The sequence below is a fragment of the Flaviramulus sp. genome (assembly GCF_982512915.1).
The window spans coordinates 173,015-230,685 of the sequence record NZ_CEWOCJ010000001.1 but is presented as its reverse complement, the minus strand read 5'-3'; the positions used below and the strand labels follow the sequence as shown (position 1 = coordinate 230,685).

58 protein-coding genes (2 of these 58 running past the window's edge) are annotated in these 57,671 nt (G+C 31.0%); 34 read left to right on the top strand and 24 right to left on the bottom strand.

Features of this window, described 5'->3' with window-relative positions; genetic code table 11:
- The 3 genes from AC1XJX_RS01110 to AC1XJX_RS01100 all read right to left on the bottom strand — a co-directional run.
- Positions 1 to 616, bottom strand: the 5' end (the start) of a protein-coding gene (locus tag AC1XJX_RS01110) for a CusA/CzcA family heavy metal efflux RND transporter (RefSeq protein ID WP_482002113.1). The gene continues 3,698 nt to the left of window position 1, outside the view; 616 of the gene's 4,314 nt are visible here — the first part of the coding sequence; the start codon lies at positions 614 to 616; its stop codon lies off the left edge, out of view.
- 77 nt (positions 617 to 693) lie between these two features.
- Positions 694 to 1,086, bottom strand: a complete 393-nt coding sequence (locus tag AC1XJX_RS01105) for a hypothetical protein (RefSeq protein WP_482002112.1) — start codon at positions 1,084 to 1,086, stop codon at positions 694 to 696.
- 49 nt (positions 1,087 to 1,135) lie between these two features.
- Positions 1,136 to 4,555 (bottom strand): hypothetical protein, encoded by a 3,420-nt coding sequence (locus AC1XJX_RS01100; RefSeq protein ID WP_482002111.1) that lies wholly within the window; start codon positions 4,553 to 4,555, stop codon positions 1,136 to 1,138.
- Between the two features lie 170 nt (positions 4,556 to 4,725).
- On the opposite strand from AC1XJX_RS01100, the gene AC1XJX_RS01095 reads away from it, so the two are divergent.
- The 6 genes from AC1XJX_RS01095 to AC1XJX_RS01070 all read left to right on the top strand — a co-directional run bounded on the left by AC1XJX_RS01095 (position 4,726) and on the right by AC1XJX_RS01070 (position 10,539).
- On the top strand, positions 4,726 to 5,499 hold the full coding sequence (locus AC1XJX_RS01095) for an exodeoxyribonuclease III (RefSeq protein ID WP_482002110.1): 774 nt from the start codon (positions 4,726 to 4,728) through the stop codon (positions 5,497 to 5,499).
- Positions 5,500 to 5,521: 22 nt separating this feature from the next.
- Positions 5,522 to 6,481, top strand: coding sequence for an OmpA/MotB family protein (locus AC1XJX_RS01090; RefSeq protein ID WP_482002109.1), 960 nt, complete (start codon positions 5,522 to 5,524; stop codon positions 6,479 to 6,481).
- Positions 6,482 to 6,745: 264 nt separating this feature from the next.
- Entirely contained in the window at positions 6,746 to 7,780 is a 1,035-nt protein-coding gene (locus tag AC1XJX_RS01085) for an aldo/keto reductase (RefSeq protein WP_482002108.1), read from the top strand.
- Positions 7,781 to 7,914: 134 nt separating this feature from the next.
- A complete protein-coding gene (gene ypfJ / locus AC1XJX_RS01080) occupies positions 7,915 to 8,811 on the top strand; it encodes a KPN_02809 family neutral zinc metallopeptidase (protein WP_482002107.1) in 897 nt (298 codons plus the stop codon).
- A gap of 407 nt (positions 8,812 to 9,218) precedes the next feature.
- Complete coding sequence (locus AC1XJX_RS01075) at positions 9,219 to 9,662, top strand: hypothetical protein (RefSeq protein WP_482002106.1); 444 nt, start codon at positions 9,219 to 9,221, stop codon at positions 9,660 to 9,662.
- Positions 9,637 to 10,539 (top strand): hypothetical protein, encoded by a 903-nt coding sequence (locus AC1XJX_RS01070; RefSeq protein ID WP_482002105.1) that lies wholly within the window; start codon positions 9,637 to 9,639, stop codon positions 10,537 to 10,539. The genes AC1XJX_RS01075 and AC1XJX_RS01070 overlap by 26 nt, the downstream gene beginning before the upstream one ends.
- A gap of 242 nt (positions 10,540 to 10,781) precedes the next feature.
- Here AC1XJX_RS01070 and AC1XJX_RS01065 read toward each other — a convergent pair whose 3' ends face one another.
- Both AC1XJX_RS01065 and AC1XJX_RS01060 read right to left on the bottom strand, forming a co-directional pair.
- Positions 10,782 to 12,329, bottom strand: coding sequence for an Rne/Rng family ribonuclease (locus AC1XJX_RS01065; protein WP_482002104.1), 1,548 nt, complete (start codon positions 12,327 to 12,329; stop codon positions 10,782 to 10,784).
- A gap of 317 nt (positions 12,330 to 12,646) precedes the next feature.
- Positions 12,647 to 12,937, bottom strand: coding sequence for an HU family DNA-binding protein (locus tag AC1XJX_RS01060; RefSeq protein WP_237230488.1), 291 nt, complete (start codon positions 12,935 to 12,937; stop codon positions 12,647 to 12,649).
- A gap of 140 nt (positions 12,938 to 13,077) precedes the next feature.
- Between AC1XJX_RS01060 and mutY the strand changes: the two genes are divergently transcribed.
- The 4 genes from mutY (at position 13,078) to gldD (ending at position 16,592) form a co-directional block, all read left to right on the top strand.
- On the top strand, positions 13,078 to 14,121 hold the full coding sequence (gene mutY, locus AC1XJX_RS01055; protein WP_482002103.1) for an A/G-specific adenine glycosylase: 1,044 nt from the start codon (positions 13,078 to 13,080) through the stop codon (positions 14,119 to 14,121).
- Positions 14,122 to 14,206: 85 nt separating this feature from the next.
- Positions 14,207 to 14,653, top strand: coding sequence for a single-stranded DNA-binding protein (locus AC1XJX_RS01050; RefSeq protein ID WP_482002102.1), 447 nt, complete (start codon positions 14,207 to 14,209; stop codon positions 14,651 to 14,653).
- A gap of 53 nt (positions 14,654 to 14,706) precedes the next feature.
- Positions 14,707 to 16,011 carry a gliding motility-associated protein GldE gene (locus AC1XJX_RS01045; protein WP_482002101.1) on the top strand — a complete coding sequence of 435 codons (1,305 nt, stop codon included), beginning with the start codon at positions 14,707 to 14,709 and terminating at the stop codon, positions 16,009 to 16,011.
- On the top strand, positions 16,011 to 16,592 hold the full coding sequence (gene gldD, locus AC1XJX_RS01040) for a gliding motility lipoprotein GldD (RefSeq protein ID WP_482002100.1): 582 nt from the start codon (positions 16,011 to 16,013) through the stop codon (positions 16,590 to 16,592). The genes AC1XJX_RS01045 and gldD overlap by 1 nt, the downstream gene beginning before the upstream one ends.
- A gap of 52 nt (positions 16,593 to 16,644) precedes the next feature.
- On the opposite strand, the gene AC1XJX_RS01035 is transcribed toward gldD, so the two are convergent.
- The gene (locus AC1XJX_RS01035; protein ID WP_482002099.1) at positions 16,645 to 17,139 is read right to left on the bottom strand and encodes a heavy-metal-associated domain-containing protein; all 495 of its coding nucleotides are present in this window, start codon (positions 17,137 to 17,139) and stop codon (positions 16,645 to 16,647) included.
- Positions 17,140 to 17,305: 166 nt separating this feature from the next.
- Here AC1XJX_RS01035 and rplU point away from each other — a divergent pair, with 166 nt between their 5' ends.
- From rplU to AC1XJX_RS01015, 4 genes are all read left to right on the top strand, one after another.
- Positions 17,306 to 17,959, top strand: coding sequence for a 50S ribosomal protein L21 (gene rplU, locus AC1XJX_RS01030; protein ID WP_482002098.1), 654 nt, complete (start codon positions 17,306 to 17,308; stop codon positions 17,957 to 17,959).
- A gap of 38 nt (positions 17,960 to 17,997) precedes the next feature.
- Positions 17,998 to 18,258: a 50S ribosomal protein L27 gene (gene rpmA / locus AC1XJX_RS01025; protein WP_482002097.1), complete on the top strand. Its 261-nt coding sequence runs from the start codon at positions 17,998 to 18,000 to the stop codon at positions 18,256 to 18,258.
- A 225-nt stretch (positions 18,259 to 18,483) separates the two neighbouring features.
- Positions 18,484 to 21,330, top strand: a complete 2,847-nt coding sequence (locus AC1XJX_RS01020) for a TonB-dependent receptor (RefSeq protein WP_482002096.1) — start codon at positions 18,484 to 18,486, stop codon at positions 21,328 to 21,330.
- An 11-nt stretch (positions 21,331 to 21,341) separates the two neighbouring features.
- Positions 21,342 to 22,349 (top strand): phytase, encoded by a 1,008-nt coding sequence (locus tag AC1XJX_RS01015; protein WP_482002095.1) that lies wholly within the window; start codon positions 21,342 to 21,344, stop codon positions 22,347 to 22,349.
- Between the two features lie 49 nt (positions 22,350 to 22,398).
- Here AC1XJX_RS01015 and AC1XJX_RS01010 read toward each other — a convergent pair whose 3' ends face one another.
- On the bottom strand, positions 22,399 to 22,872 hold the full coding sequence (locus AC1XJX_RS01010) for a DUF1569 domain-containing protein (protein ID WP_482002094.1): 474 nt from the start codon (positions 22,870 to 22,872) through the stop codon (positions 22,399 to 22,401).
- A gap of 96 nt (positions 22,873 to 22,968) precedes the next feature.
- Between AC1XJX_RS01010 and AC1XJX_RS01005 the strand changes: the two genes are divergently transcribed.
- The gene (locus AC1XJX_RS01005) at positions 22,969 to 23,241 is read left to right on the top strand and encodes a hypothetical protein (protein WP_482002093.1); all 273 of its coding nucleotides are present in this window, start codon (positions 22,969 to 22,971) and stop codon (positions 23,239 to 23,241) included.
- A gap of 190 nt (positions 23,242 to 23,431) precedes the next feature.
- Here AC1XJX_RS01005 and ahcY read toward each other — a convergent pair whose 3' ends face one another.
- A complete protein-coding gene (gene ahcY / locus AC1XJX_RS01000; RefSeq protein ID WP_482002092.1) occupies positions 23,432 to 24,748 on the bottom strand; it encodes an adenosylhomocysteinase in 1,317 nt (438 codons plus the stop codon).
- Between the two features lie 132 nt (positions 24,749 to 24,880).
- On the opposite strand from ahcY, the gene AC1XJX_RS00995 reads away from it, so the two are divergent.
- The 7 genes from AC1XJX_RS00995 (at position 24,881) to AC1XJX_RS00965 (ending at position 31,994) form a co-directional block, all read left to right on the top strand.
- A complete protein-coding gene (locus tag AC1XJX_RS00995; RefSeq protein ID WP_482002091.1) occupies positions 24,881 to 25,507 on the top strand; it encodes a 4'-phosphopantetheinyl transferase family protein in 627 nt (208 codons plus the stop codon).
- Entirely contained in the window at positions 25,507 to 26,232 is a 726-nt protein-coding gene (locus AC1XJX_RS00990; protein ID WP_482002090.1) for a phosphoglycerol geranylgeranyltransferase, read from the top strand. The genes AC1XJX_RS00995 and AC1XJX_RS00990 overlap by 1 nt, the downstream gene beginning before the upstream one ends.
- A 3-nt stretch (positions 26,233 to 26,235) precedes the next feature.
- Positions 26,236 to 26,496 (top strand): thiamine-binding protein, encoded by a 261-nt coding sequence (locus AC1XJX_RS00985; protein ID WP_482002089.1) that lies wholly within the window; start codon positions 26,236 to 26,238, stop codon positions 26,494 to 26,496.
- Entirely contained in the window at positions 26,480 to 27,112 is a 633-nt protein-coding gene (pnuC, locus tag AC1XJX_RS00980; RefSeq protein ID WP_482002088.1) for a nicotinamide riboside transporter PnuC, read from the top strand. The genes AC1XJX_RS00985 and pnuC overlap by 17 nt, the downstream gene beginning before the upstream one ends.
- A complete protein-coding gene (locus tag AC1XJX_RS00975; protein WP_482002087.1) occupies positions 27,073 to 29,190 on the top strand; it encodes a DUF4301 family protein in 2,118 nt (705 codons plus the stop codon). The genes pnuC and AC1XJX_RS00975 overlap by 40 nt, the downstream gene beginning before the upstream one ends.
- A complete protein-coding gene (arfB, locus tag AC1XJX_RS00970) occupies positions 29,190 to 29,597 on the top strand; it encodes an alternative ribosome rescue aminoacyl-tRNA hydrolase ArfB (RefSeq protein WP_482002086.1) in 408 nt (135 codons plus the stop codon). Before AC1XJX_RS00975 ends, arfB begins: the two co-directional genes overlap by 1 nt.
- A 261-nt stretch (positions 29,598 to 29,858) precedes the next feature.
- A complete protein-coding gene (locus tag AC1XJX_RS00965) occupies positions 29,859 to 31,994 on the top strand; it encodes a TonB-dependent receptor (RefSeq protein WP_482002085.1) in 2,136 nt (711 codons plus the stop codon).
- A gap of 48 nt (positions 31,995 to 32,042) precedes the next feature.
- Here AC1XJX_RS00965 and AC1XJX_RS00960 read toward each other — a convergent pair whose 3' ends face one another.
- A complete protein-coding gene (locus AC1XJX_RS00960; protein ID WP_482002084.1) occupies positions 32,043 to 32,465 on the bottom strand; it encodes a hypothetical protein in 423 nt (140 codons plus the stop codon).
- 146 nt (positions 32,466 to 32,611) lie between these two features.
- Between AC1XJX_RS00960 and greA the strand changes: the two genes are divergently transcribed.
- Entirely contained in the window at positions 32,612 to 33,085 is a 474-nt protein-coding gene (gene greA, locus AC1XJX_RS00955) for a transcription elongation factor GreA (RefSeq protein WP_482002083.1), read from the top strand.
- A 26-nt stretch (positions 33,086 to 33,111) separates the two neighbouring features.
- Positions 33,112 to 33,501, top strand: a complete 390-nt coding sequence (locus AC1XJX_RS00950; RefSeq protein WP_482002082.1) for an HIT family protein — start codon at positions 33,112 to 33,114, stop codon at positions 33,499 to 33,501.
- On the opposite strand, the gene AC1XJX_RS00945 is transcribed toward AC1XJX_RS00950, so the two are convergent.
- Positions 33,496 to 33,846 carry a hypothetical protein gene (locus AC1XJX_RS00945; protein ID WP_482002081.1) on the bottom strand — a complete coding sequence of 117 codons (351 nt, stop codon included), beginning with the start codon at positions 33,844 to 33,846 and terminating at the stop codon, positions 33,496 to 33,498. The genes AC1XJX_RS00950 and AC1XJX_RS00945 overlap by 6 nt on opposite strands.
- Before the next feature lie 2 nt (positions 33,847 to 33,848).
- Entirely contained in the window at positions 33,849 to 35,000 is a 1,152-nt protein-coding gene (locus AC1XJX_RS00940; protein ID WP_482002080.1) for a sensor histidine kinase, read from the bottom strand.
- Between the two features lie 120 nt (positions 35,001 to 35,120).
- Between AC1XJX_RS00940 and AC1XJX_RS00935 the strand changes: the two genes are divergently transcribed.
- From AC1XJX_RS00935 to aat, 3 genes are all read left to right on the top strand, one after another.
- Positions 35,121 to 35,990 (top strand): flavin reductase family protein, encoded by an 870-nt coding sequence (locus AC1XJX_RS00935; RefSeq protein ID WP_482002079.1) that lies wholly within the window; start codon positions 35,121 to 35,123, stop codon positions 35,988 to 35,990.
- Between the two features lie 100 nt (positions 35,991 to 36,090).
- Positions 36,091 to 36,468 carry a DUF3127 domain-containing protein gene (locus AC1XJX_RS00930; RefSeq protein ID WP_482002078.1) on the top strand — a complete coding sequence of 126 codons (378 nt, stop codon included), beginning with the start codon at positions 36,091 to 36,093 and terminating at the stop codon, positions 36,466 to 36,468.
- Positions 36,469 to 36,554: 86 nt separating this feature from the next.
- Complete coding sequence (aat, locus tag AC1XJX_RS00925) at positions 36,555 to 37,187, top strand: leucyl/phenylalanyl-tRNA--protein transferase (RefSeq protein WP_482002077.1); 633 nt, start codon at positions 36,555 to 36,557, stop codon at positions 37,185 to 37,187.
- A gap of 21 nt (positions 37,188 to 37,208) precedes the next feature.
- Here the strand turns inward: aat and AC1XJX_RS00920 are convergent, their stop codons facing one another.
- The 8 genes from AC1XJX_RS00920 to AC1XJX_RS00885 all read right to left on the bottom strand — a co-directional run bounded on the left by AC1XJX_RS00920 (position 37,209) and on the right by AC1XJX_RS00885 (position 45,280).
- Positions 37,209 to 37,928: a DUF2490 domain-containing protein gene (locus AC1XJX_RS00920; protein ID WP_482002076.1), complete on the bottom strand. Its 720-nt coding sequence runs from the start codon at positions 37,926 to 37,928 to the stop codon at positions 37,209 to 37,211.
- Positions 37,876 to 38,475, bottom strand: coding sequence for a hypothetical protein (locus AC1XJX_RS00915; protein WP_482002075.1), 600 nt, complete (start codon positions 38,473 to 38,475; stop codon positions 37,876 to 37,878). Before AC1XJX_RS00915 ends, AC1XJX_RS00920 begins: the two co-directional genes overlap by 53 nt.
- Entirely contained in the window at positions 38,441 to 39,001 is a 561-nt protein-coding gene (locus AC1XJX_RS00910) for a DNA-3-methyladenine glycosylase I (protein WP_482002074.1), read from the bottom strand. Before AC1XJX_RS00910 ends, AC1XJX_RS00915 begins: the two co-directional genes overlap by 35 nt.
- 2 nt (positions 39,002 to 39,003) lie before the next feature.
- Positions 39,004 to 41,532, bottom strand: a complete 2,529-nt coding sequence (locus AC1XJX_RS00905; RefSeq protein ID WP_482002073.1) for a PQQ-dependent sugar dehydrogenase — start codon at positions 41,530 to 41,532, stop codon at positions 39,004 to 39,006.
- Between the two features lie 82 nt (positions 41,533 to 41,614).
- Positions 41,615 to 42,334 carry a hypothetical protein gene (locus AC1XJX_RS00900; protein WP_482002072.1) on the bottom strand — a complete coding sequence of 240 codons (720 nt, stop codon included), beginning with the start codon at positions 42,332 to 42,334 and terminating at the stop codon, positions 41,615 to 41,617.
- A 62-nt stretch (positions 42,335 to 42,396) separates the two neighbouring features.
- A complete protein-coding gene (gene truB / locus AC1XJX_RS00895) occupies positions 42,397 to 43,089 on the bottom strand; it encodes a tRNA pseudouridine(55) synthase TruB (RefSeq protein WP_482002071.1) in 693 nt (230 codons plus the stop codon).
- Position 43,090: 1 nt separating this feature from the next.
- On the bottom strand, positions 43,091 to 43,885 hold the full coding sequence (locus AC1XJX_RS00890) for an undecaprenyl-diphosphate phosphatase (protein ID WP_482002070.1): 795 nt from the start codon (positions 43,883 to 43,885) through the stop codon (positions 43,091 to 43,093).
- Positions 43,886 to 43,939: 54 nt separating this feature from the next.
- Entirely contained in the window at positions 43,940 to 45,280 is a 1,341-nt protein-coding gene (locus AC1XJX_RS00885; RefSeq protein WP_482002069.1) for a GntP family permease, read from the bottom strand.
- 46 nt (positions 45,281 to 45,326) lie between these two features.
- Between AC1XJX_RS00885 and AC1XJX_RS00880 the strand changes: the two genes are divergently transcribed.
- Entirely contained in the window at positions 45,327 to 46,454 is a 1,128-nt protein-coding gene (locus AC1XJX_RS00880; protein ID WP_482002068.1) for a glycerate kinase, read from the top strand.
- Here the strand turns inward: AC1XJX_RS00880 and AC1XJX_RS00875 are convergent, their stop codons facing one another.
- The 4 genes from AC1XJX_RS00875 to AC1XJX_RS00860 form a co-directional block, all read right to left on the bottom strand.
- On the bottom strand, positions 46,455 to 46,709 hold the full coding sequence (locus AC1XJX_RS00875) for a DUF3098 domain-containing protein (protein ID WP_482002067.1): 255 nt from the start codon (positions 46,707 to 46,709) through the stop codon (positions 46,455 to 46,457). It lies immediately after the preceding gene.
- 80 nt (positions 46,710 to 46,789) lie between these two features.
- Positions 46,790 to 47,668 (bottom strand): cell division protein FtsX, encoded by an 879-nt coding sequence (locus tag AC1XJX_RS00870; RefSeq protein WP_482002066.1) that lies wholly within the window; start codon positions 47,666 to 47,668, stop codon positions 46,790 to 46,792.
- A gap of 80 nt (positions 47,669 to 47,748) precedes the next feature.
- Entirely contained in the window at positions 47,749 to 48,666 is a 918-nt protein-coding gene (locus AC1XJX_RS00865; protein ID WP_482002065.1) for a DMT family transporter, read from the bottom strand.
- A gap of 58 nt (positions 48,667 to 48,724) precedes the next feature.
- Positions 48,725 to 49,501, bottom strand: coding sequence for a patatin-like phospholipase family protein (locus AC1XJX_RS00860; protein WP_482002064.1), 777 nt, complete (start codon positions 49,499 to 49,501; stop codon positions 48,725 to 48,727).
- A 125-nt stretch (positions 49,502 to 49,626) separates the two neighbouring features.
- On the opposite strand from AC1XJX_RS00860, the gene AC1XJX_RS00855 reads away from it, so the two are divergent.
- The 5 genes from AC1XJX_RS00855 (at position 49,627) to AC1XJX_RS00835 (ending at position 55,869) form a co-directional block, all read left to right on the top strand.
- Positions 49,627 to 52,623, top strand: coding sequence for a leucine--tRNA ligase (locus AC1XJX_RS00855; RefSeq protein ID WP_482002063.1), 2,997 nt, complete (start codon positions 49,627 to 49,629; stop codon positions 52,621 to 52,623).
- A 64-nt stretch (positions 52,624 to 52,687) separates the two neighbouring features.
- The gene (locus AC1XJX_RS00850; protein WP_482002062.1) at positions 52,688 to 52,993 is read left to right on the top strand and encodes a DUF6370 family protein; all 306 of its coding nucleotides are present in this window, start codon (positions 52,688 to 52,690) and stop codon (positions 52,991 to 52,993) included.
- A 3-nt stretch (positions 52,994 to 52,996) separates the two neighbouring features.
- Positions 52,997 to 53,230 (top strand): SemiSWEET transporter, encoded by a 234-nt coding sequence (locus tag AC1XJX_RS00845; RefSeq protein ID WP_482002061.1) that lies wholly within the window; start codon positions 52,997 to 52,999, stop codon positions 53,228 to 53,230.
- A 96-nt stretch (positions 53,231 to 53,326) separates the two neighbouring features.
- Positions 53,327 to 54,022: a zinc metallopeptidase gene (locus tag AC1XJX_RS00840; RefSeq protein ID WP_482002060.1), complete on the top strand. Its 696-nt coding sequence runs from the start codon at positions 53,327 to 53,329 to the stop codon at positions 54,020 to 54,022.
- Between the two features lie 74 nt (positions 54,023 to 54,096).
- Positions 54,097 to 55,869, top strand: coding sequence for a MutS-related protein (locus AC1XJX_RS00835; protein ID WP_482002059.1), 1,773 nt, complete (start codon positions 54,097 to 54,099; stop codon positions 55,867 to 55,869).
- 3 nt (positions 55,870 to 55,872) lie between these two features.
- Here the strand turns inward: AC1XJX_RS00835 and AC1XJX_RS00830 are convergent, their stop codons facing one another.
- Complete coding sequence (locus AC1XJX_RS00830; protein WP_482002058.1) at positions 55,873 to 56,763, bottom strand: thioredoxin family protein; 891 nt, start codon at positions 56,761 to 56,763, stop codon at positions 55,873 to 55,875.
- 174 nt (positions 56,764 to 56,937) lie between these two features.
- Between AC1XJX_RS00830 and AC1XJX_RS00825 the strand changes: the two genes are divergently transcribed.
- Positions 56,938 to 57,671, top strand: the 5' portion of a protein-coding gene (locus tag AC1XJX_RS00825; RefSeq protein WP_482002057.1) for a sensor histidine kinase. It continues 238 nt past the right edge of the window; 734 of the gene's 972 nt are visible here — the first part of the coding sequence; it begins with the start codon at positions 56,938 to 56,940; its stop codon lies off the right edge, out of view.

The window sequence follows — 57,671 nt, the reverse complement described above, 5'->3', positions numbered from 1 at the left end:
TAATATTCATGGCTTTCAGCTTTTCTGGATTAATGGCAACTTCGTATTGTTTTAAATTTCCACCCCATGTATTTACTTCTACCACTCCTGGAATTCCAGAAAGTTGGCGTTTTACTATCCAATCTTGTATGGTTCGTAATTCGGTAGAAGAATAACGGTTTTTAAATTCGGGTTTTACATCTAAAATATATTGATAAATTTCGCCCAATCCCGTTGTAATAGGTCCCATTTCTGGAGAACCAAAACCCTCCGGGATTTTCTCTGATGCCGATTTTATTTTTTCTGCAATAAGTTGTCTGGGTAAATAGGTTCCTAGTTTATCTTCAAAAACAATAGTAACCACTGATAATCCAAATTTTGATACAGAACGAATTTCTTCAACTCCCGGTAAATTGGCCATTTCTAGCTCTACTGGGTAGGTAATAAATTGTTCAACATCTTGTGTTGATAAGTTTCTGGAGGTTGTAATAACCTGTACTTGGTTATTGGTTATATCTGGTACAGCACCAATAGGAATTTGTGTTAAAGAGAAAATTCCAAGACCAATAACAAATGCTGTAAAAAGTAGAATAATTAGCTTATTTTTTAAGCTGAATTTTATGATGTTTTCTAGCATAATTCATTTTAATGAAAATTAATGATTCCTATTTAAACAATTAATTTTAAATAGGTTAAAAATAAATGTCGAAAAAATTAAGCTAATTTTGGAGGCTGAAAAACAGATGGTTTTTCAAATAAAGAAATAGATTCTTTGTAAATAAAGTTTAGAGGAACTTCTATTAATGTTGAAGAATTAGCAGGATAAATGATGGTTTGAAATAACGTAAATGACGTGTTTATATGCGAAAGTATATGGTGACTATCTTTAAAAGGCAAATCTTCGTGCTCTTTGTGCTTGTTTTGATGAGACGCCATTTGTTCGCCGTAATGTTCTGAAATAAATTCAAAAAAATTATCGCCATAAACTTCTTGATGATACTTGGCATGATCCAATAGCGCATTGAACTTTGAGATGTCTTCAATGTTGATATTGAAACTCTGAATAAGAATCAAAATAGAATAAGATATGACGGTTATTTTACTCATATACTCAGCAATATTACAAAAATATTTTTTAGAAAGTCTGATAATATATTTAAAAATAGGCTTTTAACTGAATAGAACCTGAATGAATAGTCCTACTAGTTTCTGTTTTTCTTCCAAAATAACTCAAATTGAGATCTAAAAAATTTGTTAGTTTTTTTTGAGCTAACAAACTCCAAGTAAAGTTTCTTCCAGGTTGTAAACCTTCAAGAATTTGATAGGCTACTGGCGTATTTGCGTTTCCAGCATAATTATTTGAAAAATAATTAAATTCACCATTTAGTGCACTTTTTTGACTGTTTGCTAAAGCGAATGAAACTCCATATTTCTGTTGTTTTAGAGACTCTAAGTTTCCAATGGTATTTTCTTTACTGGTATGTTGGTAAAAAATATCGAAACTAGAATTATCATTAAATAGATAAGATAATTTCGGATTCAATCGAACTTCATTAAAATTAAAGTTTCTGCTAGAGAAATTTTCGCTAACACTTTCATTATTATCAAAAGTTGTTAGTAAATTAAAAAGCCAACTTTCGGCTATTTTATGATTAAAATTTAACTGATGGCTTTTTAAACTATTTTCTATAAAGCCTATAGATAAAATTGTTCTGGTGGTATTTTCAAGAAACGTGTAAGATGTTGTATAATGTTGTTTACCCCTATTAAAAAATAACACATTCCTAAAATTTAATTGCAAACCTAATTGGTTTTCTAAATTATTTTCAAAGGGATTAAGATTAAAACTATTGCCATTTCGTCTGGTTTTTCTATCAATTAAATAACTGGTTTGATTGTAAAAGTGTGACCAGAATTTTTTTGATTTATTGTCTAAAACCGACCATTGTGAAGGATTAATAATGATTGTTTGACTTAATCTGTTTTGATGAGTTTTTATAAAAATTCTGTTTGGTAAAAGTATTCTAATGTATGTTCCTTGGTCTTGAAATTGCGCAATTTCAAATTCTTCTAACTCCTGTATGCCATTGTTGTTATAATCAATCCAAGTATAGGTCCCTTGTCCTGCTTCTACTTCAACATAGGTAAAATCTTGCTGTGGCAAGGTGCCCGAGTTTGTTTCAAAAACAGTATTCCATTGAATAATTTGCTCAAAAAGTTTTTGATTAAACTGCATTCTCGAATTTACAGATTGCTCATCTTCAATAGTTTCATCAACACTTTTTAAATTTCTGTAATTGGCATAAAAGGATAGATTAGTTTTTTTATTTTGAATTAATTTTGAATTTATATAAAAGGTATTAGAGGTGTTTACCTTTTGTAATTCGTTATTTCTAATACTATCATTCACTCGGTTTTTATAACCAAATTCTCCAAAAACCTTAGTGCTGTCTCCTACACCAATAAACACTTGGTACGATTTAAATTTTTGACTTAGTGGTGTTAGTGTTTGTGTTAAAACCGATCTTTGTTCATTATCTTCAATTGCTATTTTTGTTCCAATCCAACTCTTTTTCATACTGTAAGTAATCCTATTTTCAGACCTTAAAAAAGTTGAGGTGTTAATATTAGAGCCTGCATTTAAAAAACTTGAGTAAGATGAAATATTAAAGTTATTTAAAAGTAAATTACTATTTAGAACGTGCCTATTACCATTAAAACTATCCGAAAAATTTAAATGTTCAAAACGATAATTTAAATACCCTTTTTTATGATGGAACATTCTAAAGCCAGAATTTAAAAGTGTCTGATTTCCTAAGTTATAACCAATGCCATTAATATTGTTGAGGTCTAAATTCCAATCTCTATTAAATTCTGGATTGTATAAACCTTCAATATTTCGATAGTTAGAAGTCACATAATCCGTATCAATAAAAGCCTCTAAATTCCAAAGGCTGTCTTTTTTTATAAGAGCTTGTTCTATATTGATTTTACCAGCAAAACCATTATTATTTTCATCATCAATATTCGAAAACAAATTCAAATCATTTTTACTAGCCGAAGTTTCAAAATTTATGACTGTTTTTTCTGTTGGCTTATACCGTCCGTTTAAAACGGCTATTTGCAATTTTGTTGGTGCAACTAATTGTATAATCGGTGCAAAATTTCCTTGATTAACACCAACATATTCATAAATGTTATTAATAGCATTAATACTACTTAAAATGTAATCACCTTGATTATCTCCAACTAAGGTAAATGTTACTCGATACAATTCGTCATTTGGGTCGTTTGAGAAAACAAAAGCTTCGTTACCACTAATAAGTTCTTTTCTGTATAAAATTCTATTCTCGTTTAAATCTTCAAGCACTTCGGATGGTGCTGTCATTAGGGTTCTATCATCACCAGCATTTGCCAAAATTTGAACCTGATCTTGAGAAATATTTTGTTGTAACGGTTGGTTTTTTGCATCATTTTCGGAATATACAGATACCCCAATATTCAGTTTTTCACTTTCAAATGTACCACCACCATAAGCTACAAAACGGGAATAATTTCTATCGCTAAATTGATAATCAACCGTAATACGCATTTCGGAAGTAATGGGAAATGTTGCATTAAAAATAATTTCGCCGGCGTTATAATCTATGATATAATCTTGATCTTCACCACGTTTTACAGCAACACCATTCACATAAACTGTTTCGCTACCAGAAACTATTAAAACAAATAACTCACCATTTTGCCCTTGTAGTTTATACGGACCTTGATTGCCTTCTTGTGCAATAAATTGACTGGTTGTAAACTGCCCTCGAACAATAGCACCTGCAGCAAATAAATTTGTTTTTTGGGTATCACCGTTAAGTTTGACATTCAAATTTAAACCTTGAACGCGTTTAGAAAAAGAAGCAAAATAGGATTGGGTATTTATTAAATCAATATCTCCAGCTCGGATATTCCAGTTATCACTAAATAACTCAATAAAAACCTGATCAAATTCGTCTAAACGCTGACTATAACCACTTTCTTGTAAAGGGATATTGGCATCTTGAATAGAAGCTCTCAACGAAACTTTGTCATTTAATTTTCCTGAAATTTGTAAATCTAATTCACTATTTAAAACCGAGTTTTGATTATTACCAACAGTTACCCCTCGAGAGATACTTCCTGAAGTAGTTAAACCATCAAATGGAATAAAATTATTATAAGTATTAGGTTGAGATAGTTTATATAAGGTTGCATTATTATTGTTTTCTACAATAATTTTTTCGTCTAATTGTTTGTAAGTTTTAGTTAAAAATTCTGGGTATCTTAAATAACTGATTACAAGAGAATCTGTTTCAATCGTCTTTTTAAGAGTTAAACTAGCTGTAGAAAAATTTATATCATAAAAACTAGAATCTATAATATTATTATTTTTTGTTTTGACTGAAAACAAACTCGGATTTATGCTTACGCTATCAACCTGTATTGTATCCTTAATTGCAACTTTTTTGATTTTATAATTAGGATTTTGCTCTTGTGAAAACCCACAAAAACTAATTAAAAACCAAAGCAAATAAGTAAAAATCTTCATCAGATACTTAAACTGTAAATTGATTAAAATATTTTGTTAATAGCTTCGTTAAAACTCGTGCTATAATTAATAGTGTAAAAGTAACGTATTATTTATTTTAGCTGAAATTAACTGGCTTTATAAAGTACTTTTCAGACTTAAGCCAAAACATTTAATTTAATTCATAATTAATGAAAATTATATCTTACAACGTTAACGGTATTCGAGCAGCTATAAATAAAGGGTTTATTAATTGGTTACAAAGTGCCAACCCAGATGTGGTTTGTTTACAGGAAATTAAAGCTTTAGAAGAACAACTAGATTTAAATCTATTTATTGAAGCAGGATACAAATATAATTATTGGTTTAGCGCCCAAAAAAAAGGCTATAGCGGCGTAGCTATTTTAAGCAAAACAAAACCCAACCACATTGAATATGGAACAGGGATAGAATCAATGGATTTTGAAGGTAGAAATTTAAGAGCAGATTTTGATGGATTTTCAGTAATGAGTTTATATTTACCATCGGGAACAAATGATGATAGATTAAATCATAAATTTGAATATATGGATATGTTTCAAGATTATATAAACAAACTTAAAATAGACATTCCTAACCTAATTATTTGTGGCGATTATAATATCTGTCATGAAGAAATAGATATTCACAACCCAAAAATGAAAAATGTTTCAGGGTTTTTACCAGAAGAGCGCGAATGGATTGGAAATTTTATTGATAGTGGTTTTATTGATTCTTTTAGATATTTAAATCAAGAGAAACAACAATACAGTTGGTGGAGTTACAGGGCTAATTCTAGAGCAAATAACAAAGGTTGGAGATTAGATTACGCAATGGTTTCAAAACCATTACAAGAAAACATAAAAAGAGCCGTTATACTCTCAGAAGCCATGCACAGCGATCATTGCCCAATTCTTTTAGAAGTTTATAATAAAGAAAATATTTAATAAATAAATGAATCCAAACAAAATGACAAAAAATTTTTTACTTGCCGTATTAACTTTAGCCATTATAACTTCATGTGTATCGCCTAAAGTTTATAAAGATTTAGAAGCAAAATATGCAGATTTAAAAGGAGAAAACAGAAAGATTACCTCAGAAAACGAAGCACTTTTAAATGCAAAAATAGCCGCAGAAAACGAATTAAAACAACTCCAATCAGCTTACGATGAAGCCATTTCCAAACGCAATAAGTTGCAATTAGATTATGAAGCAACAAAAGCGAATTTAGATAATCTAAAAGCCTCCTACGATGCTTTAGAAAAAAACAGTTCAGCTGCAATAGCTTCCAATGTTCAAAAAAACAGAGAGTTATTAGCACAATTAGAAGCTAAAGAATTAGCGTTAGCGGCCGAAAATCAACGTTTAGAAAAATTAAAAAAAGAACTTGAAGATCGCTCAAATCGAGTAGCTGAGTTAGAAAAAGTTATTTCAGATAAAGATGCTGCTATGACTGCTTTAAAAGATGCTATTTCTAGAGCCTTAACAGATTTTGAAGGTAAAGGTTTAACCGTAGAGCAACGAGACGGAAAAGTATACGTATCCATGGAAAATAAACTTTTATTTAGCTCTGGAAGTTGGGCAGTTGGAAGCGAAGGTAGAAGAGCTGTGGAGCAATTGGGTAGTGTTTTAGGGGATAATCCTGATATTGCAGTTTTAATAGAAGGGCATACAGATAACGTACCTTACCAAGGCACTGGTCAATTAAGTGGTAACTGGGATTTATCAACCAAACGTGCTACGGCAATCGTTAATATTCTTAGAGAAAACAATAGTATAAACCCCGAAAATCTTACAGCAGCCGGAAGAGGAGAATTTGCCCCTATGGCAACTAATTCAACCTCAGAAGGTAGAGCAAAAAACAGGCGAATTGAGGTTGTTTTAACCCCTAAACTAGACGAGCTTTCTAAGTTACTAAACGAAAATTAATATTTTGGCGTTACCACAAGGGTAGCGCTTTACGTTGCAATCTTTTTTTCCTGCCTCAAAAAAGGATTTTCACTTCAATCGCTAACGCATAAAAACTTAACATAGTTTTAAACCTTTCAGTTCATATAGAATTGAAAGGTTTTTTATCTTTAACATCTTATTTTAACATTTAAAAAAATTTGTCATTCCTACTTAAGCAGGAATCTATATTTATAAAAGTTTAAATTATTAAGAATCCCAATTGTGGAAAAAACAAATAAATTAATGAAATACACAACGTTACCAAATACCGACATAAAAGTTAGTAAAATATGCTTAGGCTCTATGACGTGGGGAAACCAAAACACAGAGGCAGAAGGGCACGCACAATTAGATTATGCTCTAGAACAAGGCGTTAATTTTATTGATACAGCAGAGTTGTATCCCGTGCCTGCAACCGCAGAAACTAGTGGAAGAACTAGCAAAATTATTGGTAATTGGTTAAAAAAATCAGGTAATAGAGATAAGGTAATTTTAGCATCAAAAATAGCAGGACCAGGTGATTATACAGCACATATTAGAACCACAGGTTTTAGTAAAAATGCCATAGAAGAAGCTATAGATTTAGAGTTAAAAAGATTGCAGACAGATTATATAGATTTATACCAATTACACTGGCCAGAGCGACAAACTAACACCTTTGGAACCAGAGATTATATACATAACCCCAACGACCCTTGGATCGATAATTTTAACGAAGTACTTTACGCCTTAGACACCCAAATAAATGCTGGAAAAATTAGAAATATAGGCATGTCAAATGAAAAAGCTTGGGGTGCTATGCGTTACATAGAAGAATCTAAAAAAGGCTTACCAAGAATGATAACTATTCAAAATGCTTACTCATTAATTAATAGGGTTTTTGAAGGTGATATGGCAGAGGTTTCCTTAAGAGAAAATATTGGTTTATTAGTATATTCTCCAATGGCATTCGGCGTGCTTTCAGGTAAATATATTAAAGGAGTTGAAGCAGAAAATGCCAGGTTAAAATTATTCCCAAGATTTGCTAGATACAGTAGTGAAAATTCAACAAAAGCCGCAAAACATTATTTAAAAATAGCTGAGGAGAATAATATATCGTTAGCACAAATGAGTTTAGCATTTGTAAACCAACAACCTTTTGTAACAAGTAATATTATTGGGGCAACTAATTTAGAACAACTAAAAGAAAACATAGACTCTATAAACCTTAATTTGAGTGATGCAGTTTTAAAACAGATAAATGAGGTACATGCAGTGATACCTAATCCAGCACCATAATTTTTGTAATTTCTAATAAATAAAAACCCTTAATTTTTAGTGAGGGTTTTTTAATTTAAAAAATTGATTATTCAAATAATCAAGAATATTGATATAATATGTAAATTGAAACACTTAATTAATTAACTAGTAACATGAAATGGAAAGGTAAAAGACAAAGCTCTAATGTTGATGATAGAAGAGGGCAAATTAGCCCTAGACAAGGTGTTGGAGGGTTTAGTCCAACACTGTTAATGCCTTTAATTAGAATTCTCTTTTCAAAAGTAGGACTTTTTATTGTAGCTGCTTTTCTGGTTATTTCATTTATAATGGGTAAAAATCCATTGAGTTTAATAAGTCAATTTTTAAGTGGAGGTTTACAAAGTGAAACTTCTACAACATATCAATCATCAGCTGAAGATGAAGAGCTAGCACAATTTTGCGCTACTATTTTAGGAAATACAGAAGATGTTTGGAACAAACTTTTAAGTAACTACAGAGAGCCAACTTTAGTGCTTTTTGCAGGATCTGTTTCTTCTGCATGTGGAGCAGCATCTAGTGCTACAGGTCCTTTTTATTGCCCAGGAGATGAAAAATTATATTTGGATTTGAGTTTTTTTGATGATATGGCTCGCCGTATGAATGCGCCTGGAGATTTTGCACAAGCTTACGTAATTGCTCATGAAGTTGGGCATCATATTCAAAAAATTATGGGTATTACAGATAAGATGAATCGGTTAAGAGGTCAAGTAAGCCAAACAGAATACAATAAATATTCCGTAAGATTGGAATTGCAAGCCGATTTTTTAGCCGGTGTTTGGGCGCATCATTCTCAACAAATGTCTAAAATGATGGAAACAGGAGATTTAGAAGAGGCTATGAATGCAGCTAATGCTATTGGTGATGATAGACTACAAAAGCAATCTAGTGGCAGGGTGGTTCCAGATACGTTTACTCATGGCACTTCGGCACAACGCATGAGATGGTTTAAAAAAGGTTTTGAAACAGGAGACATATCTCAAGGAGATACGTTTAGTATCACATTATTGTAGTAAATACTTTTTTGGTTTAAAAACAAAAAAACCGCAAATTTTAAACTTTTACGGGTTTCCCACATCAGTTTTTCAAATTATTTAATAAAACACCTAATTTTATTTAAAAAAAATAAAAAAAAATAAAATAAAGGTTTTAAGTTTATGCTATAGCAATCTTCCTTAAACAAAATTAATCGCAAAAAATAATATTAACATTTAAATTATAACAAAATATCCTAAAGGAAGTGCTTTAAATTCAACAAAATTACCAAAAGGCACAAAGTTGTCTGGAGATTATTTTTTAGAAATTCCATTATCCAATAAATCCTTTTTTGAAAATAGCACTATTTTTCAGCAAGTTTTAAACCAATTTAATGTAGACAACAATGTTCTTGTCAAAATTAAATATTTAGTAGAATAAAATTATGGAATTAAAAGAAATATTTGAAAAAATAGATTTTGTAAACCGCTACCAAAAAATATGCGAATCATATAATGATTTTGAGAATAGTATGTCTGGTAGCAATAAAAAAAAATATTTAGAAATTTTGAATTCGATTGATGATACTGTTAGCTATTCATCTAAGGATAGAACTTTTAAATATTCATTTAGATATAAAAATTATATTTTAGATATGATTTTGACTATGCATGGAGGAATGGTAGAAACTCATTTGAATTTTATAAAAGATGATGAATGGCTATTGTTCAATCGATTTGATTTTATTTGTGAAAAATTGCAAAATAGATTTAGGGAAAAATATAATATTCCAAAATATTCATCAGAAGAAGAACTTGAAGAAATCTTGAAAGAAATTTTTTCTATATATGAGGATTTAAAAAATGAATTTATTAGACAGTATAGTTAAAAAACCGGCAACTCAATTTTTTGGGTTGCCTAAAAACTTAAAAATAATGAAAATCACCTTTTTATTAATAGTATTGCTAACCTTAAAAGGCTTTACGCAACCAAAAAGCGAAATTAATTTACCCAACGGTGGTAAAGATATAGAAATAGAAAACTTAACAAGCTTGTTTAGTTTATACATAACAAAAAACCAAGAAGTTTTTAATGATGATAAGAGGTTAGAGTATTTTCAAGATATAAATTATGCTTTTTTAAATCAATTATATAAGAATATTTCAATAGGCATTCCATTAGTTTTAATTTATGCAGACATTAAAACACCATTTAAATTTATTTCTAAAATAAAGCAATATATACCAAACCGTAGACCGGTGTTTTACATGACTGAAAACATTAATGACTTAATAGCTACTGGTTATTCAAATTATGGTTCGGCTAAAAACTTTGCACTAGAAGAAATTTTAACTAAGGAAAAGGAAGAAGAAAATGATTTATTTGAAGATGAATTTGAGTTTGTACCATTAAATTCTTGGCATATTGATTTTGAAGAAATAATGCATTCTGGTAAAAAAGAAGCTATTACAGAAGCTTTAAAAAGGCACTCCTATTCAGTGTTAACCATTTCACAAGATAAAACACTAATGCATAGTGAATTGTTTTTAAATGATGAATCTCTAAAAAAATTAATAAAAGCAAATCAAGTTCTTTTTCTAGATTTTGACGAGAATATTTTTTATGAAGATTATATTGATGCTATTCAAAAAATTAAAGAACACCAAATAGCATTAGAGAAAAACAAGGAAGATAAAGCTTATATAGTTGAAGTATCTTTGAATTTAAAAAATAGTCTAAAAGAGATAGGGCTTGAATTAAATTAAAGATATTACCTATAACACGTTATATAAAAATAACAGTTAAGAGCTAAATTTAAAGTTTGGTTCTTTTCTTGAAGATTAAAAAACACTTAAATCTCTAGTTATCTCGAACTCAGGTTAATTATATTAAAGCCAGCCACTAACCTAACTGATATTTTAAAATTATTTAGTTTGTAATTGAGTAAAAAATAGAAATCTTCATTAAAACAAAAACCCGCTAACTATAAAAGTAGCGGGTTTTTTAATTATTTAATTTGATTACCATCTTTGTCGAAAAAATGATATTCTAAGTATGTGTAAGCATCTCTTGGTAAAACTTTAACCCATTTTTTGTGTTCAAAAAACCATTTTGAACGTGTTGATGGAAAACCTTTTGTTAAAAAGGCTGCTATAAAAGGATGTGTGTTTAAGGTAACCTTCCTATAGTCTTTTTTAAATAATTTTTCAAGGTCTTGTGATATTTTTTGCACAATACCTATTGGTGCTTCAACCTCAGAGCCATTAATAATGGCGTCTGGATTTTCCTCGCGCGTTTTAATGTCCATTTCTGGTCTAACCCGCTGTCTTGTTATTTGTATCAATCCAAATTTACTTGGAGGCAATATTTTGTGTTTTGCTCTATCATCTTTCATTTCATCACGAAGATGATTAAACAATTGTTGCCTGTGTTCAGCACTACTCATGTCAATAAAATCTACTACAATAATACCTCCCATATCACGTAAGCGTAATTGTCGAGCCATTTCAGTAGCAGCTATTAAATTAACTTCTAATGCTGTATCTTCTTGGTTATTGGCTTTGTTTGATCTGTTTCCGCTGTTTACATCAATTACATGCAGTGCTTCGGTATGTTCTATTACCAAATATGCGCCTTTTGCCATAGATACGGTTTTGCCAAATGAGGTTTTTATTTGTCTTTCAATTCCAAATTTTTCAAAAATAGGAACATTAGACTGATACAATTTAACTATAGATTCTTTTTTTGGTGCTATTTCTTGCACATAATCTTTAATTTGAATGAAAAGCTCTTCATCATCCACATGAATACTGGTAAAGGTATCATTGAATATATCTCTTAAAATTGACGAGGCTTTATTCATTTCTCCTAATACTTTACTTGGGTGATGTGCTTTGTCTAGCTTTTTACACATTGCCGTCCAACGACTAAGCAAATTTTGTAAATCTTTATCTAGTTCAGCTACTTTTTTGCCTTGTGCTACCGTACGTACTATAATACCAAAACCTGGAGGAGTTATACTCTTTACCAATCGTTTAAGTCGGTCTTTTTCTTCTTTATCTTCTATTTTTTGTGAAATAGATATACGACTGGAAAAAGGAACTAATACAATATATCTACCAGCAATAGAAAGCTCAGAGCTAATTCTAGGACCTTTGGTTGATATAGGTTCTTTTACTATTTGTACTAATAGCGATTGATTAGATTTTAAGACATCGGCAATTTTGCCATCTTTCTCAATATCTTTTTCAAATGGGAAGTTTTTTAAATAAAAATCTTTTAGTTTACCTGTGCTTACACGTTTTGTGAATTTTAAAAGTGAAGGAAGTTTAGGGCCTAAATCATGATAATGCAAAAAAGCATCTTTCTCATAACCTACATTAACAAATGCAGCATTTAGTCCAGGAACAGCTTTTCGTATTTTGGCTATAAACACATCGCCAACTGAAAAGTTATTTCCACCTTCATCTTTCTGTAATTCAATAAGTTTTCCATCTTTTAATAAGGCAAAATCAACATCATCGGAACTAGATCGAATGATCAATTCTTTATCCATTTAGTTAATTTTAATCCGTTACGTAAAATTACGTAACAGATGGATTATACATTATTTTTCACAGGATTTGTAATATCCGTGGAGTTCATAAACACTTAAAAGTGCTAAAAATTTAATGAACTCATTTCAAAGAACTTGTTGTTTTTTAAAATCAAAAAAAGTAGCTAATCTAACTACTTTTCCGATTTATTTTTTCTTTTTATGACGGTTAGCGCGTCTACGTTTTTTACGTTTGTGCGTCGCTACCTTATGTCTTTTACGTTTTTTACCACTTGGCATAAATAGTGTCTTTTTAAATTAATAATTATTTTAATGTTTTATTTAACGTCTACATTTGTTTTAACACCTTCAACAAAAACTTTTGCAGGTTTAAATGCAGGAATATTATGTGCTGGAATTTTAATCGTTGTGTTTTTAGAGATGTTTCTACCAGTTTTTTCAGCTCTTGTTTTAATAATGAAGCTTCCAAAACCTCTTAAGTAAACATTATCACCACTTTCTAAAGAAGTTTTTACTTCTTCCATAAATGTTTCAACAGTTGCTTGAACATCACCTTTTTCAATTCCTAATTTTTCAGAAATTTTTGCTACTATATCAGCCTTAGTCATTTTTTAAATATTATTTTTTGGTTACTATAAATTCTAAAAGGGATGCAAATATAGGAATTTAATATTCAATATTTCAAACCTAATTCATTAAAATTTAAGATTATAAACGTTTATTTTTGTTTACTATATTTATTTAATTAATGAACTTCTCAAAATCACTAATACATTGGTATTCAATTAATAAGCGAAATTTACCTTGGCGAAACACCAAAGACCCTTATCGTATTTGGCTATCAGAAATTATTTTACAGCAAACACAAGTAGCTCAAGGGTTGCCTTATTATGAAGCTTTTTTAGAAACATATCCCACAGTTTTTCAATTAGCAAATGCTGATGAAAGTGAGGTTTTAAAACTTTGGCAAGGACTTGGTTATTACTCTCGCGCCAGAAATTTACACGCTACTTCCAAGTATATTGCTAATGAATTAGATGGTGATTTTCCAAATAACTACAAAGATTTATTGAATCTAAAAGGCGTTGGTGATTATACAGCAAGTGCCATAGCATCTATTTGTTTTGATGAAGCTAGTGCAGTTGTTGATGGAAATGTCTATAGGGTTTTGTCTCGTTATTTTGGTATAGATACACCTATTAATTCTTCAAAGGGTGTAAAAGAATTTAAAACTTTAGCTCAAGAATTAATTGATAAAAATAATCCAGCTGAGTTTAATCAAGGTCTCATGGAGTTTGGAGCTACGCATTGTAAGCCACAAAATCCATTTTGCAACAAGTGTCCCTTTAGTGAAGGTTGTATCGCTTTTAATGAGAATAGAATTTCAGAATTGCCAGTTAAAATTAAAACGGCAAAAGCTAAGAAAAAGTTTTTTAACTTTTTAGTTTTCATTTCTGAAGATGATACAATTATTTTAGAAAAACGAGAAGGCAAAGGTATTTGGCAAAACTTGTACCAATTTCCATTGATAGAAACAGATAACGATCTTAATGCAGAAAATTTCAAAAAGCACATTGAAAACTATAATCTATTAAAAGGAAAACGCTTTAAGTTTTACCTATATAATGAAGAGTCTATCATTCATAAATTATCACATCAACATTTGTTCACTAAATTTTGGATTATTAACATAGTTAAACTTCCTTTTGAAGGTGTTTCAATAAAAAAAATAAGAGAATATCCAGTACCTATTTTAATAGGAAATTTTATTGAGGCGTTTAATTTTGATTAGTTTATTATTCAACTTCATATTTTTTTATTAATTTTAAAAAAATGGAGTGCAATTGGTTATTTTTGCCCTTTCTAAAACAATTATTATGTCTGGTACTTTAAATAAAGTGATGCTTATTGGTCATTTGGGTGATGAAGTTAAAATGCATTATTTTGAAGGTGGCGGTTGTGTAGGTAGATTTCCTTTGGCTACTAACGAAACTTACTTAAATAAGCAATCAAATGAGCGTATTACTAATACAGAATGGCACAATATTGTAGTAAGAAATAAAGGCGCAGAGATTTGCGAAAAGTATCTAAGTAAAGGTGATAAAGTATACATTGAAGGTAGATTGAAAACCAGAAAATGGCAAGATGAAAAAGGAAATGATAGATATTCTACTGAAATTCAATGCAACGATTTCACTTTTCTATCAACCAAAAAAGAAAGTGATAGTGCTGGAGCGATTTCCTCAGAAAATCAAAGCAATATTTCTAGCCAACAATCTGCAAACCAACTACCTGTAAATGATAATGACGATTTGCCGTTTTAATATAATATGCGATTACGTATCGATAATCCTATGTTTAACTAAAGCTACTATCTTTGGATCCTGACCCCACGTTTTATAAACCATTATTTTTAGCAGTTGATTTTTCTGTTTTTTTTGGTTTTACATTATTAATTTTACTTTTAGTGTGTTCAGCACTTATCTCTGGTGCAGAAGTAGCTTTATTTTCTCTAAGTCGCTCGGATATTGAAGAAGGTTTAGAGCAAAAATCGAAACGCATTCAAATATTATCAAAACTTTTAGAACGTCCTAAAAAATTATTAGCTACCATTTTAGTAGCTAATAATTTTATAAATATCGCTATTGTTATTTTATTTGCTTTTTTAGGTGATTTGATGTTTAGTAACATTTCGAATCCACAAATGAAATTTGTTTTTGAGGTAGTTGTTGTAACATTTTTGATTTTATTATTTGGAGAAATTTTACCTAAAATTTATGCTAGCAGAAACAATTTAAAGTTTGCTGTTTTTATGGCATATCCTTTATACGCTTTAGATATTTTTTTATCGCCAATAAGTTTACCAATGCGAAGCGTTACTTTGTCAATACACAATAAATTAGGTAGGCAAAAATCTAATTTAAGTGTCGATCAATTATCACAAGCTTTAGAATTAACGAGTAAGGAAGACACGACTAGAGAAGAGCATAAAATATTGCAAGGTATAGTATCTTTTGGTAACACTGATACCAGGCAAGTGATGCGACCTAGAATTGATATTTTTGCCTTAAATATAGATCAGAAATATACAGATATTATGCAGGAAATTATAGCTAATGGTTATTCTAGAATCCCTGTTTATAAAGATAATATTGATACTATAGTTGGTATTTTATATGTTAAAGATTTATTGCCGTATATTGATAGAAAACAATTTGATTGGTCAAATCTAATACGAGAGCCTTTCTTTGTGCCAGAGAATAAAAAGTTAGATGATTTAATGGCTGAGTTTCAAGAAAAGAAAGTACACTTAGCTGTTGTAGTTGATGAATATGGTGGTACTTCAGGGTTAATTTCTTTGGAAGATATTATTGAAGAAATTGTTGGAGACATTAGTGATGAATTTGATGATGAAGATCTTACATACTCTAAGTTAGATGATAATAATTATGTTTTTGAAGGAAAAACAGCCTTAAAAGATTTTTATAAAATCATTAAGATTGAAGATGATAGTGTGTTTGAAAGTAACAAAGGTGAGGCCGAAACTATAGCTGGTTTTGTTTTAGAAATTTCTGGAAGTTTCCCAAAACTAAATAGTAAAATAAATTTTAAAAATTACATTTTTACTATTGAAGCTATGGATAAAAAACGTATTAAACTTGTTAAATTTACAATAATATAATGAGAAATAGTATTTGTATACTTATGGTAATACTTTGTTTTTCGTGTGGGCAAGATTATATACCAAAACCTAAAGCTTTTTTGCGGTTAGAGTATCCTAAAGCAAATTATGAAGAGTCTCATTTAAAACAGTTGCCATTTACATTTGAAACCAATTCATTAGCAACTAATGTAATTCTTAAAGAAGTTAAATCTCCCACAGAAAGTTATGGTATTAATATAGAGTATCCATCGTTAAGAGGAACCATTTTTTTAACTTATAAAGCTATTCAAAATAACGAAAATAATCTAAGAAATTTTTTAAGAGATGCTCAAAAATTCACTTTAGAGCATACTCAAAAAGCAGATGAAATTCCTGCATATCCTTATGAAAATAAAGAGAGAAAGGTTTATGGTTTATTATCAGAAGTTAAAGGAAATGTAGCATCACCAGCACAGTTTTATGTCACAGACAGTATTAATCATTTCTTAACTGGCTCATTGTACTTTTATACAAAACCTAATTACGACTCCATATTGCCTGCAGCAAATTATTTGCAAAAAGATATTAAGCAGATTATGGAAACTATAAAATGGAAATAAAAAAAGCATCTTGAACTCAGGATGCTTTTTTAGTTAATTAGAATATTTTCTTTTAAGCCTTTTTTACGCAACAAGCTTTTTTGCAATCTGCTGCACAAGCCATTTTTTCTACTTCAGTTTTATCAGCACAACAAGGTTTCTTGCAATTTTCATCACAAAGTTTTTTTATTGAAAAACCATTAAGCATTTTCATGTTGCTTACAGTATAAATATCAGACACGTTAGTGACAGTTTTTTCAATTAATATTGGCGATACTTTAGCTTCGTTATATTCAACCATAGCTAGTTTTTTATCAAAATCTACTTTAGCAGATTTTACACCATCCATTTTAGCTAACTTTTTTTCAATAGTGGCAGCACAACCAATAGCACAAGTCATACCATCAATTGTAAATTCAGCTTTAGCGTATGTAGCATTAGGATCTATTATTTTAGTTGTTACAGTTTCAACTCCAACTGTTTTAACCTGAGGTTTCATGTCATTTTTACAATTAAAAGCAAAAAATGAAATTAACACAGCAACTAGAATTTGTTTTGTAGTTTTCATTGAGTCTTTATTTATGGATTGTATTTGCAAAATTACTAAATAAGTAGGTCTTAATTGATTGAAAAGTGAAATTTTAACTCAAAATAAACAAAACGTTTGTAGTTTAATTAAATAGCAGTATATTTGCACTCATTTTGAACAAAATTAATTAATAAAACGTTACGCTATGTACGCAATTGTAGAGATAGCAGGGCAACAATTTAAAGTTGTAAAAGACCAAAAAGTTTTTGTACACCGTTTACAAACAGAAGAAGGAAAGCAAGTAGCTTTTGATAATGTTCTTCTAATTAGTGATGGTGACAATGTAACTGTAGGCGCCCCAGCTATAGACGGAGCTCAAGTAGGAGCAAAAGTCTTAAAGCACCTTAAAGGTGATAAAGTTATAGTTTTCAAAAAGAAAAGACGTAAAGGTTACCGTAAGAAAAACGGACACCGTCAATCTTTAACTGAAATTATTATTGAAAGTATTGCTGCCTCAGGAGCAAAAAAAGCGGCTCCAGCTAAATCAGAAAAGAAAGCAGAAGTTGCAGCGCCAAAAGTGAAAGCAAAACCAACAGCAAAAAAATCAACAGACAAAGCTGATGATTTAAAAAAAGTTGAAGGTATTGGACCAAAAATAGCTGAAACTTTAATAGCTGCAGGAATTTCAACCTTTGCTGAATTAGCAAAAACAGATGCTGCAAAAATTTCAGAAATCATCTCAGATGTTCGTGGTAATCACGTTGCTGATACTTGGCCAGCACAAGCTAAATTAGCTGCTGAAGGTAAGTGGGATGAGTTAAAAAAATGGCAAGACGAATTAAATGGCGGAAAAGCTTAAGCTTACCGTTAAGTTTAACAATATAAAAACTTAAGACAATGGCTCATAAAAAAGGAGTAGGTAGTTCTAAGAATGGTAGAGAATCAGAATCGAAACGTCTAGGTGTTAAGATTTTTGGAGGACAAGCTGCTATTGCTGGAAACATTATCGTAAGACAAAGAGGAAATACACATCACCCTGGTGAGAATGTTTATTCTTCTAAAGATCATACTTTACACGCACAAGTTGATGGTGTTGTGAAATTTACTAAGAAAAAAGACAACAAGTCTTATGTTTCTATTGAGCCTTTCGAGGTTTAGTAAACAGTTTTCTTAAGATATTATTAAACCCTTTTTGGAAACAGAAAGGGTTTTTTTATTTCCAAAATTTCCAAAATCACATATTTTGTAAACTTTTATTTAATGTTAATTAAATATGAAATAGATGTATTTTATTATTCACAGATAACGTTAATTTAAAAAATACTTAAACTACTTGAGTCTTCATTTTTGTTAATTAGGTGTATTAATTAACCAATAAAAATCATGAAGAAAAATTACGTATTTACAGCAATATTTACATTGCTTATTTCCCTTTTAGGGCTTTCACAAGAAGGTAATATTCAAGGTGTTGTAATAGATGACAACGGACTTAAAGTACCTTTTAGTAATATTATAATCGAGTCTTTAAATAAAGGAGCCATTTCAGATGCAGACGGTAACTTTTTATTTGTTGATGTACCAACAGGTAATCAAACCTTAACAGTTAATTATTTAGGTTATGCAGCCACTCAAAAAGAAGTTGTTGTTGCAGCGGATAAGACAATTACTGTAACCATAATTATTTTACCAGAAGCTTTAGAATTAGACGGTGTTGTTATTAACGGGTACAATAGCGGACAAGCAAAAGCTTTAAATGCACAAAAGAATAAGCAAAACATTACTAATGTAGTATCTACAGATCAGATAGGTAAATTTCCAGATGCCAATATTGGTGATGCTATAAAACGTATTCCTGGAATTACCATGCAGGTAGACCAAGGTGAGGCACGAAATATTATCGTTCGTGGTTTAGCGCCACAATTAAATTCGGTAACATTAAATGGAAGTAGAATTCCATCTGCTGAAGGCGATAACAGAAACGTACAAATGGATTTAATTCCAGCAGATATGATTCAACTTATCGAGGTAAATAAAGCAGTAACACCAGATATGGATGCCGATGCTTTGGGCGGCTCAGTAAACTTGGTTACAAGAACATCACCAGATGGTTTTAGGGTATCTACAACCTTAGGTTCAGGTGTTAACTTAATTACGGATAAACGTATTGTAAATGGATCTTTTTTAATGGGAGATCGCACCAAAAACAACAAGTTTGGTTGGATGATTGGCGCTTCTATAAATGACACTGATTTTGGATCTGATAATGTAGAAGCTGAATGGGTAAACGAAGCTGAAAGTCCTATTTCTGGAGATGATATTGATGTAAATCCTTTTGTAGAGGAATCTGATATCAGAACATATTTAGTACAACGTATAAGACGCAGTTTTTCGGCTAATTTAGATTATTCGTTTAACCCTAATAATAAGGTGTTTCTAAAAACGATGTATAACTGGAGGGACGATCGTGAAAACCGTTTTAGAGTCCGTTACCGTTCAATCGAACCAATTTTTGAGGATGGTACAGAGAATATTATGGGTTATCAAGGTGAAATTAGGAGAGAAACTAAAGGGGGAATTGATAATAATAGAAATCAAAATACACGTTTGGAGGATCAGCGTATGCAAAACTATAGTTTAGGTGGCGAGCATTTAATTGGAGGGCTTCAGTTTGATTGGTTAGCCTCTTACGCAAGTGCCTCTGAGGAGCGTTTGAATGAGCGATACATAGAGTATGAATTAGAAGAAACTGCTGGTGGCGACCCTATTCCTTTTACTACTGATTTTGAAAATGAAAGATTTCCGCTAATTATCCCAGCAAATTCAAGCGATGTATTATTGAGTCGTTATTCACTCAATGGAATAACTGAAGAAAATGGATTCACCGAAGAAAAAGATTTTAACTTCTTTACGAACTTTAAACTGCCTTTAAGCTTAATAAACGAGAGAGAAGGGTTTCTAAAATTTGGAGGTCGTTTAAGATTCAAAGAAAAAGATAGAGATAATAACTTTTTTGAATTTGAACCTACAAATAGCTTTTTTGATAGCATGATTAATTTACCATTAGTTGATAAAACGGATGATAATTATTTAGCAGGCAGTAAATATGTCGCTGGTGCTTATGTAGATCCTGAATATTTAGGAAGTTTAGATTTGTTTAACGAATCTCAATTTGAAAATGAATCATTAGTTGAAGAATTTTTATCAGGAAATTACCTTGTAAAAGAAAATGTTTATGCAGGTTACGCTATGATAAATCAACAAATATCTGATAAATTATCAGTACTTGCTGGTATTCGTATTGAAAATACAGAAATAGAAACAACAGGAAATTTAGTAGTTTTTGATGATAATGGCGATTTTGATGCTGATGCCTCTGGAGAAGTAAACGATGACAACTCTTATATTAATATTTTACCCGGAGTTCATTTTAAATATAATTTTAATGACAATACTGTGTTACGTTTTGCTTGGACAAATACATTGGCAAGACCAAACTATATTGATTTGGTGCCTTTTAGAAATGTAGCAAATGAAGATGAAGAGGTAAGCTTTGGTAACCCTGAATTAAGTGCTACTAAATCTATGAATTTTGATTTAATGGCAGAACATTATTTTAAAAGTGTTGGTATTATTTCAGCTGGTGTTTTTAATAAAAATATTAAAGACTTTATTTATACATTTCAGTTTCAAGACCCAACTACTGGTTTTGATGCTTTTCAACCACAAAACGGTGATGATGCCACTATTTTTGGAGCTGAGTTGTCTTTCCAACGTCAGTTAGATTTTTTACCAGGTTTTGCTAAAAACTTTAGTGTGTTTTTAAATTACACCTATTTATCATCAAGTGCTGATGGTATTAGAAATGAAGATGGTGATGTGCGTACAGATTTAGATTTACCAGGTACTGCACCGCACATGTTTAATGGGTCTTTAGCTTATGGAGGCAAAAAACTAAACTTACGTTTATCTGCCAATTTCAGTGATGCTTACATAGATGAAATAGGCGGAAATGCTTTTGAAGATAGATATTATGATGAACAATTCTTTTTAGATTTTAATGCGTCTTATGCGTTAAGCAATGTGCTACGTGTTTATTTCGATTTAAATAATATTACAGACCAACCATTACGTTATTTCCAAGGTGTAAAACAAAGAACTCAGCAAGTTGAATTTTATGGCAGACGTATTACTTTTGGTTTAAAGTATGATTTATTCAAAAGAAAAAATTAAAACTATTTTAAATGAATAAATACATATACTTTATAGTTGGACTGTTATTATTATCATGTGGGAAAAAGTTGCCAGTGATTGAGCCAAGCATCGTCACAGAAAAGACTTTACATGATACCGACGATCCTGCTATTTGGATAAACCCAAACGATGCTTCAAAAAGTATTGTTTTTGGAACAGATAAAGAAACAGAAGGTGCTATTTATGCCTTTAATTTAGACGGAAAAATTATTAAAGAGAAAACGATAAAAGGTTTAAAACGCCCTAACAATATTGATTTAGAATATGGTTTTCAGCTTAACGATTCTACTAAAGTTGATATTATTGCTTTTACCGAAAGGGAAAGACAACAAATACGTTTGTTTTCAGTACCCGATATGAAACCACTTGATAATGGCGGGTTTAAAGTTTTTGAAGACGTTACTGAAGAAGGAGCTAATTTACCAATGGGAATTGGGTTGTATAAATCGCCAATAACAAAACGTGTTTATGCTATTGTTGGTAGAAAAACGGGGCCAATAGAAGGGTATTTGTATCAGTACGAATTGGTTTCAGATAGTTTAGGAGTATATTCTAAATTAACAAGAAAGTTTGGTCAGTTTAGTGCAAAGAAAGAAATCGAAGCCATTGCCGTTGATGATAAAAACGGTATTGTTTATTATTCAGATGAGGGGCATTGTATCAGAAAATATTATGCAGAACCTTCAAAAGGAGATGAAGAAATTTCATGTTTTGGTGGAGAATATTTTAAATCAGATATAGAAGGGATTGCCATTGCACACTACCCAAATAAATCGTTTTTAATAGTGTCCAATCAACAAGCCGGCACTTTTAATATTTTCGATTTAAAAACGAATACTTTTATTAAAGAACTTAATTTAGGAACACTTGAAACTGATGGGTGTGATGTTACAACAGAGTCTTTAGGTAATAAGTTTCCAAACGGATTATTTGTTTCAATGAATGATGAAATGAATTTCTTTTTTCATGATTTAGCGAAGCTTAAATTATTAGAATAAATCTTTTAGTTTAAATTTTTGTACCCTTTCTGGAAACAGAAAGGGTTTTTTATTTCTTCAAAATATCTCTTATAATTTTTAAATGATGCTTGGTATGCATTTCTATAAAACGAAGTGTTTGTTTTTTTGTCAGCATCCCAAAAAGGAAATGTTTAAAATAAACACCATCAGGTAAATTATTTAAAATTCTAATGTGGTTTTTTGCAGTTTCTACCTGATTATTTAAGTCTTCTAAAGTAATTATTTCTGGTGGCAAAACATGTTTTGGAGCTTTACCTTTTCCTCTTGGTATGTAGCATAGAGGAAACATAACCAAACGCATAAAATTAAAATTCCACTTGTAGTCTTCAGGATTTGAATTTGCAGTCCATTCGCTAACTTTTATGAAAACTTTTAAAGTATGGTCTAGTTGCCAGCCCACTGTAGATTTTGAAATTGAATGATTTTCTTTATCCTTAAATGGAATATTAGCTTCAATTTCAGATAAAAGTTGTTTTAAAACTTCAATACGTTTATTGCTCATTGCTATAATTTGAATGTAAAAGGTATTAATAAAATGCTTAACTTTAAGGAATTGTGTTTACAATAATTAGAATGTTTTACTTAAAATTATAGTTGTATGCTTCCGTTTAGATCAGAAATCAGAAATTCCCCTTCACAGCCTACTATTAAAATTTTTTTAAGTGATGAGTCGCTTGACTCCAGACTTAAAAAGCATTTAGAACATTTTAAAGAAATTGAATCTATTGAAATTAGAGAAAGCATTGAGCAAACTGAATCTACTGAAAATCTTACTATATTTTTAAAAGATGATGTGGATATTGCTAAAATGAAACAATCAATCGATTCCAGTTTGTGGTGGTATTTTGAAGAGGACTTGGTGGATGAATGATTTAATTCCTTTTTTGCGTTAGGGATTGAACGGCATGTTTGAAATCCCCGACGTAGGAGGGATTGAGTAGTGAAAGCCCGACCCTTGTGGTAACGCCCAAATAAAAAAATCCTAAACATTGCTGCTTAGGATTTGTATTTTTACTAATTATTAAGAGATTGCCACGTCGCGAACTCCTCGCAATGACGTATTAATATCTGTAATACTCAGGTTTAAAAGGACCTTCTGGTTTAACACCAATATAACTGGCTTGGTCTTCACGAAGCTCTGTTAATTCTACACCAATTTTTTCTAAATGTAATTTTGCTACTTTTTCATCAAGATGTTTTGGTAACATATACACATCGTTTTCGTAAGCATCTGCATTAGTCCACAGTTCAATTTGCGCAAGAGTTTGGTTTGTAAACGAGTTACTCATAACAAAACTTGGGTGTCCAGTTGCACAACCAAGGTTAACTAAACGCCCTTCTGCAAGTATAATAATGTCTTTGCCATTAACAGTATATTTGTCTACTTGAGGTTTTATAGTGTTTTTTGTATAACCATGGTTTTTATTCAACCAAGCCATATCAATTTCATTATCAAAATGTCCAATATTACAAACAATAGTTTTGTCTTTTAAGGCTTCAAAATGATGTGACTGTACGATATCTTTATTTCCTGTTGAAGTAATTACTATATCAGCAGTGGAAGCAACAGTTTCTAGTTTTTTAACTTCAAAACCATCCATTGCAGCTTGTAAAGCACAAATAGGGTCAATTTCGGTAACCGTAACAATACTTCCAGCACCTTTAAAAGAGGCAGCGGTACCTTTACCTACATCACCATATCCACAAACAACTACACGTTTTCCTGCTAACATAATATCTGTTGCTCGACGTACAGCATCTACAGCACTTTCTTTACAACCGTATTTGTTATCAAACTTACTTTTTGTAACTGAATCATTAACATTGATAGCAGGCATTGGCAACGTTCCGTTTTTCACACGCTCATAAAGTCTGTGAACACCTGTAGTAGTTTCTTCACTTAAACCTTTAATACCTGAAATTAATTCTGGATAACGGTCTAAAACCATATTAGTTAAATCGCCACCATCATCAAGAATCATGTTAAGTGGTTGTCTGTCTTCGCCAAAGAAAAGTGTTTGCTCAATACACCAATCAAACTCTTCTTCATTCATATCTTTCCATGCATAAACAGAGGTTCCTGCAGCAGCAATAGCAGCGGCAGCTTGATCTTGTGTTGAGAAAATATTACATGAACTCCAAGTAACTTCTGCGCCTAAAGCTTGTAATGTTTCAATTAAAACAGCGGTTTGAATGGTCATATGTAAACATCCTGCAATTCTAGCACCTTTTAAAGGTTGAGAGTTTCCATACTCTTCACGTAAACTCATTAAACCTGGCATTTCTGCTTCAGCTAATTCAATTTCTTTTCTACCCCAAGCCGCAAGCGAGATATCTTTCACTTTATTAGCTACATAAGGAATTGTTTTAATACTCATATCAATTTTTCTTTTTGTTTTAATAACTAAACTTCATTGTGATTAGCACTTAAAATACTTAAATTCGCTATTCAAAAATATTTAATTTGCCTTAGGCGATGCAAAGATAATCAATAACTTTTAGAATATTAAATGCCACTTCATAAAACCATCAATCCAAGTTCACAAACTACTGTTAAAATCTGGAAGATTTCTGAATCTTACACAGATTTGATTTCTGGTCTTGAGCTAAAACCAGAGAGTTTAGAGCGTGTTTTAGGAATGAAAAGCGACATACATCAAAGAGGGTTTTTAAGTGTCAGACATTTATTAGAAGCATTTGGATACTCTGATAATGATTTGTTTTATGATGAAAACGGCAAACCCCATTTAAAAGATGGCAAACAAATTTCAATAACCCATTCGTTTAGCTTTTCAGCAGTTATTGTAAGTGATGCTTTAGTTGGAATTGATATTGAAAAGCAACGTGATAAAATCTCAGTAATAGCTCATAAGTTTATTGATTATGAATTTGAATACTTAGAAAAAAATAAGCCAGATTATATTAAAAAACTCACGTCTATTTGGTGTACAAAAGAGTCGCTTTATAAATTGTTTGCTACTCCTGGTTTGAGTTTTAAAAAATATTTTTTAGTGATTCCTTTCGAAATTAAAGATGAAGAAACTATTGCATGGATTGATTATCAAGAAAAAAAGCATCGTTTTAAAATTCACTTTTTAGAGTTTGAAGGTTTTACTTGTGCTTATGCCATAGCTTAATGAATACAATTTATCAAAACATAAAGCTATCTGTTTCACAAAGTGAAAAATTATTAGCTATCTTAATTGATCCTGATAAATTTTCTATCGATCGTGCAAAAACCTTTTTTGAAAAGGTAAATGCTTCAATTGCTACACATATTTTTGTAGGTGGAAGTATTGTTGAGGCCCACAAAACAGATATTTTAGTAAAAGAAATAAAAACACACACACAACTACCAATAGTTTTATTTCCTGGTGATGTAAGTCAGATTTCGAATGAAGCCAATGCATTATTGTTTTTATCATTACTATCAGGTCGTAATGCAGAGTTTTTAATAGGAAAGCATGTTGAAGCCATTTCAAAATTAAATAAAACTAATTTAGAGATTATTTCAACGGGATACATTTTAATTGAAAGCGGACAAAAAACAGCAGTTGAAAAAGTAACACAAACCAAACCAATATCTAGAAATGACTTACAACAGATAGTGCATACTGCAAAAGCAGCAGAGTTTTTGGGGATGAAACTGATATATTTAGAAGCGGGAAGCGGCGCTCTTATACCTATAAGTGAAGAAATTATTACTTCTGTTAAAGCTGAAACTAAAATCCCTTTGATTATTGGCGGTGGGATAAAATCAATTTTGGATTTAGAGAATGCTTATCACGCTGGAGCAGATTTAGTTGTAATTGGTAACGCTTTTGAAAACAACGAATCACTCTTTAACGAATTAAAAAAATAGAAAATGAAAATATCAGTTGAATTAACCCTAACCCCTTTGCATGATAATTACGAACCATTAATTATTCATTTCATAAAAAAATTAAGAGCTTCAAATTTAAAGGTTCTTGAGAATCCACTAAGTACACAAGTTTATGGGGATTACGATGAAGTGATGAACATTTTAACAACTGAAATAAAAGAAGTTTTTGAACTCTTAGAAGGTGGTTTAATGTACATTAAAATAGTAAAATCAGACAGACACGATTATGAGCCACATTTTTGATTTTTTCATGAAGGCTTACCATGAAGCACCTACGTTTCAGATCGTACTTGAGGCTATGGCTTTTATATTTGGAATTTTAAGCGTTTGGTTTGCTAAAAATGAAAATATTTTGGTATACCCAACAGGCATAATTTGCACTGTAATTACGGTTTACCTATTATACATAAACCAGTATTTTGGTGATATGATGATGAATTTTTATTACTCAGTTATGAGTATTTATGGTTGGTGGAATTGGTCTCGTAAAAAAGAAAACAAACCTGTTTTGCTAATTTCAAGAACCACTCTAAAAGAAAAAAAAATAGGGGTATTATTATTTGTTTTAACCATAATAGTTACATATTTAGTTTATAAAGGTTTTAATTATTCCATAGAAATTCCTAACTATATTGATATAGTTACTTCCGGAATTTTCTTTATAGCTATGTGGTATATGGCAAATAAGAAATTAGAAAATTGGACACTTTGGATAATTGCAGATTTAATTACGATACCACTTTATGCTTATAGAGGTTTAGGCATGTTATCACTTCAGTATTTAATCTTTACTATATTAGCAATTCAAGGATATATTGCATGGAAGAAAAATATAAGCAGCAACCTGCAAACTGTTTAAAAATAGTATTATTTGGTCCAGAAAGTACTGGTAAAACTTCGTTGTCTCATCAGTTGGCACGCCATTATAATTCGGTTTGGGTTCCAGAATATGCTCGTGAATATCTTCAAAGTAAGTGGAACAACGAACGTAAAACTTGCGAGCCACACGATTTATTACCCATAGCGGCAGGACAAATGGCGCTGGAAAATAAGTTGGCAAAAAAAACAAATACAGTTCTAATTTGCGATACTGATTTATTAGAAACTAAAGTTTACTCAGAGGCTTATTACATAGGTAGTTGCGACCCAATTCTTGAGAAATATGCTTTAAAAAACACCTACGATTTATATTTTTTAACTTATATTGACACACCCTGGGAAGAAGACGATTTACGTGATAAACCAGAAGCGCGTTTAGAAATGTTTGAAGCATTTCAAAACGAACTAATAAAACAAAAAAGACCGTTTGTCTTGTTAAAAGGCGACAAGAAAACACGATTAGAATTAGCTATTAATCATATTAACAAATTATTAAACCCAATATCTATGTTTACCGAGAAGGATATTCAACAAATTGAAAATAAAGGAGCAACATTAAGTCAAGTTGTAGCACAAGTAGAACGCATTAAAAACGGGATGTCGTTTTCAAATTTAATTTCTGCAGCAACCATTGGCGAAGGTATTGAAAGTTATTCTGCAGATGAAGAAAACGCATTAATCAATCTTTATGATAGTAAACAGAACAATTTTGATATTGTAAAATTTGTTCCAGCATCAGGAGCAGCTTCTAGAATGTTTAAGTTTTTATTTCAGTTTTTAAATAATTTCAATCCTTCAACAAATACTTTCGAGGATTATCTTCAAAATAAAGGTGATAACTTAATTAAAGCCTTTGCGTCAGGTTTAGAAAAATTCCCTTTTTATGACGAAGCTATAGAGAAATTAAAAAGTATGCATCCTGATTTTGAAAGTTTAAGCGAAGGAGAAAAGCTTTTTGAATTTGTTAAAATTACTTTAGATGAAGAAGGATTAAATTATAGTTTTTTACCAAAGGGATTATTGTCTTTTCACGGTTACAAAGAGGGTCCTGTAACCGCTTTTCATGAGCATCTATTGGAATCAACATTATACGCTTCTTCAAATGCTATGGCAAATCTTCATTTTACAGTTTCAGAAAAACATCATGAATTTTTTAATGGAGAATTAGATAAAATCAAAAAATCTTTAGAAGAAAGAACACATACAACTTTTAACGTATCATTCTCGTATCAAAAAGGAGAAACAGAAACGTTAGCACTAACTACTAATAATGAAATTTATAGAAATGAAGATGGATCTATTTTATTCAGACCAGCAGGTCATGGAGCATTATTAGAAAATTTGAATGATTTAGATAATGATATAGTCTTCATAAAAAATATAGATAATATTGTTGTTTTTGAGCTAAACAAAAAAGTATCAGATTACAAAAAAATGATTGGTGGCGTTTTAATTAGAGCACAAGAACAGGCTTTTGCTTTTTTAAATGAATTAGATGAAAGTGATATTTCAGAAAAAAAATTACTAAATATGGCTTCGTTTTTATCAAAAAGCATGAATGTTTCTATTGGTGATGAATTTGATGATTTCAATTTAGAAACTAAGAAAACCTTTTTAAGAGCCAAATTAAATCGTCCAATTCGTGTTTGTGGCATGGTGAAAAATGAAGGAGAACCAGGAGGTGGACCTTTTTGGGTAAAAGACAAAAATGGTATTATTTCATTACAAATAGTAGAGTTTGCTCAAATAGATATAGATAATAATCAACAAGCAGATATTGTTAAAAATGCGACTCATTTTAATCCAACAGATTTAGTTTGTGGTATTAAAAATTATAAAGGTGAAAAGTTTGATTTGATGAACTATGTAGATCCAGAAGCTGCATTTATAACAATGAAAACTCAAAATGGTATAGATATTCAAGCTTTAGAATTGCCAGGTTTATGGAATGGTAGTATGTCAGATTGGAATTCTATTTTTGTTGAGGTTCCTCTAGAGACATTTAATCCAGTAAAAACGGTTAACGATTTACTTAAACCAGTCCATCAGGGAAAATAATGTATGATAAGGGTGTTTTATTAAGTGAGCTTAATTTTAAAGCAACACGAAGTTCTGGTGCTGGAGGGCAGCATGTAAATAAAGTGTCTTCTAAAATTGAATTATCTTTTAATTTAATAGAATCGGGAGCTTTTGATGATTACCCAAAAGTTCTCATTCAAGAAAAACTGGCAAGTAGACTCACTAAGGATGGCGTTTTAATTTTACAATGTGATGAAACTCGAAGTCAGCATAAAAATAAAGAACTCGTGATAAAACGATTTTTTGATATAATAAATTCTGCTTTGGTTATTGCTAAGAAACGTCATCCAACAAAAATCCCAAAAGCAGTAATAAGGAAACGTTTAAAAAGTAAACGTAATCTCTCTGAAAAAAAAGCAAATAGAAAAAAACCAGGTTTTAATTAAAAAAAAATACAATTAATAATTATTAATTACCAATTGATAACTACTTTTGCAGCGTTCTCAAAAAAGGGGTGCCTATAATCGGCTGAGATCATACCCATTGAACCTAGAACAGGTAATGCTGTTTAGGAAATTGAGTTTTAATTTATGTAAATATTACACGTGATTGAGCTCATGGAAAACGAAGTATTTTGCTTCAAAAACTAATTTTTAACAAATAAAGAATAATTACCTCTTTTTATTCGATTATAACATCATAATCGTATGAAAAATTTATTTCTTTTTTTAACACTATTCGTGTTATCGCTCCGTGCTAAAGCACAAGAAAATCAAGTAAAACAAGATTCTACTAAAACAGAAAAACTAGATGAAGTTTTAGTAAAAGCAGTTCGTGTAAATGCAGATTCTCCCATTACACACTCAAACGTTTCAAAAGAAGCATTGGCTAAACGTAATTTAGGGCAAGACATTCCTATTTTACTTAATTTTTTACCTTCTGTTGTCACAACCAGTGATGCTGGTGCAGGTATTGGTTACACAGGTATTAGAGTTCGTGGTACAGATGCTACACGAGTAAATGTTACCATTAATGGTATTCCTTATAACGATCCTGAAAGCCAAGGTACATTCTGGGTTAACTTAGGGGATTTTGCATCCTCAACTGAGAGTTTACAATTACAACGTGGTGTTGGTACTTCAACAAATGGTTCTGGAGCTTTTGGAGCTAGTTTAAATCTTTTAACTGATGCGTTTTCAGAAGAAGCATTAGCCGAAATAGCAAATAGTTTTGGAAGTTTTAACACACGTAAGCATACAGTAAAAATGAGTACAGGATTGATAAATGATCATTTTGAGTTTTCTGGACGATTTTCAAAAATTGATTCTGATGGTTATGTTGATAGAGCATTTACCGATTTGAAATCATACTTTTTGCAAGGTATTTATAAAGATGATAACACCTTAATTAAAGCTTTAACATTTGGTAATGCAGAGCGTACTTATCAATCTTGGTTTGGTTTAACTGCCGAACAGTTACAGGAAAACCGTCGTCAAAATCCATACACCTATGATAATGAAACTGATAATTATTGGCAAGACCACTACCAGTTGCATTGGAATGAGCGTTTGGATAATAATTGGTCTACAAACTTGGGGTTAAATTATACTAAAGGAAAAGGCTACTTTGAGCAATACAAACTGGGAGAGTCTGCTGCAGATTTTGCTAATTTAATAGAAGATGATTCAGATGTTATAGTAAGAAGATGGCTAGATAATAATTTCTATGTTTTAAATGCCAACATTACTTACAAAAAAAATCTATTAGAAATTATTTCTGGAGTGTCTTACAATACTTATGATGGTAATCATTTTGGAGAAGTAATCTGGGGAAGTGATTTAGCTGCAAATACCAATATTAGAGACAGATATTATAATGGGGATGCAACAAAAAATGACTTTAGTGTTTTTTCTAAAGCAACCTTTAAACTAGCTAAAAAAGTTACAGGATTTATTGATTTACAAGGACGATTTGTAAATTATAAAACAAATGGATTAACGCCAGATTTGGCAGAATTTGTAACCGATGCTACTTTTAGTTTTTTCAATCCTAAATTTGGTTTAACTTACAAGTCATCTGATTTTAATAGCTTTTATGCGTCTTATGGAAGAGCAAATAGAGAGCCAAATCGAGACGATTTTCAAGTTGGAGTTACAGAAAACGAAACATTAAATGATGTAGAGTTGGGATGGCGTTTCAATACCAATAAGGTTAGTGTAAACACAAACTTATATTACATGTTTTACCAAAACCAATTGGTTTTAACAGGAGAACTTGATGATGTAGGAAGCCCAATTAGAGCAACAAGCGGACAAAGTTACAGGTTAGGTTTAGAGGTTGATGCTGCTATCCAATTTAGTAAAGTTTTTAGTACATCTACAAACGTTGCTATTAGTAGTAATAAAAATAGAAATTTTAATACAGTAATAAATGGCGAATTACTAGATATAGGAAATACTAATATTTCATTTTCACCAGATTTGGTAATAGGTAATGCGCTTAATTTCTTTCCAGTTGAAAAACTGCAACTATCATTATTAAGTAAATATGTAGGTGAGCAGTATATGGGAAATACTGATAATCCAGAATCAAAATTAGATAGTTATTTTGTAAATGATTTCAATATCAATTATGAAATAAAACCAAATAGTATGTTTAGGTCTATTATTTTATCTGGTTTAGTAAATAATATTTTTAACAAAAAATATGTTTCTAACGGCTACTTTGGTTCTTTTGATTTTGAAGATCCTTCAAGTACAACTGGAACAACAACAGGTTATTTTGCAGGTTACTATCCGCAAGCAACTACAAACTTTTTAGTGGGATTGACTATTAAGTTTTAAAAAAATAAAATCATATTTAAAGGCCTCAGCCTGTATGTTGAGGCTTTTTTAATTAAAAATTAAAAGACTATTGCCGTTGCGTTCCACTCGGTAGTTTTTCAAGGCACACCTTAGTCCGTCATTACCTTCGCCAGTTACAAAATTGTAGGTGTTACCATCATCACATCCGCAAGTACCAAACAATCCGCTAGGTGTTAAGGCAGAACAAGCATTTGGTTCGTGATTAGGATCGCTGGCATCCCAAGCTAAGAAATCGGCACCAGTACTAGCCACTATAATACCTGCGTTTCCTATATTTGGTATGTATATAGAATTACCTGCAAAATTTAGTTGATTGTATTGTGGTAAACTTAAATTGATATTAATATTTACACCTATATCTAATAAAAAATTACAGTTTCTATTATCAACAGTATTGCTACTACAAGAGAATAAAAAAATAATGCAAATTGTGTATAAAATGGACTTCATTGTACTTTTTAGATTAGTTAGCAATTTACAACAAAAAGAAAATTGATTTAAATATTTTGTATATTTGTATTGTAATCTCGTATGTACGGGATTTTTTTGTTGCTGGACCATGTTCAGCTTCTTTTATTAAGTAAAACGATGAAGTTATGAGTAAAGTATCATACTATACACCTGAAGGATTAAAAAAGTTAAGAGACGAATTAAAACAGTTAAAAGATGTTGAACGTGTAAAAGCTTCAAAAGCGATTGCAGAAGCCAGAGATAAAGGTGATTTGAGTGAAAATGCAGAGTACGATGCTGCTAAAGAAGCACAGGGCATGCTGGAAATGCGTATTTCTAAACTTGAAGATGCTTTGGCTGGTGCGCGTATAATAGATGAATCACAACTAGACAATTCCAAGGCACTCGTTTTATCAAAAGTGAAAATAAAAAATCAAACCAATGGGATGGAAATGGTTTATACCCTGGTAGCAGATGGTGAAGCAGATTTAGCTTCAGGAAAAATTTCAGTAAATTCTCCTATTGGTAAAGGATTATTGGGTAAATCAGTAGGTGAAGTTGCAGAAATTCAAGTTCCAAATGGGGTTATGAAATTTGATGTTATTGAGATTTCTAGATAATTTAAATCCTACAAACTTTAAAAATTATGGCTTCAATTTTCACTAAAATAGTTAACGGTGAAATTCCTTGTTACAAAATTGCTGAGACAGATAAGTTTTTAGCTTTTTTAGATGTAAATCCAAATGCTAAAGGACACACGCTTTGTATTCCTAAAAATGAAGTTGATAAGATTTTTGAATTAGATGAAAGCAGTTATATTGATTTAATGAATTTTTCCAGAGAAGTTGCTATAGCTATTGGTAAAGCTATCCCGTGTAAACGTGTTGGTATAACTGTAATTGGTCTAGAAGTGCCACATGCACATGTGCATTTAATACCATTAAACACTATGGAAGATGCTCGTTTTATTCAAAAAGTAAAATTCACAACTGAGGAGTTTCAAGAAATTGTTAATTTAATTAAATCACAATTATAATTTTACATAAAATATTGTAAGTACTATTACAGCAATTATTATTAGATTAATTATAATTAATATCCACGATAAGTTTTTAAAGTAAGTAGAAGGTTTTTTGGTAATTATAGCCTTTTTTTGGTAGTCAATTACTCTCTCAATATCATCTGTCCATTGTATAGGATATATGATAGATTGACATTTTTCACATACTAATTCATGATTTATTTCAGAAGTAATTGATTTGTAAAATTTAGTTTCTATAATTTTTTGCTGAAAAGTTAAGCGCAAGCCTTCTTTACCAAAACATACAGGACAATTGTTTTTTAAAGCTACTTCTTTTATATCAAAGTGTTTTTCAGACATATTTAATTAGCCCGTAAATGAATTTGAATAGTTGTTCCTTTACCTAATTCAGAATTTAAAACCTTTATTTTTCCATCATGAAAATCTTCAATAATACGTTTTGTAAGAGATAAACCTAAGCCCCAACCGCGTTTTTTAGTTGTAAAACCTGGTTCAAATATTTTATTAAAATCCTTTTTTTGAATGCCTTTTCCTGTATCAGAAACACTTATCATGACATTGTTTTCTAACTGTGAAATTTCAATGGATAATTTCCCTCTTCCTTTCATGGCATCAATGCCATTTTTTACCAAGTTTTCAATAGTCCAGCTGTAAAGTTGCTTATTAAGTTTTACAGGAATTTCAACATTTGGTGTTTTAATTTCAAAATCAATAAGTTTGGATGAACGTGCTTTTAAATAATCATAAGAATCAATAGTTTCCTCAACAATATCAGCCACTTCAAGGGTAGGAATAGATCCTATCTTACTAAATCTCTCGGTGATTGTTTTTAATCGGTCTACATCTTTTTCTATTTCAAAAATATAGTCAGGATTTACATTTTCACTTTTTAAAATTTCAGTCCAACCAATTAGCGAAGATAAAGGCGTGCCTATTTGATGTGCAGTTTCTTTAGCCATACCCGACCAAAGTTTGTTCTGGGTGGCATTTTTATTACTGCTGTAAAAGAAGAAAATTACCGCAACAAACAAAACAATTATTAAAAGAAGGGCAAGTGGATAATATTTTAATCTATTTAACAAAGGCGAGTTGCCATAATATAAAGTACTAAAAAGTTTTCCATCAAAAACAACCTCAATAGGTTTGTTTTCTTTTTCAAATTTTGAAATCAAATTTTGTATATAAATGGAATCTTTAGGGCTTTTATTATCAATATTATTAAAATCTACACTACCATCTACATTAACCATTATCATAGGGGTAGTTTTATTACTAGTTATAACCTTTAAAGGTAAATTACCTATATTCTCATTAAGGTTATCTGTTTTAAGTAAATCACTTTGTGCAAACGACCAGTTTTCCATCTTTGTTCGTTCTTCTTCCTTGAAATGTTGAAAGAACTCGTAAGTTTTCCATAAAATAAGAGAAACTATAGCAAATGAAGCTATAATGATAACCCAACGAAAGGCATTACTATACTTTGTAAAAATCATTAATAACAGAATTTGATTTGTAATATAATGTAAATCTGTTAATATTATTGCGCAACTTGTTAGTAAATCTTTTTTCTCTTACGTTATAGTTTAGTTACATTTGTTAAAATTAAAAATCAAATGCTCTCATTAGATCCAAAAATTTTACAAACTAGCAAATTACATAGTTATTTGTTAAGCGCTGTGGCGCCAAGGCCAATTGCTTTTGCTAGTACGGTTGATACTAATGGAAACCCTAATTTGTCGCCTTACAGTTTTTTTAATGTGTTTAGTTCAAATCCACCAATTTTAATTTTTTCACCTTCTAGACGTGTTAGAGATAATTCAGAAAAGCATACTTTACAAAATGTAGAAGCTACAAAAGAAGTTGTTATAAATGTGGTAAATTTTGATTTAGTTCATCAAATGTCATTAAGTAGTTCTGAATATCCAGAAGGGGTTAATGAGTTTGAAAAAGCCGGTTTAACGATGCTTAAATCAGATGTTGTTAAACCTTTTAGAGTAGGTGAGGCACCAATACAATTTGAATGTAAGGTTAACGAAATAATAAAATTAGGAACAGAGGGTGGTGCAGGAAATTTGGTAATTTGTGAAGTAGTTAAATTTCATATTGATGAAGATGTTTTAGATGAGGATGGATCAATAAATCAAAAAAAATTAGACTTAGTAGCAAGAGCTGGTGGAAGTTTTTATAGTCGTGCACGAAAAGGTTTTTTTGAAATACCAAAACCACTTTCGAGTTTGGGAATAGGCGTTGATAGTTTTCCAGATTTTGTTAGCAATAGTATGGTTTTAACAGGGAATGATTTAGGAATGTTAGCAAATATTGTAGCATTGCCAACACAAGAAGATGTTATAAATTTTATTGCTGATTTAGGAACGCGATATCCAAATATTAAAACAGCAACTCACAGACAAAAACATAAATTAGCTCGTAATTATTTAAGCTTTGGAGATGTTGAAAGTGCTTGGAAAATATTGTTGAGCTAAAAAATACTTTTCTTTGTAAATGAGGAACTAGTTGAAATTTGCATTATGTTGAATGCGCGAATTTAGTAAGAGTAATTAATTTAGATATAAATAGTAAGAAATGGAAGTTCAAGGAAGAATCAAAATGGTTGGAGAAACTCAAACTTTTGGAGGTAATGGGTTTAGAAAAAGAGAAATTGTAATAACAACTGAGGAGCAATACCCACAACATATTATGGTTGAGTTTGTTCAAGATAAAACGGATTTGTTAAACAATTACAAAGAAGGTCAGCAAGTAAAAGTAAGTATAAATTTACGTGGTAGAGAATGGGTTAATCCACAGGGAGAAACTAAATATTTCAATTCTATACAAGGATGGAGAATTGAAGCTTTACAAAGCTCTGAAGGCGGAAGTAATTTGCCACCAGTGCCACCAGCTGATGCTTTTGAACCAGCAGGTGATTTAAATCAAGATGATCACGACGATTTACCTTTTTAAATAATTTTTGCTTAAGTAAAAACCAAATAAATTAAACCTCGATGTTTGCTTAATGTCGGGGTTTTTCGTTTTATTAAAATAGTTTCATGCAATTTCTATCAGAAAAAATATGGTTTCCTAATGTTAATGAAGCAACTGATGAAGGCTTGTTAGCATATGGAGGTGATTTATCTATAGAGCGCTTATTATTAGCTTATCAAACAGGTATTTTTCCATGGTTTGATTCGGAAGAACTGATTCTGTGGTGGTCTCCAAGCCCACGATTTGTCTTGTTTCCAGATAAGTTGAAGATTTCAAAAAGTATGCAGCAAGTGCTGAGAAATAAAGATTATGTTGTTACTTTTAATAAAGATTTTAAAGGCGTTATTACAGAATGTTCCAAAATTGAAAGAGCTGAACAAGCAGGCACTTGGATAACAAAAAACATGATTGAAGCCTATGTTAAACTTCATGAGTTAGGTTATGCAAAATCTATTGAAGTTTGGAAAGAAAATCGATTAGTTGGTGGCCTTTATGGTGTTGATACAGGTAATGGTGTGTTTTGTGGCGAAAGTATGTTTACAAAAGAGAGTAACGCAAGTAAAGTGGGGTTTATAACTTTAATTCAAAATAGTAATTATAAACTTATTGACTGTCAAGTTTACACTAGTCATCTAAACAGTTTAGGTGCAGAAGAGATTTCAAGGGAGTTGTTTATGAAATTTTTGAAAGTGAACTAAATCATTCACCTAATAGAAAAATCATATTTTTAATATCGCTGTAGTCATTAAAAACAAATTATTTTTTGCTTTGATGTTAAAAGCTTCCATTCGATATTCTAAGCCTACTTGAAGCTTTAAATCTTCAGATAATTGCCAGCCAATTTGGAGAGTAGTTCTTTGGTCAATTTCAGGTGATTCCTTCGCGTTTAAACTCAGTAAACTTTCCAAAGAACCAATAAAATAAGCTTCACCAATATCAAGTTTCTCCCCATTTAATGGAAAATCTACTGCAAAACGGTAGCGTTGTCTAAAAATAGTTGCATTATTAAAAATACGTTGTTCGGTTCTAAATCGTTGTCCGTATCTAAAACCAAGTTTCTGCTTTTTATAATTAAATTGCTGAGTAATTCGAAGTTCGTCACTTCCAGTTTCAAATAAATCTCGGTTTCTGTAATAAATTCCAAAACTTAAATCGCTATTAAAATTTAAATTAAAAGTTGAAAAATGAAAAATATCAACTTGTTGTTGTTTGTATTGGATAGTTTGGTTTCGATATAAAAAATACCGAGATCTAGTTGCGAAATTAACACTATATTTTTTAGATGCTTTATGATGTATTGAAAAAGCACTTTCACCTAAAATATCAAAACTGTTTTGCGCTTTAAATACAAAAGACGTGCATATTAAAATTAAAAAAAGTAGATTTTTAATAAAAGGCATATTCATAGGATCCAGATGATATGGGTCTTGATTTTTCAAATATGCCAGTACTCTTAAAAGTGAATTCTTTTAAAAAGCGTTCTTTTTTAAGGGTTACTTCAGCAATAATTTCAAAATGGGTATGTAGCTCAGAAGAATTTTTAATAACGCTATTAATAAATTCCTGATCGATTATTTGTGAAACGTTAATATATTGTTTTTGAATTTTAATGTGGCGTACTTTATCAAAATTTAAAGTATAATATGCCATCATTTTTTTAAATACATCTTTAGGAATATCTTTCTCTCTTATAAGAATTTCTATATCTTCTAATTTCCCTATCGTATCAAATTCAATACTGTAATGAAGCTTCTTTAGTTTAAATTTAGCTTCAAAACTTTTCTTTTGTCCGTCACTTTCTCTAAAAAATCTTAAGTTTTTTATTTGGTTTGAAATATCACTGAAATACCTAATTGCTATTTCTGGAAAATCGCTCGAATCGATGCGTTCCTCTTTTTCGTTTTTACTTTGAGAGAAGCAAATAGCAGAGTAGCAGAAGAGTATTAGTAAGCTAAACTTTTTCATTCCTAAAACAACTAATTTCATGATCGTTGACTAAGCCTGTGGCTTGCATAAAGGCGTAAACCACTGTGTTACCAACAAACTTGAAGCCTCTTTTTTTTAAATCCTTACTAATATGATCGCTTAAAGGGATATTGGCTGGAACAATTTTGTAATTTTCAGGATTATTTTTTATTGGTTTCCCATCAACAAAACCCCAAATATAGTTACTAAAACTACCAAATTCTTCTTGTATTTTTATAAAAGCTTGGGCGTTTGTAACGGTGGCTTTTATTTTTAATTTGTTTCTGATAATACCCGTATCTAAAAGTAAAGTATCTAACTTATCTTGCGGGTAATTAGCTATGTTTTTGAAGTCAAAATTATCAAAAGATTTTCTAAAATTTTCACGTTTACGTAAAACAGTAATCCAACTCAACCCAGCTTGAAAAGTTTCTAAAATTAAAAACTCAAAAAACGTAACATCTTCAAAAACAGGAACACCCCATTCTTGGTCATGGTAAGCTTCATATAAATCATCTCCAACACACCAACCACATTTTTTTTTCATTTTTATTTTTTAATAATTTTAAGAGTTGAACTATTTTTAATTTTTAAAAAATAAATGCCTGAAGGGTACGATGAAACTGTTAAAACATTGCTTTTTCCGGTTTTAATAATTTTTCCATGAATATTATAAAGCGACCACTCCTGTTCTTTACTTAAGTTTACTATGCCTGTTGTTGGGTTTGGATAAATAGAAATCTTTTTATTTTTTGTATTTTCAGAGAGACTTAATAAATTTGGAGAGGACCACTGAGCAGTATTATTTGCAGAAATTGAACCGGCATTATTAAAATTACCGCCAACAAATATCCTGTCAAATCCATCACTATCAGAAGCAAAAGACATGGTATTAATTTTAACATCTACACCTACGTTGGTATTGGTACCTATAGCTCTCCAACCATTAATGTCATTCCATTGGGCTATATTATTAACTATAATGCTATTAGTTAAATCAATATTAGCATTATCAAAAGCTCCTGCAGCATATAAATTGGTTCCATCGTGTATTAAACTGTTTACGATGTTACTAAGTCCATTACCTAGAATAGACCAGTTATTTCCAGTTTTACTCCATTTAGCAATACGGTTTGCGGTTATACCACCTGCTATAGCAAAATTTCCAGCAATATAAACATCCGTATTTGTTGAAGTGATGGCCTCTACAAACCCGCTAGTACCACTACCCAAAGTGCCCCAATTAGAGCCATTCCATGTAGCGATTCTGTTTGCCGTATTTCCTCCGGCTTCATCAAAATTTCCACCAACGTATAATATGCCATTGTTGTCTATAGCTAAAGATCTGATTTCGTTATTAGTTCCAGCAATTGAGTTTGATGCATCAGTTAAAACAGACCAAGTACTCCCGTTCCAGAGGGCTATATTTCTTGCAGTAAGGCCATTTACTGTTTCAAAAACACCGCCAACATAAATATTTCCATTGCTATCTATTTCTAAAGCAGCTACAGGACCATCAACACCAGTTCCAACTTGGTTCCATGTGCTTCCATTCCAAACAGCTATATTGTTTGCGGAGACACCTCCAATTGATGAAAACGAACCACCAGCATAAAGATCTCCATTACTAGAAACTTTTAAAGCTTTAATAGTGCCATTGGAACCAACTCCTAAAGACTGCCAACCATTATTTTTATTCCAAACGGCAATATTATTTGCAGAAATTGTTCCAACTTGATTAAAATTACCTCCATGATACACGTTTCCGTTTGGCGCTGTTGCTATAGCTTCAATGGTGCCATTAACGCCTTCATTTAAATGGCTCCATACTCCAATACCGTTTACTGTTGTTCCTGAAGTAGTAGTTGTTCCATCAACTAATTTGTAAATTTTAGCGTTAATACCATAATCACTAAAGTATAATTCATCATTTTCATCTACTCCAAAAGAAGATATAGATTGCCCATTAGTTTTAAAAAGTAACGTGCTACTGGCACTGCCTGTGGTTGCGTTATAATCTAAAGCCCACACTCGTCCACTTACATAATCTCCAAAAATATATTTAGAATTGATATCTGGACTTAAACTTGTAATTTCTGTTCCTCGATAAACATAGCCTCCTGTTATAGAAATATCTCCTGCAGATCTCCCATAGAAAAAAACAGGCAACTCTGTTGGCCCAGAAATGGTTATATTATTTCTAACAATATTTCCTTCAAATCGTTTCCATCCATAGTTTTTTCCTTTTTCTATAATATTAATTTCCTCAAAATTGTCTTGACCAACGTCTGCAGCCCATAAAGTTCCATTTAATTCATCAAATGAAAATTTCCAGGTGTTTCTTATGCCATAAGCATAAATTTCGTCTAAACCACTCATTCCAACAAAAGGATTGTCAAAGGGAATTTCATAGTTTCCATTTGGTAAAATGGGATTTGATTCTAAGGGGTTACTGCCATCTATATCAACATCAATTCTACAAATACTACCAAAAACATTATTAATATTTTGAGCATTATTTTGTGGATCAAAAGCACCACCGCCATCTCCAAAAGATAAATATAAATAGCTGTCAGGACCAAAAGCTATTTTACCACCATTATGATTGCTGTTATTTTGATTTTTATCAAATTGGAAAATAATAAGTTCGCTATTTGGATCAGCAAGATTTGTATTAAAACTATTAACGGTAAACCTAGATAAAACGATTTTGATGTTTCCTCCAGTGGCAGAAGTAGTAGTGTAATATACATACAAATAATCATTATTAGTAAAATCTGGATGAAAAGCTAGCCCTAAAAGACCTATTTCTTGCCCGTTTGCAAAACTAACTCTGTCTGTAATATCCAAAAATGTTGTTAAATCACCTAAATTTACATTAGGGTTTCTTGGAAAAACCTTTATTCGTCCTTCTTGTTCTACAACAAACATACGGTCTGTTCCATCTTTTGCAGATTGTATCTCTACTGGAAATCGAAAATCTAAATTAGGAAACGCAGATTCGTAGGTTATTTGAGCATTTAAAACTAAAGTTAAAAAAAGTAAAGTAAATAGCAATTTTATTTTAAGAGAATTCATAATCAAATCGTTTTGAGAGTTTTAATTCAAAATTAAAGAATTAATTGGGAAATTTCTATTTAGTAAAGTTAATAACAAAAACTTAACGTTTACCTGTAAAATAAAAGGTTATGGTGCCTATTTGGTTTTGTTTAGAAGTATCTGTACTAAATTGTGATTGTTTAGCATATTCAACAGCATGTTCAATTAAACATTCATTATTTGAGGTTGATGAGGTATTCAAATAAGCATCTGTAACACTGCCTTGAGAGTTTACTTTAATAGTAACAACAATTTTTCCATCTACTTCACAAAGGTAAATAGGAATGGGGATGTATACTTTTTTTCTATCTGTTAATGAAAAACTAATAGTACTTTTTGAATTATTACCATCTGATTTCTGTTTTTTTAGAAGTTCATTGAATTTACTAAATTTTGAAAGTTCTTCTTCTTTTAATTTAGAATTTCCATCATACTCATAACTTCTTTGGGCGTTATTTGGGCCATCAGATTGATTATTTGTTTTTGGAACATAATCTTCAGGAGGGGCAATAGTTTTATAAGCTTGAGCGAAATGATTATTTGCTTTTTCACTTTCATTAAAAGCATTATTAGTTTCTGCTTTAGTATTATTTAGTTTTTCTAAAGCTTCAATAATTTTTATTTCTTTTTGTGTAAGTTCTTTTTCTGGTTCTACTTGATAATAGCTTTCAGTTATAAATTTACTCTGTTTTTTAAGACTTAAATTAAAGACAGACAAAACAACACTTCCAGATAGGAAGCAAGTAATTAAAAGGGCTTTATGTTGATTTGTTAGGTGCAAATCTTTAATGTCAAATAAATAGGTTTACGAAATATACGTAAAATAAAGGAATTTGGTTTTTTTTAAGCTTTTAGGGTATCAATAAATATATCAATTGTAGTAGCTTTTTTAACATTAAAATCCCCAATTTTTGTGCGTCTTAAAGCTGATAAATGTGCCCCAGATTGTAATGCTTTACCAAAATCGTTAGCTAATGATCGGATATAGGTACCCTTACTACAAACTACTTTAAAGTTTAAATTTATACTATCAATTTTAGTGATTTCGAATAAGGAAATGTTAACCATTCTAGATTTAATTTCTACTTCTTCACCAGATCTTGCAAATTCATACAATCGTTTTCCATCTTTTTTTAATGCTGAGAACACGGGAGGAAATTGTTGAATATCACCAATAAATTGTTTCGTAGTTTGATGGATTAGTGCTTCTGTAATATGGTTGGTTGCAAAGGTTTCGTTTATTTCTGTTTCTAGATCAAAAGAAGGGGTCGTGCTGCCCAAAGTTATGGTTCCGGTATATTCCTTTATTTGTCCTTGAAACGTATCAATCTGTTTGGTCATTTTTCCTGTGCAAATAACTAATAAGCCTGTTGCTAATGGGTCTAAAGTACCAGCGTGACCCACTTTGATTTTTTTTATTTTGAAAGCTTGCCGTATTTCCCAACGCAATTTATTTACTACTTGAAAAGAGGTCCAGTTTAAAGGTTTATCTATTAGAAGCACTTGTCCAGAAAGATAATCTTCGGATGTTTTCATATTAGTTCAACAATGAAAATGTAATAGCTATAATGCCAACAATTACACAATAAATAGCAAAATAAGTAAGTTTACTTTTTTTAACTAAGCTTATCATCCAGGTACAAGCAAATAATCCTGCAATAAATGCTGCAAAAAAACCTATAGCTAGCGTGGTAAAGTTTCCGCTTTCATAAGTTAAATCTCCACTAAAAATATCTTTAGAAATTTTTCCAATTATTAAAGGTACTACCATTAAGAAAGAGAAACGGGCTGCTTTAGTTTTATCATTTCCTAATAAAACCGAGGTGGAAATTGTTGCCCCAGATCTAGAAATACCAGGTAGCATAGCAATAGCTTGAGACACTCCAATTATAAAGGCATTTTTAAAGGATACTTTTTTATTGGTGTCTTTAGCTTTTTCTGCTAAAAATAATAAAACAGCAGTAACAATTAGCATACAACCTACCAGTAAAATATTTCCGCTAAAAAGTTGTTCTAATTCTTTTTCGAATAGAAGACCAATAACAGTAGCTGGAATTATAGAAATAGCAATTTTTAAAATGAATTGTAAATCTTCATTCCATTCAAATTCTAAAGCTCCTTTAATAAGACTTAAAATGTCTTTTCTAAAAACAACAATGGTGCTTAAAGCCGTTGCAAAATGTAAAACTACCGTTAAAAGTAAGCTTTCTTCTGGCACAGAATGATCTCCTAAAATAGCTTTTCCGAGTTCTAGATGCCCACTTGATGAGACAGGTAAAAATTCTGTAAGTCCTTGAATAATTCCAAGTATTATGGCGTCAATTATATTCATCAGGTAAAAATAGCTATTAACTCAAAACAAACATAGTGTGTTTTTGTAAAATGTTCAAATAAAAATCCATCCGATAATCATGATTATAACAATTCCAGATAAGCCTTGAAATAATGTAGAAACTGTTTGTGTCTTTATAGCTGTTTTAGTGTCCATTTCTGAAAATTGAGCAACTACCCAAAAGTAGCTATCGTTTAAATGAGAAACTGTCATAGCACCTGCACCAATGGCAAGTACTGTTAAAGCGCGTCCTAAAGATGAATCTAAACCAAAAGATTCTAAAACGGGAGCAATAATTGCTGCCGTAGTAATTATGGAAACCGTAGATGAACCTTGAGCTGTTTTTAAAATAGCTGCAATAATAAATGGTATAAATAAACCTAAATTAAGTTTAGAAAAACGACTGCCAATAATATCCCCTACACCTGTAGTTTCTAAAATAGCTCCAAAAGCACCACCTGCTCCAGTAATTAAAATAATTATACCTGCTTCTTTTAAACCACTGGTTACCCAATTAAAATGTATAGCATCTTTTATATTTATTTTTAATTTGAATGCAAGAAATACACCAATTAAAAGAGCAATTACAGGGTTGCCTAAAAAATTAGCGATTTTAGAGATAATGCCTTCACCTAGAGGATGCGTTGGATAATTTGAAATGGATTTTAATGCTATTAAAATAATTGGAATTATGATAGGCATAAAAGCTTCAGTTGTTTTAGGAATTTTATTAGATTTTAAATCTATTTCATAATCATTATCTATGATATCTGAAATTATTGGGTTGTTTTTATATCTTTTTTGAAGATATTTTGCCCAAAAATAGCCAACCATTGAAACAGGAAATGCTACTGCTAGCCCCAAAAGTATCACTAAACCTAAATCAGCATTTAAAGCAGCAGTAGCAGCTAATGGCCCAGGTGTTGGTGGTACAAAAACATGTGCTGTATATAAACCAGCAGCTAATGAAACAGATAAAACAGCTAATGGAATTTTATTATGTTTACTTATTGCTTTATTTAACGATGAAAGTATAATGAATCCCGAATCGCAGTAAACAGGTATCGAAACAATAAACCCGGTAATATTCATGGCTAAAATTGATCGGTTTTTACCAATAGTTTTTAAAGCCCAATTTGCCATAGTTTTTGCGCCGCCACTTTTTTCTAAATAGGCACCTATGATGGTTCCAAAAGCTATAATAATGCCTATACTTCCTAATGTTTTTCCAAAACCTGAAGTAAGAGTTGTTATTATTTCTTCTTCATTTAGACCACCTACAAAACCCATTACTATAGCTGCTAATAATAATGATAAAAAAGGATGAAATTTGTATTTTGAAGCAGCTATAATCATCAATAAAACAATTACTAGTAAGGCTATTAAAATTTCCATAATGCTTATATTTGGTAGAACTAAAAGTACTAATAAATTTAAACAGATGAAATTTATACTGGCACCAGATAAATTTAAAGGCTCTTTAACAGGTTTGCAATTTTGCAAAATTGTTGAGCAAACTATAAAAATGATACTGCCTGATTCTGAAATTTTAAACTTACCACTATCTGATGGTGGTGATGGTACTATAGAAATTTTAGAATATCATTTAAAAGGTGAACTTATAAATTTAGAAGTTAACGACCCGCTTTTTAGAACTACAAAAGCTTCATATTTATATATAGATAACATTAAAACTGCTTTTATTGAAATGGCAGCAGCTTCAGGCTTGGCTCTTTTAAAGGCGGAAGAGCAAAATTGTTATTACACAACTACTATTGGCACAGGGGAAGTTATTTTAGATGCTATTAAAAGGGGTGTTAAAACAATTATTCTTGGTATTGGAGGTAGTGCTACTAATGATTGTGGTGTGGGAATGGCTGCTGCTTTAGGTTACAAGTTTATAGATAAAAATGGGTTTGAGTTAAGCCCAATTGGTAAAAATCTATCTAAAATTCATCATATAAAAACGGATAATGTCATTGGAAATCTGAATGATATTGAATTTAAGGTTGCATGCGATGTTAAAAATCCTTTACACGGTTTACAAGGTGCTGCATATATTTATGGTCCGCAAAAAGGAGCTTCTAAAGAAGAGATAGCGCTTTTAGATAATGGTTTAAAGCATATCTCTAAATTATTTTCAGAACAGTTTAATAAAGATGTTCAAATAATAAAGGGAAGTGGAGCGGCTGGAGGAATGGGAGCAGGTTCGATAGTTTTTTTAAATGCCGAATTACAATCAGGGATTGATTTGGTAAAACAATTAATTGAATTTGATAAAAAGATTTATGATTCTGATTGGATTATTACTGGAGAGGGTAAGTTAGATTCTCAAACACTATCGGGTAAAACAATTAAAGGTGTTTTAGCTTCAGCTAAAGCAAAAAACATAAAAGTTGCAACCTTTTGTGGCGCTCTAGACTTAGATGAAAATAGTAGTGAAAATTTTGGAATCCATTATACCGATGCTGTAATTAATTATTCCAAAAATTTAGATGATGCTATAAAAAATAGTGAGAAGTATGTTAAAGAGATCGCAATAAACTTTGCTAAATCATTAATTAAATAATTATTCTTTACCAGGATTTAATAAAATAGCATAAATCTCAAAACCAAATCCAATAAGAACTAACATAGGAGCCAAACGTATACGTCTAAAATTAAAAATTTCAGGATTAAAAACGTTGGGATCCTCACTACCGCCGCCAGACATTAAAATAAAACCTAGAGCAATAATTGCTAAACCAATAAACATGAATTTATAGTTTTTCTTTCCAAACACAAAAATTGGTTTAAGGTCTTCTTTTCGTTTTTTCTCTCCCATAATTAATTTTTTGTATTACAAATTAATACATTTATTTAAAATACTATTGTTAAGAATTTAATAAATTGTTTTCAAATCAACTAATAATAAAGTTCGTCAGTTTTCAAATTCAAAAAACGTTGGGTAGCAAAATGGGTACTAATCCAAGTGATAACAATACCTAAAGTAAAAATTAAAACAAATAATAAGCTTACTAAAATAGGATTACTTAACAACTGTAAATCTGTGAATGTCTTATTTAAATAGTATAGCACAACAGCCATTCCTGTTAGTGCTAAAAAGGCTCCAATCATACCCAAACGTACACTTTTCCATACAAACGGACGCCGAATAAACTGTTTTGTTGCTCCAACCATTTGCATGGTTTTAATAGTAAAACGTTTGGAATAAACTGCTAATCTTATAGAGCTATTTATTAATAAAACTGCAATTAAAGTAAAAATAGAGCTAATAACCAACACCCAAAAACTTATTTTTTTAACGTTTTCGTTCATTAAGTTTACCAAATCGTTATCATAAGTTACTTCGTCAACAAAATTTTTATTTAACGCTTCTGCTGAAATTTTTTCAAGATGCTCAGAGGTTACAAAATCTGCTTTCAAATGTATATCAATAGAGTTTTGTAGTGGATTATAACCTACAAAATCCATAAAATCTTCACCGTTATCAGCTTTCATAAATTCAGCGGCCTGTTCTTTTGAAACATATTCGGTAGATTTTACATAGTCTGCCATAGCTAAACTTTTTTCGAGTTGTTTGGTTTCAACTTCTTTAGCGGTATCTTTTAAATAGATGGTAACAACTACTTGTTCTTTAAAATGGTCGGATACTTTTTTTGCATTTAAAACTAACATGCCTAATAAACCCAATAAAAACAATACCAAAGCAATGCTTAATACCACAGAAAAGTAAGAAGATATTAATCTACGTTTTTGGTGTTTTTCGAAAGATGAGCTCATAAATATTGAATTAACGATGTAAAAATAACAAAGAAAAATAATTCAATACTGTTTACAACGTTTAAACTTTTAATATTCTTTTAAGTAGATTTATTTTTTTTGGGTTTACTAACAATATAAACACCTGCGGCAACAAGGATACAACTTAGTATTTTAATTAAACTTATATCTTGGGCATAATCACTTTGCATAAAAACATAAGCAAGTGTACTAACCATAAAAAAGCTAACTACAGGCTGTAAATATACGTAGCTACTAGTTACAGCTGGTGATAGATATTTTAGTGCGTAAATATTAAAAAGGTATGCGAAAAAAGTAGTAAATAAAACCACATAGCCAACAGTTAAATAGGTGTTTGTTGTGAAACTTTTAAAATCAGTATTTAAAAAATCGTTTATCCCAATAGGGAAAGCATATATAAAACCGAATAAAAACACCCAACTTACTACCGTTATTGCATGATATTTTTGCATAAGTGTTTTAGCAATAACCAAATATAAGCCATAACTGCAAGCATTTAGAAAAACAAATAGATTGCCTAAAAACGAACTAGAACCTTGTGCTTTATTACCATACAAAATTAAAAAAATAGCACCAACAGCAGCAATAGTAATTCCAGTTATTTTATTTCTAGTAAGCTGTTCTTTTAAAATAATGAGGCTAAATATTAAAACCAAAATGGGGTTTGATGTTTGAATTATGGAGGCATCAATAGGTGAGGTTAAGTTTATGCCATGAAAAAACAACATTTGGTTTAAAGCACCACCAAACAAACCGCAAAGCGCGAGCCTAAACAAGTCTTTTTTTTCAACTTTTTCCTTAATAAACAGAAACTTAATAACCCAAAATAATAGGGCACAACAAGAGAGTCTAATAAAAACAAATGCTGAAGGACCAATTTTATTTGGCATAATACCTTTGGCAATTATATAATTAGCACCGTAAATAATATTAGCACCTAGCAGAGCTAAATGCGCTTTAGTAGTGTTTTTTGTCAAAAAAATGTTTTAATATTTTTAAAGTCGTTACGAAGGTAAAAATTTGAAATCTATTTTTTTATAATTTGAGTGAGGAAAGGATTTGATCAATTTCTTTTTTTGCATGATTGTAACCAATTTCAAAAGCAGTATCAATACTTTTTGTTTCTAAGGTTCCAATTTTATCAATAGGTTTTGGTTCAAAAACATAATTGCACAATTTAAATTTTTTAAGGTTATTAGCTTCTAAACCTAGGTGATATACGCGATAGATTAATTTTAAAGAGGTATTGATGTCAGACTCTTTTATGGACGTTATAGGATTTACAAAACTTCCAATAATTTTTGTTATTTTTTTCTTTTTGAGAGGTTCAACAGGAAAATTATTTAAAATGCCACCATCAGAATAAAAGTTGTCATTGATTTTTAATGGTGAAAACAAAGGCGGTATGGCACACGATGCAATGAGTGGTTTAATTAATTCGCCTTGACTAAAATATTCTAGTTTTCCTGTTAATAGGTTTGTAGCAGTGGTAGTCATAGGATATTTTAAAGCTTTAAAATCATTTTCATCAAAATACTTTTTAAAAAACTTTTCGTATTTCTCGCTATCCAAAATACCCGGTTTCTTAATAGCGTATAATGAAAAATCCAAAATAGGCGTTTCCTTAAAAAAACGAATCATTTCGTTGGCATCATAACCATTAGCATAAAGTGCGCCAACTAAAGCGCCTCCGCTAGTGCCTGATATATCGTTTGGAATAATTCCGTGCTCAAGCAATACTTTAATTAACCCAATATGGGCAATGGCTCTAACACCACCTCCAGATAAAACTAAGCCAATTTTTTCATCCATAAAACCCTAACAATAGTCTACCATAAATATACAATTATAAAAATACTTGCAAGTAATTCAAATTGCTTTTAGTTTTTTCTATTTAAAGAGTAACTTTGCGTCATTGTAAGGAGAAAAAGACTATAATGAGATACAATTTTAACGAGATAGAGGCCAAATGGCAAAAATATTGGGCAGAAAACCAAACCTTTAAAGCCGAAAACCAAAGCGAAAAACCTAAATTTTACGTGTTAGATATGTTTCCGTATCCAAGTGGTGCTGGCTTACATGTTGGGCATCCGTTAGGGTACATTGCTTCCGATATTTATGCGCGTTACAAACGTCATCAAGGGTTTAATGTGTTGCATCCGCAAGGGTACGATAGTTTTGGTTTGCCTGCGGAACAGTATGCCATTCAAACAGGGCAACATCCAGCAATTACTACCGAAACTAATATTGCAACGTATCGTCGCCAGTTAGACCAAATTGGTTTTTCATTCGATTGGAGCAGAGAAGTTAGAACATCAGACCCGAGTTATTACAAATGGACACAATGGATTTTCATTCAACTGTTCAATTCTTGGTATAATAACGATTCGAATAAAGCTGAAGACATTTCAACATTAACAAACATTTTTTCTTCGGAAGGAAATTCAAAAGTAAATGCGGTTTGCGATGACGCTATTGCAACTTTTTCTGCTGAAGATTGGAAAGCTTTTGATGCTGTCAAACAACAACAAATATTATTACAATACAGACTAACTTATTTAGCTGAAACCGAAGTTAACTGGTGTCCAGCTTTAGGAACCGTTTTAGCAAATGATGAAATTGTAAATGGCGTTTCAGAACGTGGTGGGCATCCAGTAATACGTAAAAAAATGACCCAATGGAGTATGCGAATTTCTGCGTATGCAGAACGTTTACTGCAAGGTTTAGAAACTATAGATTGGACAGATTCTTTAAAAGAATCGCAACGTAACTGGATAGGAAAATCGGTTGGTGCTGCGGTAACTTTTAATTTAAAAAATCATAGTGAGGTTATTGAAGTCTTCACAACCAGACCAGATACCATTTTTGGGGTTTCTTTCATGACACTTGCTCCAGAACACGAATTAGTATCAAAAATAACAACCCAAGAACAAAAAGCTGAGGTTGAGGCTTATATTGAAGCTACCGCAAAACGTAGTGAGCGCGATAGAATAGCAGATGTAAAAACCATTTCGGGTGCGTTTACTGGTGCATATGCAGAACATCCGTTTACAAAACAACCCATTCCGGTTTGGATTGGCGATTACGTATTAGCAGGCTACGGAACAGGAGCAGTTATGTCTGTGCCTTGTGGTGACCAGCGTGATTACGATTTTGCAAAACATTTTAATATTCCTATTCCTAATATTTTTGAGAATGCCGATATTTCTCAAGAAGCTTATGCTTCAAAAGATAATGTTGTTATTGCAAACAGCGATTTCCTTAACGGATTAAACTATAAAGAAGCTACCAAAAAAGCCATTCAAGAACTAGAAAAACTAGGTCAAGGTCAAGGAAAAACCAATTATCGTTTGCGTGATGCTGTGTTTTCGCGTCAGCGTTATTGGGGCGAACCATTTCCTGTGTATTATATAAATGGGATGCCGCAAATGATTGATGCTAAACATTTGCCAATACGTTTACCAGAAGTTGAAAAATATTTACCAACCGAAACCGGCGAGCCACCTATAGGAAACGCTACCGTTTGGGCTTGGGACACCAATAAAAATGAAGTTGTTTCTAACGACTTAATTGATAATAAAACCATTCATCCTTTAGAACTTAACACCATGCCAGGTTGGGCAGGAAGTTCTTGGTATTTTAACCGCTATATGGATTCTCAAAACAATGAGGAGTTTGCCAGTAAAGAAGCGCTTAACTATTGGAAAGATGTCGATTTATACATAGGCGGAAGTGAACATGCTACAGGGCATTTGTTGTACTCGCGTTTTTGGCAAAAATTCTTGTTTGATAAAGGTGAAGTGCCTGTGGATGAGTTTGCTAAAAAACTGATTAATCAAGGAATGATTTTGGGGACTAGTGCATTTGTTTATAAAATATCTTTAATTTGGCCAAAAACCTCACGTCATAATGATAATTTGGATTATTTAAATCAAATATCTTCTAAGTTTCCAAGTATCTTTTGTTCTAAAAATTATTATGAAAAATCTTTACATGAGGATATAAGCTTGAGAGATATTGCAAAAGATTTTAAATTGCCAAGTTTAAGTTCATTTATTGGAACTTTGGATCCTGTTAAAGTAAAAATAGAACAATTAAGTTTTGGCGAATATCAACTTCATGCAGATGTTTCTTTTGTAAATGCATCAGATGAATTAGATATTGAAGCTTTTAAAAACTGGCGAGAAGAATATAAAAAAGCGGAGTTTATTTGTGAAGAAGATGGAACTTTCAAAGTAAAGCGAGAGGTAGAAAAAATGTCCAAATCAAAATACAACGTCGTGAATCCAGACCAGATTTGTATCGATTATGGAGCGGATAGTTTACGTTTATACGAAATGTTTTTAGGCCCATTAGAGCAATACAAACCTTGGAATACGGCTGGTATTACAGGCGTTCATGGTTTCCTTAAAAAACTATGGAAATTATATGTTGGCGAAAATGGATTGCTTGTAAATGATGCAGAACCATCAAAAGATAATTTAAAAACGCTTCATAAAACCATAAAAAAAGTAGAGGAAGATATCGAGAATTTCTCATTCAACACGTCGGTTTCAACCTTCATGATTGCAGCAAATGAGTTAACGGCTCAAAAATGTACATCAAAAGAAATCTTAGAACCTTTATTGATTTTGATTTCACCGTATGCACCACATATAGCTGAAGAATTATGGAATCAGCTTGGGAATAACAAATCTATTTCAACAGCACCATTTCCAAAATTTAATGCTAGTTATTTAGTTGAAAGCAGTAAAAATTATCCCATTTCATTTAACGGTAAAATGCGTTTCACGTTAGAATTACCAATGGATATGAGTAAAGAAGCTATAGAAGCTGCAGTAATGGCAAATGAAAAAACACAAGAACAATTACAAGGGCGTACGCCTAAAAAAGTGATTGTAGTTCCGGGTAAAATTGTAAATATTGTTGGATAACCAATATTAGGTTAACCATTTTGTAATTCCCTACCTAATCAGACATGCAATTAATTAAAACGTTATGAAAAAAATAATCTTATTAGGTATTTTGTTGTTGAGTTTCTCGTGCAAGAATCAAACTTCTAAAAAAGAAATTGTTGAGCTGTCTTGTGGCCAGTGTCAGTTTGAATTAACATCTCAAAAAGGTTGCGATTTAGCAGTTCGAATTAATGATAAAGCTTATTTTGTAAACGGTGCAAATATTGACGATTTTGGAGATGCACACGATGAACTTACTGGTTTTTGCGAAGTTATTAGAAAAGCTGAAGTAGAAGGCGAAATTGTTAACGGTCGTTTTATGGTGAGTTCAATAAATTTATTGGATTAAAGCATGGAAATAATAGGCTTTATTTCAGCTATTTTAACCACAACTGCATTTCTGCCACAAGTTTATAAAACATGGAAAACTAAGGACGTTTCAATTTTGTCATTCCCCATGTTGCTCATGTTTTTTTTAGGTATTTTTATGTGGTTAGTTTATGGATTTCTTAAAGAGAGTCCATCAATGATTTTTGCAAATGCTGTAACACTCATATCTTCTTTTATCTTATTATTTTTTAAATAAAACATGATAAGAAATAATTAACACTGACAAACTTTCATATTATAAAATTGGCGTTATTTTTGTTATCTTTAATTTAAATAATCATAAATAAAAAAAATGTTAGGATATTATATATTAATTGGTGCAATTACTTTATTAAGTTGGTTAGTAAGTAATACGTTAAAAAGGAAGTTTGAAAAGTACTCCAAAGTACAATTAAGAAATGGCATGAGTGGTGCTGAAATTGCTGAGAAAATGTTGGCAGATCATGGTATTAGGGATGTTGAGGTTATCTCAACACCTGGTCAATTAACAGACCATTACAATCCAAAAAATAAAACGGTTAACTTAAGTGAAGCTGTTTATAATCAACGTAATGCAGCTGCTGCAGCAGTTGCAGCGCATGAGTGCGGACATGCCGTGCAACACGCAAAAGCTTACAGTTGGTTACAAATGCGTTCTAGTTTGGTGCCTGTTGTAAGTGTAACTTCAGGAATGTCTCAGTGGTTAATTATTGGTGGTTTGGTGCTTGGTGGTGCCGCAGGCCTTGGTTTAGGTTGGTGGGTTGCTGCAGCTGGTGTTGCTTTTATGGGGTTTGCAACCTTGTTTAGTTTTATCACTTTACCTGTAGAATACGACGCAAGTAACAGAGCTTTGGCTTGGTTAAAAAATAAAAATATCGTATCTCCAGATGAATATCTAGGGTCTGAGGATGCCTTAAAATGGGCAGCAAGAACTTATGTAGTTGCAGCTATTGGTGCATTAGCATCTTTGTTATATTGGGCACTACAAGTATTTGGAGGTAGAGATTAAAACAAATTTAAATATTATAAAAAGCTCTGAATTTTTCAGGGCTTTTTTGTTTCTTTATATCAGAATTAAAACAAATGAATAGTCCTTCAACATACTATAAAAAATACTTAGAAATTTATACAGAATCAGTAAAAAAACTGACCAATAAGATAACACTTTTTAGCATCTATCGATTAGCGGTTTTTACACTAACATTTTTCGGTGTTTATATTACTTTTTATAAGTGGCAATTTGCGGTTATTATAGTTTTAACAGGGATGGTGGTTTTTGGTTTTTTACTTTCAAAATACACCGATTTAAAAACTCAAAAAGCCTTAAACAAAGCACTTGTTCAAATTAATGAAGATGAAATCGAAATAGCTTCAGGTCATTTTTATAACAGAAATGAGGGACTTCAATTTCAGGATGGAAATCACTTTTATAGTTTAGATATCGATTTGTTTGGAAGAGGCTCATTCTTTCAATTTATAAACAGGACTTCAATAAAAGAAGGAGCTCAAGAGTTAGCAAGGGTTTTAAAAGCTAATAATATTAATGATATTGTTTCAAGACAAGAAGCTATAAAAGAGCTAAGTGATAAAATAAATTGGCGTCAGCAATTTTCTGCAACTGCTAGTTTAGTTGAAGTTGAAACGCCTGCCCCAAAAATTATAAGTTGGTTAAAAAACCACAAAACATTTTTGCCAAAATACATGCGTTTGTTGCCTTTAGTTTTTACTATAATTTCCATCATTCTTCTTATGCTGATTGTTTTAAAATTTATCACAAATCCCGGAATTATTGGATACTGGTTGCTAATTGGTTTAATAATTACAGGAAGTTATCTGAAAAAAATAAACATCCTAGCATCGAATACTGATAAAGTTAGAGGCACGTTTAGACAATATGCTTTGCTCTTGAATTTGATTGAAAAAGAATCATTTTCTTCAGAATTATTAAAAGAAAAGCAGTTGCAAATTCAATCTATTGACAAAAAAGCTTCGGCAATTTTTAAAGCGTTTTCAAAATCATTAGACGCTTTAGATAATCGTAATAATTTGATTGGTGCTATTTTTGGCAATGGCTATTTTTTATCAGACATCAAAAACAGTTTTGAAATTGAACAATGGATACAACTGCATGCTAATAAAGTTGCCGATTGGTTTGAAGTGGTTTCTTTTTTTGATGCCTATAATTCACTTGGTAATTACGCTTATAATCATCCAGATTTTGTGTTTCCTGAAATTGATTTAAAAGGATTAGTTATAAAAGCCGAAGAATTAGGGCATCCTTTATTAAAAAAAGAAAAACGAGTTACTAGTGATTTAGTCATTCAAAAAGAACAATTTTTTATTGTTACAGGTGCAAATATGGCGGGAAAAAGTACTTTTTTACGCACGGTTTCACTTCATATTGTGATGGCAAATACTGGGTTGCCAGTTTGTGCTAAATCCAGTAAATATGCACCAGTAAAGTTGATTACAAGTATGCGAACTTCTGATTCTTTAACAGATGATAGTTCGTATTTCTTTTCTGAATTAACGCGATTAAAATACATTGTTGATGCGATTAAAAAAGAGCCTTATTTTATTATTCTAGATGAAATTTTAAAAGGAACCAATAGCACTGATAAAGCTATTGGTTCTAGAAAATTTGTTGAAAAATTAGTAGCCTCAAATGCTACTGGTATTATAGCTACACACGATTTGAGTTTATGTGAGATTGAAAATGAATTAAGTGATGTTAAAAATTATTATTTTGATGCAGAAATATTAAACGATGAGCTTCATTTTGATTATACTTTAAAACAAGGTATTTGTAAAAACATGAATGCGTCATTTTTATTGAAAAAAATGAATATTGTTTAGTTATTACATAACTGTTTTTATTTTCTCAATCATTTCAATGGCATTTTTATCATCAGGATTTAAACTCAAAACTTTGAAGTAGTTTTTTAAAGCATCTTTAAAATTTTTAGCAACAAAATAGGCTTCACCCAAACTATCATATACATTGTATTTGTATGGGAATATTTTAGTATTCAAGTCAAAAATGTAAAGCGCTTTTTCAATTTGATTAGAACGTAAAAGTGAATATCCAAACGTATTTAATTCTCTGCTTCCTTGTACAAATTCAGTAAGTCTTGAAACTAAAATCAACTCATCTAATTTTAGGCTGTCAATATATTTAGTGTTTAATAAATAGTGCATGTAATTGGCTGCCATGTATTTTGAAGTATACTTATTATTAGTAACAATTTTTAATATGTCGCGCTCCAAAGTTTCTTGCGGAGATTCTACAATTCTGTTAACCTCCAAACCGTTTTTATAAAAAATAAAAGTAGGTACTCGATGAATATTTAGACCCTTTTGTTCGTGATTAGGACTTTGTTTGTAAGCTTCTTCGGTTTTATCAACAGCTATAACTTGTAGTTTGTTTTCTGGAAATTTTGCAGCTTCTAAAATTTTATAAAATACTGGGATTTCACGTTTGCTATCTCCACACCAAGTTCCTAAAAACACGTTAATATCATATGTGTTTAAGGAATCTTTTAATTGTTTAACGATACTTTTATTAATTGAATATTCGTTATAATTTTCAGAAAACCATTCGTTAAATGAGTTATTGGTTAAGCCGTTTTTTTTTATTTCTCCAAGTAATATTTCGTTGCCTTTTTCATCTTTTTTAAGATGATTTAAAGTTTGTGCCAATGAAAATTGTATGCTAAGAAATAAAATTACGATTGTTACTGTTCGTTTCATTTTTTTGATTGTTCATGAAACCAAACTTATTACTGTTTTATAAGTTTAACCAATTAAGTTTACAAACAACATACTTAAGTTTACAAACGTCTTTTTTTTGGTTGTTTGAAAATACAAAACCTACTTTTATACATATTGTTTGATGATTTTAGCTTTTCTAACTACATTTAAAACATGACATTAATTAATAAACATATATCACAAATATTAGTTCATATCCTTTTTTGGATGTTGTTCGTATTTGTATCACTGTTTTTATTTTCAGATTATTATTGGAGAGAAAATCCGTTTTTACAATATGTTTCGCTTTTAGTAGTCATTGTTTACATCAACAACTTTTTTTTGTTACCCTTTTTTGTTAGAAAGAAGTTGTATGCACTTTATGTATTTGTTTTTGCAGCCATTTCATTTTTTGCAACACAGCTTTATTGTTATGCTTTTGCTCAATGCGGCTGTAGTTTACCTAAATGTTTAAGTGATTATTTATGGCAAACGTTGGTGCCGCTTATTTTCTTTTCATTTATATGGATTTTGTATCGATTTATAGATGAACAGGAAGAGGTAGTGAAAGTTAAAAAGGAACATGCCGAAATGGAGCTTAAATTTTTAAAATCTCAAATAAACCCCCATGTTCTATTTAATAATTTGAATACTATTTATTCGTATTCATTAGAAAAACCTAAAGAAACACCTGAACTCATTTTGATGCTTTCAGATAATTTGAAACACGTCTTATACGAAAGTAATGACGAAACAATTTCTTTAGAAAAAGAAATTCAGTTTATAGATAATTATATCAAATTTCAAAAAATTAGAACAGAAGGCGTAAAACAAATTCAGTATACAAAATCTATTGATTCATTTCAGTATCAAATAGCACCATTGCTTCTAATTACAATTATTGAAAA

Coding starts and splice junctions, on each gene's coding strand:
- AC1XJX_RS01105 (WP_482002112.1), bottom strand. CDS start 1,086: ATGAGTAAAATAACCGTCATATCTTATTCTATTTTGATTCTTATTCAG.
- AC1XJX_RS01100 (WP_482002111.1), bottom strand. CDS start 4,555: ATGAAGATTTTTACTTATTTGCTTTGGTTTTTAATTAGTTTTTGTGGG.
- AC1XJX_RS01095 (WP_482002110.1), top strand. CDS start 4,726: ATGAAAATTATATCTTACAACGTTAACGGTATTCGAGCAGCTATAAAT.
- AC1XJX_RS01090 (WP_482002109.1), top strand. CDS start 5,522: ATGACAAAAAATTTTTTACTTGCCGTATTAACTTTAGCCATTATAACT.
- AC1XJX_RS01085 (WP_482002108.1), top strand. CDS start 6,746: ATGAAATACACAACGTTACCAAATACCGACATAAAAGTTAGTAAAATA.
- ypfJ (WP_482002107.1), top strand. CDS start 7,915: ATGAAATGGAAAGGTAAAAGACAAAGCTCTAATGTTGATGATAGAAGA.
- AC1XJX_RS01075 (WP_482002106.1), top strand. CDS start 9,219: ATGGAATTAAAAGAAATATTTGAAAAAATAGATTTTGTAAACCGCTAC.
- AC1XJX_RS01070 (WP_482002105.1), top strand. CDS start 9,637: ATGAATTTATTAGACAGTATAGTTAAAAAACCGGCAACTCAATTTTTT.
- AC1XJX_RS01065 (WP_482002104.1), bottom strand. CDS start 12,329: ATGGATAAAGAATTGATCATTCGATCTAGTTCCGATGATGTTGATTTT.
- AC1XJX_RS01060 (WP_237230488.1), bottom strand. CDS start 12,937: ATGACTAAGGCTGATATAGTAGCAAAAATTTCTGAAAAATTAGGAATT.
- mutY (WP_482002103.1), top strand. CDS start 13,078: ATGAACTTCTCAAAATCACTAATACATTGGTATTCAATTAATAAGCGA.
- AC1XJX_RS01050 (WP_482002102.1), top strand. CDS start 14,207: ATGTCTGGTACTTTAAATAAAGTGATGCTTATTGGTCATTTGGGTGAT.
- gldD (WP_482002100.1), top strand. CDS start 16,011: ATGAGAAATAGTATTTGTATACTTATGGTAATACTTTGTTTTTCGTGT.
- AC1XJX_RS01035 (WP_482002099.1), bottom strand. CDS start 17,139: ATGAAAACTACAAAACAAATTCTAGTTGCTGTGTTAATTTCATTTTTT.
- rplU (WP_482002098.1), top strand. CDS start 17,306: ATGTACGCAATTGTAGAGATAGCAGGGCAACAATTTAAAGTTGTAAAA.
- rpmA (WP_482002097.1), top strand. CDS start 17,998: ATGGCTCATAAAAAAGGAGTAGGTAGTTCTAAGAATGGTAGAGAATCA.
- AC1XJX_RS01020 (WP_482002096.1), top strand. CDS start 18,484: ATGAAGAAAAATTACGTATTTACAGCAATATTTACATTGCTTATTTCC.
- AC1XJX_RS01015 (WP_482002095.1), top strand. CDS start 21,342: ATGAATAAATACATATACTTTATAGTTGGACTGTTATTATTATCATGT.
- AC1XJX_RS01010 (WP_482002094.1), bottom strand. CDS start 22,872: ATGAGCAATAAACGTATTGAAGTTTTAAAACAACTTTTATCTGAAATT.
- AC1XJX_RS01005 (WP_482002093.1), top strand. CDS start 22,969: ATGCTTCCGTTTAGATCAGAAATCAGAAATTCCCCTTCACAGCCTACT.
- ahcY (WP_482002092.1), bottom strand. CDS start 24,748: ATGAGTATTAAAACAATTCCTTATGTAGCTAATAAAGTGAAAGATATC.
- AC1XJX_RS00995 (WP_482002091.1), top strand. CDS start 24,881: ATGCCACTTCATAAAACCATCAATCCAAGTTCACAAACTACTGTTAAA.
- AC1XJX_RS00990 (WP_482002090.1), top strand. CDS start 25,507: ATGAATACAATTTATCAAAACATAAAGCTATCTGTTTCACAAAGTGAA.
- AC1XJX_RS00985 (WP_482002089.1), top strand. CDS start 26,236: ATGAAAATATCAGTTGAATTAACCCTAACCCCTTTGCATGATAATTAC.
- pnuC (WP_482002088.1), top strand. CDS start 26,480: ATGAGCCACATTTTTGATTTTTTCATGAAGGCTTACCATGAAGCACCT.
- AC1XJX_RS00975 (WP_482002087.1), top strand. CDS start 27,073: ATGGAAGAAAAATATAAGCAGCAACCTGCAAACTGTTTAAAAATAGTA.
- arfB (WP_482002086.1), top strand. CDS start 29,190: ATGTATGATAAGGGTGTTTTATTAAGTGAGCTTAATTTTAAAGCAACA.
- AC1XJX_RS00965 (WP_482002085.1), top strand. CDS start 29,859: ATGAAAAATTTATTTCTTTTTTTAACACTATTCGTGTTATCGCTCCGT.
- AC1XJX_RS00960 (WP_482002084.1), bottom strand. CDS start 32,465: ATGAAGTCCATTTTATACACAATTTGCATTATTTTTTTATTCTCTTGT.
- greA (WP_482002083.1), top strand. CDS start 32,612: ATGAGTAAAGTATCATACTATACACCTGAAGGATTAAAAAAGTTAAGA.
- AC1XJX_RS00950 (WP_482002082.1), top strand. CDS start 33,112: ATGGCTTCAATTTTCACTAAAATAGTTAACGGTGAAATTCCTTGTTAC.
- AC1XJX_RS00945 (WP_482002081.1), bottom strand. CDS start 33,846: ATGTCTGAAAAACACTTTGATATAAAAGAAGTAGCTTTAAAAAACAAT.
- AC1XJX_RS00940 (WP_482002080.1), bottom strand. CDS start 35,000: ATGATTTTTACAAAGTATAGTAATGCCTTTCGTTGGGTTATCATTATA.
- AC1XJX_RS00935 (WP_482002079.1), top strand. CDS start 35,121: ATGCTCTCATTAGATCCAAAAATTTTACAAACTAGCAAATTACATAGT.
- AC1XJX_RS00930 (WP_482002078.1), top strand. CDS start 36,091: ATGGAAGTTCAAGGAAGAATCAAAATGGTTGGAGAAACTCAAACTTTT.
- aat (WP_482002077.1), top strand. CDS start 36,555: ATGCAATTTCTATCAGAAAAAATATGGTTTCCTAATGTTAATGAAGCA.
- AC1XJX_RS00915 (WP_482002075.1), bottom strand. CDS start 38,475: ATGAAATTAGTTGTTTTAGGAATGAAAAAGTTTAGCTTACTAATACTC.
- AC1XJX_RS00910 (WP_482002074.1), bottom strand. CDS start 39,001: ATGAAAAAAAAATGTGGTTGGTGTGTTGGAGATGATTTATATGAAGCT.
- AC1XJX_RS00905 (WP_482002073.1), bottom strand. CDS start 41,532: ATGAATTCTCTTAAAATAAAATTGCTATTTACTTTACTTTTTTTAACT.
- truB (WP_482002071.1), bottom strand. CDS start 43,089: ATGAAAACATCCGAAGATTATCTTTCTGGACAAGTGCTTCTAATAGAT.
- AC1XJX_RS00890 (WP_482002070.1), bottom strand. CDS start 43,885: ATGAATATAATTGACGCCATAATACTTGGAATTATTCAAGGACTTACA.
- AC1XJX_RS00885 (WP_482002069.1), bottom strand. CDS start 45,280: ATGGAAATTTTAATAGCCTTACTAGTAATTGTTTTATTGATGATTATA.
- AC1XJX_RS00880 (WP_482002068.1), top strand. CDS start 45,327: ATGAAATTTATACTGGCACCAGATAAATTTAAAGGCTCTTTAACAGGT.
- AC1XJX_RS00875 (WP_482002067.1), bottom strand. CDS start 46,709: ATGGGAGAGAAAAAACGAAAAGAAGACCTTAAACCAATTTTTGTGTTT.
- AC1XJX_RS00870 (WP_482002066.1), bottom strand. CDS start 47,668: ATGAGCTCATCTTTCGAAAAACACCAAAAACGTAGATTAATATCTTCT.
- AC1XJX_RS00860 (WP_482002064.1), bottom strand. CDS start 49,501: ATGGATGAAAAAATTGGCTTAGTTTTATCTGGAGGTGGTGTTAGAGCC.
- AC1XJX_RS00855 (WP_482002063.1), top strand. CDS start 49,627: ATGAGATACAATTTTAACGAGATAGAGGCCAAATGGCAAAAATATTGG.
- AC1XJX_RS00850 (WP_482002062.1), top strand. CDS start 52,688: ATGAAAAAAATAATCTTATTAGGTATTTTGTTGTTGAGTTTCTCGTGC.
- AC1XJX_RS00845 (WP_482002061.1), top strand. CDS start 52,997: ATGGAAATAATAGGCTTTATTTCAGCTATTTTAACCACAACTGCATTT.
- AC1XJX_RS00840 (WP_482002060.1), top strand. CDS start 53,327: ATGTTAGGATATTATATATTAATTGGTGCAATTACTTTATTAAGTTGG.
- AC1XJX_RS00835 (WP_482002059.1), top strand. CDS start 54,097: ATGAATAGTCCTTCAACATACTATAAAAAATACTTAGAAATTTATACA.
- AC1XJX_RS00830 (WP_482002058.1), bottom strand. CDS start 56,763: ATGAAACGAACAGTAACAATCGTAATTTTATTTCTTAGCATACAATTT.